54 protein-coding genes (2 of these 54 only partly in view) are annotated in these 56,485 nt (G+C 64.5%); 37 read left to right on the top strand and 17 right to left on the bottom strand.

Features of this window, described 5'->3' with window-relative positions:
- Positions 1–1,040 carry the 5' portion of a cytochrome c oxidase subunit II gene (coxB, locus tag LV476_RS04205; RefSeq protein ID WP_250073752.1) on the bottom strand. Its footprint begins 100 nt before the window's first position, so the window shows 1,040 of its 1,140 coding nt (coding positions 1–1,040); its start codon is at positions 1,038–1,040; the stop codon falls past the left edge of the window.
- A gap of 611 nt (positions 1,041–1,651) precedes the next feature.
- Between coxB and LV476_RS04200 the strand changes: the two genes are divergently transcribed.
- From LV476_RS04200 to LV476_RS04185, 4 genes are read left to right on the top strand one after another with little or no spacing between them, the layout of a single operon-like run.
- Positions 1,652–2,182, top strand: coding sequence for a GNAT family N-acetyltransferase (locus tag LV476_RS04200; protein WP_250073750.1), 531 nt, complete (start codon positions 1,652–1,654; stop codon positions 2,180–2,182).
- Between the two features lie 8 nt (positions 2,183–2,190).
- Positions 2,191–2,385 carry a hypothetical protein gene (locus LV476_RS04195; RefSeq protein ID WP_250073748.1) on the top strand — a complete coding sequence of 65 codons (195 nt, stop codon included), beginning with the start codon at positions 2,191–2,193 and terminating at the stop codon, positions 2,383–2,385.
- 43 nt (positions 2,386–2,428) lie between these two features.
- Positions 2,429–2,740 carry a hypothetical protein gene (locus tag LV476_RS04190; protein WP_250073746.1) on the top strand — a complete coding sequence of 104 codons (312 nt, stop codon included), beginning with the start codon at positions 2,429–2,431 and terminating at the stop codon, positions 2,738–2,740.
- A complete protein-coding gene (locus tag LV476_RS04185) occupies positions 2,740–3,942 on the top strand; it encodes a PqqD family protein (RefSeq protein ID WP_250073744.1) in 1,203 nt (400 codons plus the stop codon). Before LV476_RS04190 ends, LV476_RS04185 begins: the two co-directional genes overlap by 1 nt.
- A gap of 147 nt (positions 3,943–4,089) precedes the next feature.
- On the opposite strand, the gene LV476_RS04180 is transcribed toward LV476_RS04185, so the two are convergent.
- Positions 4,090–4,287 carry a CsbD family protein gene (locus tag LV476_RS04180; protein WP_250073741.1) on the bottom strand — a complete coding sequence of 66 codons (198 nt, stop codon included), beginning with the start codon at positions 4,285–4,287 and terminating at the stop codon, positions 4,090–4,092.
- Between the two features lie 157 nt (positions 4,288–4,444).
- On the opposite strand from LV476_RS04180, the gene LV476_RS04175 reads away from it, so the two are divergent.
- The 5 genes from LV476_RS04175 (at position 4,445) to LV476_RS04155 (ending at position 8,715) form a co-directional block, all read left to right on the top strand.
- Positions 4,445–4,762, top strand: a complete 318-nt coding sequence (locus LV476_RS04175) for a cupin domain-containing protein (protein ID WP_250073739.1) — start codon at positions 4,445–4,447, stop codon at positions 4,760–4,762.
- Between the two features lie 156 nt (positions 4,763–4,918).
- Positions 4,919–5,824 carry a formylmethanofuran dehydrogenase subunit E family protein gene (locus LV476_RS04170; protein WP_250073737.1) on the top strand — a complete coding sequence of 302 codons (906 nt, stop codon included), beginning with the start codon at positions 4,919–4,921 and terminating at the stop codon, positions 5,822–5,824.
- 148 nt (positions 5,825–5,972) lie between these two features.
- The gene (locus LV476_RS04165) at positions 5,973–7,142 is read left to right on the top strand and encodes a histone deacetylase family protein (RefSeq protein WP_250073735.1); all 1,170 of its coding nucleotides are present in this window, start codon (positions 5,973–5,975) and stop codon (positions 7,140–7,142) included.
- A 161-nt stretch (positions 7,143–7,303) separates the two neighbouring features.
- Complete coding sequence (locus LV476_RS04160) at positions 7,304–8,230, top strand: DUF808 domain-containing protein (RefSeq protein ID WP_250073733.1); 927 nt, start codon at positions 7,304–7,306, stop codon at positions 8,228–8,230.
- 260 nt (positions 8,231–8,490) lie between these two features.
- The gene (locus tag LV476_RS04155) at positions 8,491–8,715 is read left to right on the top strand and encodes a hypothetical protein (RefSeq protein ID WP_250073731.1); all 225 of its coding nucleotides are present in this window, start codon (positions 8,491–8,493) and stop codon (positions 8,713–8,715) included.
- A gap of 90 nt (positions 8,716–8,805) precedes the next feature.
- Here LV476_RS04155 and LV476_RS04150 read toward each other — a convergent pair whose 3' ends face one another.
- Both LV476_RS04150 and LV476_RS04145 read right to left on the bottom strand, forming a co-directional pair.
- The gene (locus LV476_RS04150) at positions 8,806–9,357 is read right to left on the bottom strand and encodes an NUDIX hydrolase (RefSeq protein ID WP_250073729.1); all 552 of its coding nucleotides are present in this window, start codon (positions 9,355–9,357) and stop codon (positions 8,806–8,808) included.
- Between the two features lie 4 nt (positions 9,358–9,361).
- Positions 9,362–9,976, bottom strand: coding sequence for a BMC domain-containing protein (locus LV476_RS04145; RefSeq protein WP_250073727.1), 615 nt, complete (start codon positions 9,974–9,976; stop codon positions 9,362–9,364).
- Positions 9,977–10,185: 209 nt separating this feature from the next.
- Here LV476_RS04145 and LV476_RS04140 point away from each other — a divergent pair, with 209 nt between their 5' ends.
- The 3 genes from LV476_RS04140 to LV476_RS11185 all read left to right on the top strand — a co-directional run bounded on the left by LV476_RS04140 (position 10,186) and on the right by LV476_RS11185 (position 11,424).
- On the top strand, positions 10,186–10,809 hold the full coding sequence (locus LV476_RS04140; RefSeq protein ID WP_250073725.1) for an arylesterase: 624 nt from the start codon (positions 10,186–10,188) through the stop codon (positions 10,807–10,809).
- Positions 10,810–10,905: 96 nt separating this feature from the next.
- Positions 10,906–11,049 carry a DUF3096 domain-containing protein gene (locus LV476_RS04135; RefSeq protein WP_250073722.1) on the top strand — a complete coding sequence of 48 codons (144 nt, stop codon included), beginning with the start codon at positions 10,906–10,908 and terminating at the stop codon, positions 11,047–11,049.
- Positions 11,050–11,154: 105 nt separating this feature from the next.
- Entirely contained in the window at positions 11,155–11,424 is a 270-nt protein-coding gene (locus LV476_RS11185; protein WP_284047407.1) for an SHOCT domain-containing protein, read from the top strand.
- A gap of 110 nt (positions 11,425–11,534) precedes the next feature.
- Here the strand turns inward: LV476_RS11185 and LV476_RS04125 are convergent, their stop codons facing one another.
- A complete protein-coding gene (locus tag LV476_RS04125; protein ID WP_250073721.1) occupies positions 11,535–12,152 on the bottom strand; it encodes a hypothetical protein in 618 nt (205 codons plus the stop codon).
- Positions 12,153–12,427: 275 nt separating this feature from the next.
- Here LV476_RS04125 and LV476_RS04120 point away from each other — a divergent pair, with 275 nt between their 5' ends.
- The 3 genes from LV476_RS04120 to LV476_RS04110 are packed head-to-tail and all read left to right on the top strand — an operon-like array spanning position 12,428 to position 15,518.
- On the top strand, positions 12,428–13,057 hold the full coding sequence (locus tag LV476_RS04120) for a phosphoribosyltransferase (protein ID WP_250073720.1): 630 nt from the start codon (positions 12,428–12,430) through the stop codon (positions 13,055–13,057).
- A gap of 3 nt (positions 13,058–13,060) precedes the next feature.
- A complete protein-coding gene (locus LV476_RS04115; RefSeq protein WP_250073718.1) occupies positions 13,061–13,708 on the top strand; it encodes a dienelactone hydrolase family protein in 648 nt (215 codons plus the stop codon).
- A 7-nt stretch (positions 13,709–13,715) separates the two neighbouring features.
- On the top strand, positions 13,716–15,518 hold the full coding sequence (locus LV476_RS04110; protein ID WP_250073716.1) for an adenosylcobalamin-dependent ribonucleoside-diphosphate reductase: 1,803 nt from the start codon (positions 13,716–13,718) through the stop codon (positions 15,516–15,518).
- Between the two features lie 6 nt (positions 15,519–15,524).
- Here LV476_RS04110 and LV476_RS04105 read toward each other — a convergent pair whose 3' ends face one another.
- From LV476_RS04105 to wrbA, 3 genes are all read right to left on the bottom strand, one after another.
- Positions 15,525–16,652, bottom strand: coding sequence for a CapA family protein (locus tag LV476_RS04105; protein ID WP_250073714.1), 1,128 nt, complete (start codon positions 16,650–16,652; stop codon positions 15,525–15,527).
- A gap of 135 nt (positions 16,653–16,787) precedes the next feature.
- Positions 16,788–17,345, bottom strand: coding sequence for a hypothetical protein (locus tag LV476_RS04100; RefSeq protein WP_250073711.1), 558 nt, complete (start codon positions 17,343–17,345; stop codon positions 16,788–16,790).
- Positions 17,346–17,530: 185 nt separating this feature from the next.
- Positions 17,531–18,130, bottom strand: a complete 600-nt coding sequence (gene wrbA, locus LV476_RS04095) for an NAD(P)H:quinone oxidoreductase (protein WP_250073709.1) — start codon at positions 18,128–18,130, stop codon at positions 17,531–17,533.
- Positions 18,131–18,273: 143 nt separating this feature from the next.
- Between wrbA and LV476_RS04090 the strand changes: the two genes are divergently transcribed.
- Together LV476_RS04090 and LV476_RS04085 are read left to right on the top strand one after the other, a co-directional pair.
- Positions 18,274–19,650 carry an alanine/glycine:cation symporter family protein gene (locus LV476_RS04090; RefSeq protein ID WP_250073706.1) on the top strand — a complete coding sequence of 459 codons (1,377 nt, stop codon included), beginning with the start codon at positions 18,274–18,276 and terminating at the stop codon, positions 19,648–19,650.
- 108 nt (positions 19,651–19,758) lie between these two features.
- Positions 19,759–21,138, top strand: a complete 1,380-nt coding sequence (locus LV476_RS04085; RefSeq protein WP_250073704.1) for a GGDEF domain-containing protein — start codon at positions 19,759–19,761, stop codon at positions 21,136–21,138.
- A gap of 7 nt (positions 21,139–21,145) precedes the next feature.
- On the opposite strand, the gene LV476_RS04080 is transcribed toward LV476_RS04085, so the two are convergent.
- Positions 21,146–21,718 carry a phosphate-starvation-inducible PsiE family protein gene (locus LV476_RS04080; RefSeq protein WP_250073702.1) on the bottom strand — a complete coding sequence of 191 codons (573 nt, stop codon included), beginning with the start codon at positions 21,716–21,718 and terminating at the stop codon, positions 21,146–21,148.
- Positions 21,719–21,862: 144 nt separating this feature from the next.
- On the opposite strand from LV476_RS04080, the gene LV476_RS04075 reads away from it, so the two are divergent.
- The 6 genes from LV476_RS04075 (at position 21,863) to LV476_RS04050 (ending at position 26,268) form a co-directional block, all read left to right on the top strand.
- A complete protein-coding gene (locus tag LV476_RS04075) occupies positions 21,863–22,585 on the top strand; it encodes a DUF72 domain-containing protein (protein WP_250073701.1) in 723 nt (240 codons plus the stop codon).
- 126 nt (positions 22,586–22,711) lie between these two features.
- Complete coding sequence (locus LV476_RS04070) at positions 22,712–24,439, top strand: sensor domain-containing diguanylate cyclase (RefSeq protein WP_250073698.1); 1,728 nt, start codon at positions 22,712–22,714, stop codon at positions 24,437–24,439.
- Between the two features lie 195 nt (positions 24,440–24,634).
- Positions 24,635–25,015: a DUF2173 family protein gene (locus LV476_RS04065; RefSeq protein WP_250073696.1), complete on the top strand. Its 381-nt coding sequence runs from the start codon at positions 24,635–24,637 to the stop codon at positions 25,013–25,015.
- Between the two features lie 33 nt (positions 25,016–25,048).
- Positions 25,049–25,387 carry a DUF2173 family protein gene (locus LV476_RS04060; RefSeq protein WP_250073695.1) on the top strand — a complete coding sequence of 113 codons (339 nt, stop codon included), beginning with the start codon at positions 25,049–25,051 and terminating at the stop codon, positions 25,385–25,387.
- Positions 25,388–25,398: 11 nt separating this feature from the next.
- On the top strand, positions 25,399–25,737 hold the full coding sequence (locus LV476_RS04055; RefSeq protein ID WP_250073693.1) for a DUF2173 family protein: 339 nt from the start codon (positions 25,399–25,401) through the stop codon (positions 25,735–25,737).
- 87 nt (positions 25,738–25,824) lie between these two features.
- Positions 25,825–26,268, top strand: coding sequence for a DsrE family protein (locus LV476_RS04050; RefSeq protein WP_250073691.1), 444 nt, complete (start codon positions 25,825–25,827; stop codon positions 26,266–26,268).
- A gap of 60 nt (positions 26,269–26,328) precedes the next feature.
- Here LV476_RS04050 and LV476_RS04045 read toward each other — a convergent pair whose 3' ends face one another.
- Positions 26,329–27,165, bottom strand: a complete 837-nt coding sequence (locus tag LV476_RS04045) for a universal stress protein (protein WP_250073689.1) — start codon at positions 27,163–27,165, stop codon at positions 26,329–26,331.
- A complete protein-coding gene (locus tag LV476_RS04040) occupies positions 27,158–29,548 on the bottom strand; it encodes a Lon protease family protein (protein ID WP_250073686.1) in 2,391 nt (796 codons plus the stop codon). Before LV476_RS04040 ends, LV476_RS04045 begins: the two co-directional genes overlap by 8 nt.
- A 206-nt stretch (positions 29,549–29,754) precedes the next feature.
- Between LV476_RS04040 and LV476_RS04035 the strand changes: the two genes are divergently transcribed.
- From LV476_RS04035 to LV476_RS03995, 9 genes are all read left to right on the top strand, one after another.
- Complete coding sequence (locus LV476_RS04035; protein ID WP_250073684.1) at positions 29,755–31,116, top strand: alanine/glycine:cation symporter family protein; 1,362 nt, start codon at positions 29,755–29,757, stop codon at positions 31,114–31,116.
- Positions 31,113–31,412 (top strand): hypothetical protein, encoded by a 300-nt coding sequence (locus LV476_RS04030; protein WP_250073683.1) that lies wholly within the window; start codon positions 31,113–31,115, stop codon positions 31,410–31,412. The genes LV476_RS04035 and LV476_RS04030 overlap by 4 nt, the downstream gene beginning before the upstream one ends.
- A gap of 203 nt (positions 31,413–31,615) precedes the next feature.
- Positions 31,616–34,306, top strand: coding sequence for an outer membrane beta-barrel protein (locus LV476_RS04025; protein ID WP_250073681.1), 2,691 nt, complete (start codon positions 31,616–31,618; stop codon positions 34,304–34,306).
- A gap of 246 nt (positions 34,307–34,552) precedes the next feature.
- Positions 34,553–35,773, top strand: a complete 1,221-nt coding sequence (locus LV476_RS04020) for a hypothetical protein (RefSeq protein ID WP_250073679.1) — start codon at positions 34,553–34,555, stop codon at positions 35,771–35,773.
- 112 nt (positions 35,774–35,885) lie between these two features.
- Positions 35,886–37,034, top strand: coding sequence for a hypothetical protein (locus LV476_RS04015; protein ID WP_250073676.1), 1,149 nt, complete (start codon positions 35,886–35,888; stop codon positions 37,032–37,034).
- Between the two features lie 142 nt (positions 37,035–37,176).
- Positions 37,177–38,937, top strand: coding sequence for an L-lactate permease (locus LV476_RS04010; RefSeq protein ID WP_250073674.1), 1,761 nt, complete (start codon positions 37,177–37,179; stop codon positions 38,935–38,937).
- 65 nt (positions 38,938–39,002) lie between these two features.
- A complete protein-coding gene (gene djlA / locus LV476_RS04005) occupies positions 39,003–39,785 on the top strand; it encodes a co-chaperone DjlA (RefSeq protein WP_250073672.1) in 783 nt (260 codons plus the stop codon).
- Positions 39,786–39,809: 24 nt separating this feature from the next.
- Positions 39,810–40,262: a CopD family protein gene (locus LV476_RS04000; protein WP_250073670.1), complete on the top strand. Its 453-nt coding sequence runs from the start codon at positions 39,810–39,812 to the stop codon at positions 40,260–40,262.
- A gap of 98 nt (positions 40,263–40,360) precedes the next feature.
- On the top strand, positions 40,361–41,407 hold the full coding sequence (locus tag LV476_RS03995; protein WP_250073669.1) for a class I fructose-bisphosphate aldolase: 1,047 nt from the start codon (positions 40,361–40,363) through the stop codon (positions 41,405–41,407).
- Between the two features lie 83 nt (positions 41,408–41,490).
- On the opposite strand, the gene LV476_RS03990 is transcribed toward LV476_RS03995, so the two are convergent.
- A complete protein-coding gene (locus LV476_RS03990; RefSeq protein ID WP_250073667.1) occupies positions 41,491–42,387 on the bottom strand; it encodes a DMT family transporter in 897 nt (298 codons plus the stop codon).
- Between the two features lie 276 nt (positions 42,388–42,663).
- On the opposite strand from LV476_RS03990, the gene LV476_RS03985 reads away from it, so the two are divergent.
- Positions 42,664–43,011, top strand: a complete 348-nt coding sequence (locus LV476_RS03985; RefSeq protein ID WP_250073665.1) for a 4a-hydroxytetrahydrobiopterin dehydratase — start codon at positions 42,664–42,666, stop codon at positions 43,009–43,011.
- A gap of 77 nt (positions 43,012–43,088) precedes the next feature.
- On the opposite strand, the gene LV476_RS03980 is transcribed toward LV476_RS03985, so the two are convergent.
- Together LV476_RS03980 and LV476_RS03975 are read right to left on the bottom strand one after the other, a co-directional pair.
- Positions 43,089–43,295 (bottom strand): dodecin family protein, encoded by a 207-nt coding sequence (locus LV476_RS03980; RefSeq protein ID WP_250073663.1) that lies wholly within the window; start codon positions 43,293–43,295, stop codon positions 43,089–43,091.
- Positions 43,296–43,378: 83 nt separating this feature from the next.
- Positions 43,379–45,604 carry a putative bifunctional diguanylate cyclase/phosphodiesterase gene (locus LV476_RS03975; protein WP_250073661.1) on the bottom strand — a complete coding sequence of 742 codons (2,226 nt, stop codon included), beginning with the start codon at positions 45,602–45,604 and terminating at the stop codon, positions 43,379–43,381.
- 214 nt (positions 45,605–45,818) lie between these two features.
- Here LV476_RS03975 and LV476_RS03970 point away from each other — a divergent pair, with 214 nt between their 5' ends.
- Positions 45,819–46,652, top strand: a complete 834-nt coding sequence (locus LV476_RS03970) for a ZIP family metal transporter (RefSeq protein ID WP_250073659.1) — start codon at positions 45,819–45,821, stop codon at positions 46,650–46,652.
- Positions 46,653–46,656: 4 nt separating this feature from the next.
- On the opposite strand, the gene LV476_RS03965 is transcribed toward LV476_RS03970, so the two are convergent.
- The 3 genes from LV476_RS03965 to trpB are packed head-to-tail and all read right to left on the bottom strand — an operon-like array spanning position 46,657 to position 50,048.
- Positions 46,657–47,595 (bottom strand): zinc transporter ZntB, encoded by a 939-nt coding sequence (locus LV476_RS03965; RefSeq protein ID WP_250073656.1) that lies wholly within the window; start codon positions 47,593–47,595, stop codon positions 46,657–46,659.
- 58 nt (positions 47,596–47,653) lie between these two features.
- Positions 47,654–48,865 (bottom strand): formate-dependent phosphoribosylglycinamide formyltransferase, encoded by a 1,212-nt coding sequence (purT, locus tag LV476_RS03960; protein WP_250073655.1) that lies wholly within the window; start codon positions 48,863–48,865, stop codon positions 47,654–47,656.
- Positions 48,858–50,048, bottom strand: a complete 1,191-nt coding sequence (trpB, locus tag LV476_RS03955) for a tryptophan synthase subunit beta (RefSeq protein WP_250073653.1) — start codon at positions 50,046–50,048, stop codon at positions 48,858–48,860. Before trpB ends, purT begins: the two co-directional genes overlap by 8 nt.
- A 215-nt stretch (positions 50,049–50,263) precedes the next feature.
- Between trpB and LV476_RS11180 the strand changes: the two genes are divergently transcribed.
- The 3 genes from LV476_RS11180 to LV476_RS03935 form a co-directional block, all read left to right on the top strand.
- On the top strand, positions 50,264–51,565 hold the full coding sequence (locus LV476_RS11180; RefSeq protein ID WP_284047406.1) for a methyl-accepting chemotaxis protein: 1,302 nt from the start codon (positions 50,264–50,266) through the stop codon (positions 51,563–51,565).
- Between the two features lie 193 nt (positions 51,566–51,758).
- Positions 51,759–54,128, top strand: coding sequence for a diguanylate cyclase domain-containing protein (locus LV476_RS03940; RefSeq protein WP_250073651.1), 2,370 nt, complete (start codon positions 51,759–51,761; stop codon positions 54,126–54,128).
- Positions 54,129–54,277: 149 nt separating this feature from the next.
- On the top strand, positions 54,278–56,485 hold the 5' portion of the coding sequence (locus LV476_RS03935) for a diguanylate cyclase domain-containing protein (protein ID WP_250073650.1). Its footprint extends 93 nt past the window's final position; only the first 2,208 of its 2,301 coding nucleotides appear in the window; it begins with the start codon at positions 54,278–54,280; its stop codon lies off the right edge, out of view.

Below are 56,485 nucleotides of genomic sequence, written 5' to 3'. Positions count from 1 at the left end.
CTCAGCTTGTCGCCGTAGGCCTGCATGACCGGGTTTTTCTCGCTGCCGTGAATCACGATCTTCAGGTGGCCGTCCACCGGGCCGGTGGTGATCTCGCCGCCTTCCAGCGCCGGGAAGGTGCCCGGGACGCCCTTGCCGTTGGCCTGGTGGCAGGAGGCACATGCCGAGTCGTAGACATTCTTGCCCTGCTTCATGGCCACCTCGAAGTTGTACGGAGCGGAAGCCTGCTTCGCTTCCTTGGCGGCAGCCTCTTGCTTCTGGGCCACCCACTTGTCGTATTCCTCGGGTGTTACCGCCTCCACGACGACGGGCATGTAGGCATGCCCCGAACCGCACAGCTCGGCGCACTGGCCGCGGTAGGTGCCGGGTTCGTCGATACGGATGTCGGCATTGTTGAACTGGCCGGGAACCGCGTCCCGCTTGAAGCCCAGCTGCGGTACCCACCAGGCGTGGATCACGTCGTCACTGGTGATGCGCAACCGAACGTCCTTGCCTGTCGGCACGACGAGAGGGTTGTCGACATCCAGCAGGTAGTTGGGGTTGTCGGCCGGGTTCTCCTTGGCGTTCATCTGGCTCGCATCGCGGCTGCCGGAGGCCAGGTTGCTGACGAAGGAGATGTCCTCGTCGGGGTAGACGTATTCCCACTTCCACTGGGAGCCGTGGACGTCGACGACGACGTCCGGCTCAGGTGCTGGTTCGTTGGTCTTCATCAACACGGCTGTAGCGGGAACGGCTACGCCGACGAGAATCAGGACCGGAATGATGGTCCAGACCACCTCGACGGTGGTGTTTTCCGAGAACTTGGATGCCTTCGCACCGCGGGAGCGCCGATGCCGGATAAGCGACCAGGTCATGACGCCGAATACGCCAACGCCGATTGCCACGCAGATCCAGAAAAGCAGCATGTGCATGTCGAAGGCGTCGCGGCTGATTTCGGTGACGCCGCGGGTCATGTTGAAGGCGCTTGGTTCCTCCTGCGCAGCGGCCTGGGCCGCTGTGATCAGGGTTATCGGAACCAGTAGCAGTTTTTTCCACATCATTGTGGCCCTCCTTGGCTTGAAAGCTCTCGGAATTGGGGTGGACGGGGATCGGGAAACCGTTGCTCAGTAAATTAGAAAACCATTATGTAGTTAACTGGTGAATCGACTCGCCTGCTTAGGCTCGTAACTTCTTATCACAGTTTCGGGTTCTTAGTACAACCTAATTTCAGTTTCCGGAAGCTACACGAATTAACGAGTGGGCGGCAAATACGGTGTGCGTCATGTCTTGGTCGCAAGTGACTGATCGGTAACGTTGTGCGGCTGGCGGATGTATCCACTGTAGGCGAAATGGCGCGCTAACGGGGCTTCTGCGGCATCCGGTGAAGGTGCGGGTTCGCGTCTTTCTATCGGCGAGTGGTGGTGATTTACGGCCGCGTTTCTCGACGGAATAACCGTACTAAAGTTGCGGTTATGTTTTCGGGGAAATATGGGCGCCCGTCTGTAATTCGAACGGGTTATATTTATTTTCCGGATGGTGTATTGATTTTCCGGATAATGTCCGTGACAGATCATGTGGCCGGACCGGTGACGAAAAACGTTCCGGCGCCCACGGCGCGTTTCGGCCCGGCCTCGGGTGGGCGCTTCTCAACCGTTCCAGTGGAGCCGTGGGTATGCCTTTCATCATCCGCACCGAGACGTCCACTGATGCCGAGGCGATCGGCGAGGTCACGAAGGCGGCCTTCGCGCCGCTCGAGATCAGTGACCACAACGAGCCGTACGTCATCGAGGTGCTGCGAGCCGCCGGGGCCCTGGCCGTCTCCCTGGTAGCCGAGTGTGATGGCGAAGTGGTGGGCCATATCGCCTTCTCGCCGGTGACGATCTCCGACGGAGCACCTGGCTGGTACGCGCTGGGACCGGTGTCCGTGCGCCCCGATTGCCAGCGCCAGGGCATCGGTGCGGCCCTGATCCGCGAAGGAGTGGCGAGCCTGAAACGCCTCGGCGCCCGCGGGTGCTGCCTTGTCGGCCACCCGGACTACTACCCCCGCTTCGGTTTCCGGCACCCAACGGATCTTGCCGTCGATGGGGTGCCGGCCGAGGTCTTCTTCGTCCTGCCGTTCGAGGGCCGTGTCCCTCGGGGTGTCGTCTCGTTCCATGAAGCATTCCGGCCTGCACGGCCGATGTTGCCGCCGGAGACTCGTTAACGACGGGAATGCGCGCGGCGATCGGTTCGACCGGCATCGGTGCTGCCGGCTGCCGGCTGGCGGGGTGGCGCGGCAAGACCGTGTTCTTCGGCAGCTTTTTCGTGTCGTATCGAGCGGTCGGCAATCCTGTCGTGGTGCACCCTGGGGCGATCTTTGGCACTTTCCGGTTCTTCGGCTGTCCGAAGGATGAAGCGGCCTCGTGACGAATGGCCGGGATCACCATGAACCGTGACAAGGGGATTCCTTATGAGTGACCACAAGTCGAACCGTATCGATCGTCGTCGCCGCCTGTTAGTAACGCTGGGCGCGGGCGTGGCCGGCGCCTATGTCGCGCCGACGTTGGTCAACGTCGCTCGGGCGGCGCCGCCTCATCACGGCGGGCATCACGGCCATTATTCCCACCCGAGCTACAGCCGGCCGAGTGGGCATCACGATCATCACTACTACGAAGAGCGTCACTACTATCACGACGATTACCGTCGTCGGCGTCGCCACCACCACGATCACCACGACAGCAGCATGCACTTCAACATCCTCCTGCATCCCAGCCGTTGGTAATGCCGGGTGGCGTTCGTGACATCCTCCTGCCGGGCCTCGGTCGGGTAATCCGCGTATCCGGGTGCCCGGAGTTTCCGAGCCTCCTCGAGACCGCGCTGCCGGGCTGGCGGATGACGGTGATCGAGGGCGAAGGTCCGGCACCAGACATCCGCATTGCCGGTGACGCGCCGGCATGCCGCCAAATCTCCCCGAATTACCCCCAGGGCGTGACGCACGAATCGCCGGTGGCGGCGGTTTGCAGTGTCACTGCGGACCTGGTCGAACGGTATCTGTCCCTGCACCCCGATCTGGTCGGGCTCCATTGCGCGTCGGTGGAAATCAACGGCCGTCTGGTGCTGTTCCCGGAGACGCATCGTGCGGGAAAGAGCACCCTGGTCGCGGCGCTTGCCGGTGGCGGGTTGCGAGTGTTCGGTGACGACGTGCTGGTGCTCGAGGACGGTGGGCGAGGCATGGCGCTGGGCATCTCGCCTCGACTGCGCCTGCCGCTTCCCACGCCTCCGGCGGTGGATGTCGCCCTTCACAATTACACCGCCGCGCACGCCGCGGCGGAAGATCACCGCTATCGCTATCTGAACCTGCCGGAAGGGCAACTCGCGCGTCACGGCGAGAGCCTGCCGCTGGGTGCCGTGGTCCTGTTGGAGCGTGACGAGCAACTCGGCAAGCCGGAGCTCGTCCCGCTGGCGCCGGGCGAGGGGCTCACCCGCTTGTTGCGCCAGCATTTCGCCCACGATCTGCCCAGCGAGGCGCTGATGGAGCGTTTCCTTCCCCTCATGCGTTCATTGCCGTGCCGATTGCTGCGCTACCCCGAGCCCCTGGCGGCGGCCCGCTGCCTGCGCACGTCGCTTCCGGGGGTCATCGACAGCATCGATAAGGCCTCCGGCGCCCAGTGGGAAGAATCCCCGGCTCGATCGACTGCCGCACCGGTGGCTATCGATGATCGTTGGTGCGTGGCGTCGGGCCTGCGTGAATACGAACTGGGCGACGAACGTTTCCTGATCGAGCCTTCCAGTGGTGCCATCCACCGCCTGAACGGCACTGGCCATCTGGTCTGGGGGCTGCTGCAGGAGGAGGCGATGTCCGGAAGGGAGGTGAGTGAACTGCTCGTCGAACACTTCCCGGATGTGTCGCCGGCGCGCATCGAGGCCGACGTGGGTTCGCTGCTGGCCGAGCTTAACGATGCCCAGTTGATTGTCTCTGCTTGAAGGGGCGACTTCGTGCCGTCGTGTTGGCGGCATTCGAATGTCGTGTACTTGAATAGCCGCGGCCCGTAGTGACGGGCTGTGAGCTTGAGAGGGGAGAGGGTTGATCGGGTCGCTGATCTCAGGGATCAGCGACCGTCGAGCGGAAGTTCAAAGCTTGCGTTCGAATGCTTCCACCTGCTCCCGTGCCTGCTCCTTTGCGATGCCATAGCGCTCTTGGACCTTGCCGATCAGGTAATCGCGATGACCCTCGGCCTCGTCCAGGTCGTCATCGGTGAGTTGTCCCCATTCCTGCTTGATGCGGCCCTTGAGCTGTTTCCAGTTGCCTTCGATGCGGTCTGAAGCCATGAGAGTTCCTCCCAGAGATTGGAGAATGGGTCATCGCCCTCCGGTGGGGCGAACGACCTCCGGAAGCTAGTAATGAGCCTGGCTATTGTCAAAAGCGGGTGCGCGCCTGACCGTGTATGTCTCGGGGCGAGGAACGTTACGCAATGATGGAGGGCGCATGACGGCGAATCTGTTTGAAAACCTGCCCGCGCAGCTGCCGGACGAATGGTTCGACGCCCTGGTCGAGGCCGGCAACGTCACGGTCGAGCGCATCGTTTCGCGGGGTCACGCTTCACCGGCCTCCGGCTGGTACGACGAGCCGCGCAACGAGTGGGTGGTGGTGCTCAGGGGGCGCGGCGTGGTGGCGTTCGAGGATGGCGAGGAGGTCAGCCTCGGTCCTGGCGATCACCTGAGCATTGCCGCGCATCGTCGCCATCGCGTCGCCTGGACGGCGCCGGACGAGGACACAATCTGGCTGGCGGTTCATTACGACTGAGCCGGCGCCGGCCTGGCTTTTTCGCGAGTGCCTGAGGGGCGGCGTTGTTTTCGCTCGATTGCGGCCTATGCTCGGCCAAGGGCAGGGTATGCATGACGGCGCATGAGCTGCGAGACCTGTCCACGATTGAAGGGGCTTGCGTGGAGGGTCCGTGCCATGAAACCGAATTGGAAAACCGTGATCGCCTCATTCGCTGCGATCGGCCTTTTGGGCATGTCATCGGTCGGGTTCGCCGGGGAGCCGACCTTCGAGCAGGGGCGGACGATGTTCGTCGAGACGGGCGTCGAGGCACCGGATCGTGAGCCGACCTGGTACGCCTCGATGGTGGCCAAGCCCCACGCGCCGGTGTTCCAGATGCTGGCGACGCGCGGCACGCAGGGGCGCTACTACCCTTACACCTACCCGGTCACCCTGAAGGACCTGGTGCGTTTCCACGGCCACGACTGCGAGGGCACCACGCACGCGGCCAACGCTGCCTGGGTGGCTTTTCAGACGCTGTTTCCCGACGGGATCATCGACCGCAGCGTGCTGCGCGGCATCAGCGGCACCTCGCCCTGCTGGTCGGACGCGGTCGCGTACCTGACCGGTGCACGCATGCAGTACGGCACGCTCGGCTTCTTCAGGGACAAGGACTACAGCCACGCGATCCTTCTCTATCGCGAGGATACCGGCACGGCGGTGCTCGCCACCTGGAAGAAGGGCATCAACAATATTCCCGGCGAGCCGGTGGTACTGCCTGGCGAGATCGACTGGCAACCCAAGGTGTCGATGGAGAAGGTCAAGGCGCTCAAGGCGGTGGTCAAGAAGGCGGGCGGCAATCCGACGCCCTACCAGGTCGACCTGATGCGCCACTACCAGTGGCAGCACATCAACGACATCCTCGAGCACCCGCTGGGGGAGAGCTACCAGGCCAAGGTGATCGAGGACTTCCGCTGGGAGGACTGGATCGACCCCGAGAAGACCGTCGCCAAGTCGCACACGCGCGGCGACACCCGGTTGAAGAACTATCCCTATCGCAGCCGGCCGGTGGTGCCGGAGGACGAGGCGGAAATGCCTGACTAGGCGGCCACCGGGATCCGTCGCGGGCGGTTACCCATTACGGATTGCAAAAGCGGTCAATCCGGCTTGTCGCCCATGGCTCGATGGGCACTGCGTATCACCTGTCGCTCGACCAGTCGGTGCAGTCCCACACCGTCCCCGAGGGGCCGAGATGGAGGAGTCGATGCTGGTCTATTACGACGCGCGCATGCTCGCTCACAATCCAACTGGCTGGGACGCGGATCACCCGGAATGGAGCGATGCCGTCAAGACGATGATCGCGCATCAATACCCCGATGCCAGCCTGGAAACCTATACCCATCCCGAGTGCCCGACACGCATGACCGCGATCGTCGATCGCCTCTGGGCCGAACCCATCGACGACCTGCAGTGGCGAACACTGTCGGCCGCTTCCCCCGCCCAGCTGCAGCGCGTGCATACGGGCACGTACCTGGCCTATATCGAATCGCTGGCCGGTCGCTCGGGTTGGCTTGCACAGGACACGACGGCGGTATCACCCGACAGCGTCGCGGCCGCGCGGCTGGCGGCGGGCGCCGGCATCAGCGCCGTCGAGGCGGTTGCCGAGGGTGATGACCGGCACGCGTTCTGTATCGTGCGCCCGCCGGGCCACCACGCATCCACCGACCACCCCATGGGCTTTTGCCTGTACAACAATATCGCCGTGGCCGCCGCGCACGCGCGAGCCGCCCTGGGTCATGCCCGCGTGATGATCTGGGACTGGGACATGCATCACGGCAACGGCACGCAGGCCATATTTTATGACCGGCCCGACGTGCTGGTCGTCGACAGCCATTGCGCCGCGCCGTTCTACCCCGGCACGGGGCATCTGGAGGAAACCGGAACCGGACCCGGTGATGGATTCCATCTCAATGTGCCGCTCCCCCGGGGTAGCGGCAACGCGGCCTTGCTGGCTGTGTTCGAACAGGTGATCCAGCCGGCGGCGCGGGCCTTCGAGCCCGACCTCATCCTGATTTCCGCCGGTTTCGACTGCCACTACCTCGACCAGACCTGCGCCATGGACGAGACCGGCTATGCCGCGCTCACCGAGCGGGTCTGCGCCCTGGCCGAAGAGCTCTGCGATAGCCGCCTGGTACTGATGCTCGAGGGTGGCTACAACCCTCAGGGACTGGCCGATAGCGCCCATGCCGCCATCCGTGCGTTGGCCGGTCACACGATCGCAGCGATCAACGTACTGCCCGAGGATGAAGGCTGTGCCGCCGTGGCGGAAGCGGCACGATTTCACGCCAACACCATTGCCCGACTCGGTTACCGGCCGTTGGGTGGGGCTGCGGGCCGGAGACCGGCCTCGAAGGGCAAATGACGTGATGCCCGGCAGGGAAAATGACCGGGGCATGCGGAAGACACATCTCCGCTGACCGTGCGCTAGCAATCGGTCGCGACCCGTCAGGGTCTTCCGCCTCGGTTGATGTGCCACACTGCGCGGCATTCGTTCCCACCCATCCAACCGAGGGAAATCACGCCATGGCTGCTGCCGGTCTGCTCGCCCTGCTCGATGACATCGCCACGCTGCTCGACGACGTCAGCGTCTATTCCAAGGTCGCCGCCAAGAACACCGCCGGGGTGCTCGGCGACGATCTGGCCCTGAATGCCCAGCAGGTCACCGGCGTGGGGGCGAAACGCGAGCTGCCGGTGGTCTGGGCGGTGGCCAAGGGCTCGTTTCTCAACAAGCTGATCCTGGTGCCGGCAGCGCTGCTGATCAGTGCGTTCCTGCCGTGGCTGATTACGCCGCTGTTGATGCTGGGCGGGCTGTTCCTCTGCTTCGAGGGAGCCGAGAAGATCGCGCACAAGTGGCTGCACAGTGCTGAGGAGGACGAGGCGCACAAGAAGGAACTGCGCGAGGCTGCCCGCAAGGAGGGCATGGACATGAAGCAGGCGGAACGTGACCAGATACGCGGCGCGATCCGCACCGACTTCATCCTCTCGGCGGAGATCATCGTGATCGCGCTGGGTGCGGCGAGCGCGGCGGGCATCTGGACGCAGGCCGTCGTGGTCTCGCTGGTGGCGCTGGTTGCCACGGTGGGTGTCTACGGGCTGGTCGCCGGCATCGTGCGGTTCGATGACTGGGGTCTGGCGCTGGTGAAGGGCGAGGGCGCGGATGCCTGGGGGCGGTTCAAGCAGACGCTTGGCCGCGGCATCCTGGTCGCGGCACCGCGTTTCATGCGCGGGCTGTCCATTGTCGGCATGGTGGCGATGTTTCTGGTCGGCGGCGGCATTCTCGTCCACGGCCTGCCGTTCCTGCATCAACCGGTCGAGGCGCTGGTGCACGGCATGAGCGCGGTGAGCCAATGGCTGGTGCCGATGCTGATCAACGGTGTGGTCGGGCTGGTCGCCGGGGCGATCGTGCTGGCCGGCGTGATCGGTTTCCAGCGCGCCCGCGCGGCTCTTTGAGGCGGGTCTCCGAGCCGGCTTTCGAACATGTCGAAACGGTTACGTGAGCCATCAGGGCGCATTCCGGCGTAGAGCAGGGTGGGTAAGTTACGGTTTCCCCACGTCTTCTCTCGCTTCGATTTTTTTCCATGACAGCATGATGGCATCTGACCTAAGGTGAACCGGTGGAGTGCCCCGGCCGAAGCGTCGGGGGTGTCACTCACCTGGGCCGGCCGCGATTCGGCGGTGTGGCCCGCAATCACGACAAAGGTGTGATGCTCATGGCAGAAAAGATGGACGCGGAACGCGGTTTCTACCGCAACGGCAACATCCTGGTCGAACAGGCCACTGACGGCATGTACCTGGTACAACGCCCATCGAGGCGTCCCCGCAAGGGATCGACAAACGGGCGCATGGCCGTGCCCGGTGACATGGAGACTCTTTACGAGACCACGGTGTTCGATGACGCGGTCGATCGTGCCCGCGACCTGGCCAAGGCAAGCTAAACGGCCTTTCGGGCCGCCTTGAGCGGCCCCAGAATGACGAAGCCCGGATCCACTGGATCCGGGCTTTTTCGTTGGCGCTTGTGGTGAGGGTCAGCGCATCTTGCGTGTCTTGTCGAGCATGCGCAGCGTCGAGCGGCTGTTGCTCAGTCGGGCGACCATGGGGATCTCTACCCAGCGCAGCTCGAAGGACTCCTCGTTGCCGGGCACCGGGACACGATCGTCGATCTCCACCAGGTAGCGGATGTCGATATGGTCGTGTTCCTGGGCGTCCGGGTGCGGTTCCTGGGTGGCGTGGATATCGACGTCGAAGATGCCGTCATCGACCAGGCGGATGTGTTCGGGCGAGACACCGGTTTCCTCGGCGCACTCCTTGAGCGCGACCAGGCGCATGTCGGTGTCGCCATCGGCGTGGCCGCCCGGCTGCAGCCAGCGGTCGAGCTTGCGGTGGTGCATCAGGAGCACGGCGGTGCGCGACGGGTTGACCACCCACGTCGAGGCCGAGACGTGTGCCGGCAGGTGCTCGCGGTAGAAGGTGTCGGGGTGCGTGGCGACGAACTTGCGAGCGCGCTGGACGAACGCCGCCTCGTCGAGATGGCGGGTCTCGTAGCGGGCTAGCTGTTCCAGCAGGTCGCAGCGGTGCATGGGATCAGGTGAAGGCCGGGTTCTTCACGGCAGCGATGGCGGCGCGGGCGGCCTCGTCGACGTTGCCCTCGGTGCCGGCGATCGTCAGGCGGCCGTACTTGCCCACGGCGCGCACGTCGATCAGCGAGATGTTGGCAGCTTTTTCCGCCTGGTTGGCGGCGTAGACAACGTAACCGGCCGGCTCGACCTCGAGGATGAACATGCTCTGGTCGGGCAGGATCATGTTGCCACGACGGTTCTGACGGTTGATCAGTACCGTGTGGTCCGGCGTCATGCCGCGGATGATCTCCTGCCAGGCGATCTCGCAGGGCTGACGTTCGGTCTGCTGGCGGCCGAGGTAGTCGAGGATCGTGTCGCCGGCCTGGATCACGTCACTCTGCACGCGGTGGTGGATGACCATCGAGCCGAAGGCCCGCTCGACCACCTGCTGCGCGAGGCGCACGCTGGAGGACTTGAGCGCGATGTCGGTCAGGCGGTGAACGGCCATGCCCGGCGAGACCTCGACCCACAGGCAGGCGTCGCCCGGCACCGGCAGAAAGCCCTGGGACGCCGTCGCCAAGTACTCCGCCAACTGGGGCTGGAGCGAGTCGATAAAGACGTACGTCCGTAGTTCGATCATCGAGTGGGGGCCTTGCCGCGCGGGCGATTCATGTATCAGCAAAGGTCGAGTGCCGCGGAGTCTACCATCAGGCTGACCTGTGAGGAATTGCGATCCCTTATGGTTGCCATACGATTGAGCGTGATCGGCGTGTCGGTATCCCTTGCCATGTGTCTGATGATCCGGACACCGATCGCGCTCGGCAGGGCGAAATGCTTCAGGGAGGGGCGATGAAACGCGAACGATTCGTGACCCGCTGGTGGGTCGGATGGCTCGCCGTGTTGCTGCTCGGGCTGGCTGGCTGCGGCGACAAGCCGCTTGAGCCACTGGCGCAGGATGACACCATACTGGCATTCGGCGACAGCTTGACCGAGGGCGTCGGGGCCGCGCCGCAGGCGGCCTATCCCGAGCAGCTCGCGGCGCTTACCGGGCATCCGGTGGTGAATGCCGGTGTGGCCGGCGAGACGACTGCTGAAGGCCTCGACCGCTTGCCGAATGTGCTGGATCGGCATGATCCGGCACTGATGATCCTGCTGATGGGCGGCAACGACGTGTTGCGCAATCAGGATCTGGGTGAGGCCAAGCGCAACCTCGGCCGCATGATCGAGATCGCCCGGAGTCGGGACATCGCGGTCGTGTTGGTGGGTGTGCCGGAAAAGTCCCTGTTCTCCCGGTCCGCGCCGTTGTACGAGGAACTGGCGGCATTCTACGAGGTGGTACTGGTCGAGGATCTGGTCGCGAGTCTGTTGCGCCGCCCCGGCTACAAGTCGGACGCCGTCCACCTCAATGCCGACGGATATCGCGCCATGGCCGAGCGTCTCGCCGAGGCGCTGCGTGACGCCGGCGCCCTCTGAGGTGGTGGACAAGCGCTGCCGGGCTGACGCAGGATCAGCCCATGGCCGGTCTGCCGCCGGCCATGTGGATACTCGACACGAAGGAAGGAGCACGTCATGACTTTTCACATCGAACTCGCGCCGCTGATCTCGCTGGGGGCCGGTATCTTGATCCTGGTTTTTCCCAAGCTTCTCAATTACATCGTGGCGATCTACCTGATCACGCTGGGTATTCTGGGATTGCTCGGTTACGGATTCTGATTGGTCCGGCGATGGCATGCGTACGCCCGGCGGGGGTGTCTAGACTGATGACAGGGTCAACGCACCCCGCCATTTTCGGTTCGAACATCAAACAGGAGGCGATGCATGTACGACTGGGGTTACGGCGCCATGCCGCATGCCGGCATGGGGTTCGGTTTCGGCGGCTGGATCCTGATGATCCTTTTCTGGGGGCTGCTGATTGCGGCAATTGCGGTATTGATCAAGTCGCTCGTCAGCCCGCGGCCGCGTTCGGACGACGAGTCGCGCAACGAACGGCGGTCCAACCGGGCACTGGACATCTTGTGCGAGCGCTATGCGCGTGGCGAGATCGACCACGAGGAGTTCGAGGAGCGCCGCCGCCGACTCGAGGACTGAATCCGGCATCGGCCGAGGTCGGGGCGGCACTCGCTGCGCCCGACCTGGCAGGTGCATAAAAAAGGCCGCCCGATCGCTCGGGCGGCCTTTTGCATGCTGGGTTGGTCCGTTTACTCCTTTTCGAGGATGTCTCGCATCTTCCGGTGCATTTCAATGCGTTCTTCCGCCATTTCCTGCTGAAGTTCGTTGAGATGGCGTGACTTTTTCTTGATCGCCTCGTAATCCGGGTCATCGGCGAGTTGCATGCGGTAGAGCTCACGCTGGTGCTCCTGCATCTGCTGCATCAACTCCAGGTGTTCTTGCTGCTCTTCCTGCTGGAGTTCCCGCAGCCGCTCGCGCTGCTTCTCGGTCAGGCGGCCGAGATTGCTGGAGCCCGTGCCGTAGCCCGGCGCCATCATGCCCGGGCCATAGCCCTGCATCATTCCGGCCCCATAGCCGGGCATCATCCCGGGTCCGTAGCCCGGGCCATAGCCCTGCATCATGCCCGGACCGTAACCGTGCATCATCCCGGGGCCCATCATGCCCGGTCCGTAGCCGCCCGGTACGCAGGGGGCGGCACCTTGCATGCCGTAGCCCGGCCCGTAGGGGCCGTAGCCATCCATCATGCCCGGCCCCATCATGCCGCGGCGCGGCTGGTCATTATCGGCCACTGCCGTCGGCGCTGCGCCCGCCAGGGCGATTGCCAGCGAGCAGGCGGTCAGTTCGCGAACGAATGTGCTTTTCCTCATGGCGCTTCCCTCCTGTGGAATGAAGGCCGATCGGGCGATCCGATGGTCATCGGAGTGTGTCGCCCGTCTCTGGTTTCTTTGTCTCCGGCATCAGGCCGGCCGCGCACCGCCCGATTCGCGGCACGTCACCCAAAAGGTAGCAGGTGGAACCATTCATTTCGCCCGCGTCCAAGCAATTGATCAGCGGCAAAAAAATACGCGATTTCCCCGGCCGGCAGTATGACGAGGAATGGCTATAGTCAGTTGGGGTGGACGGTATGTCAGGAGGGCACGCCATGCGTTTCGCGAATCGACGAGAGGCCGGTCGTCAGCTGGCCGAGGCACTGGACAAGTTTCGCGGACAGGAGGGCGTGGTCTACGCGCTGCCGCGCGGCGGGGTCCCTTTGGGGCAGGAAGTGGCCCGGCGGCTCGACATGCCGCTGGACGTCCTGATCCCGCGCAAGATTGGCCACCCGATGCAGCCCGAATACGCCATCTGCGCGGTGCCGGAACATGGCCAGCGGGTCTGCAATCCGCGTGAGGAGGCGGCCGTCGATCCGCAATGGCTGGCCACTGCGGAGGCACGCGAGCGGGCCGAGGCGCGCCGGCGCCGCGGGCTCTACGGCCGTGCGGACTCGCCCTCGGTGGTCGGCAAGATCGCGATCATCGTCGATGACGGCATCGCGACCGGCCTGACGATGCGCGCGGCGATCCGCGATGCCGACGCCCGTGAGCCTGCCCATGTGGTGGTCGCCATCCCGGTGGTGCCGGCCTCGACCGCGGCCACGCTGGAAACCGAGGCGGACGAACTGGTTGCCCTGGAGATCACGGACCACTATCTGGGGGCGGTGGGGGCGTACTACGGCTCGTTCGCCCAGGTATCCGACCAGGAAGTGGTCGCCATGCTCGAGGAATGCGAGAGGTAGGTCATGGCCCCTGATACCGAACGAACCGTTTCCATGTCACTCAGCGGCATGATCCACGAGGGCATCCTCGGTATGCCCGCCAATCCGCGCGGGCTGGTCATATTTGCCCACGGCAGTGGCAGCAGTCGCCATAGTCCCCGAAACCATTTCGTCGCACGCCAGTTGCGCGAGGTGGGCCTGGCGACCCTGTTGTTCGACCTGTTGAGCGAGGCAGAAGACCGGGTCTACGAGAAACGCTTCGACATCGACCTTCTTGCCGAACGGCTCGCGCAGGCTTCTGCCTGGGCCCATGCCGACCCCGAACTTGCCGGCCTCCCGCAGGGGTATTTCGGTGCCAGTACCGGCGCGGCCGCCGCGCTCAATGCCGCTGCGCGACTCCCCGGCATGGCTCAGGCGGTGGTCTCGCGTGGCGGACGTCCCGATCTGTCCGGCGAATCCCTGCCGCTGGTCGAGGCGCCCACGTTGCTGATCGTCGGCGGGGCGGATACCCAGGTCATCGAGCTCAACCGCTGGGCGAAGGCACAGATGCGAGCGACCTGCGAGCTTGCTATCGTGCCGGGCGCGACCCACCTGTTCGAGGAACCGGGCACCCTGTTCCAGGCGGCCCAGCTGGCCGCGGACTGGTTTACCCGCTGGCTGATACCCGGCTAGTCGACCCATGGCAGCGGCGACACTCGACACCGCGATCGCCCGCCACATCTGGGCCAGCCGCTACCGGTACGCCGACGAGGCGGACATCGAAGCGACCTGGCAACGGGTGGCCACGGCCCTGGCGAAGGTCGAGGCCGAGCCGGCCGTGTGGCAACGACGCTTCCGCGACCTACTGGCCGATTTTCGCTTCCTGCCTGGCGGGCGAATACTGGCCGGGGCTGGAACCGACCGGCAGGTGACCCTGTTCAACTGCTTCGTGATGGGGCGGATCGAGGATTCCATGGATGGCATCTTCGAGGCGCTAAAGGAAGGCGCGCTGACCATGCAGCAGGGTGGCGGGGTCGGCTACGACTTTTCCACCCTGCGGCCGGCCGGGACGGCAGCCCACCACGCCGGGACCATTGCCTCGGGACCGGTGTCGTTCATGCGCATCTGGGACAGCATGTGCGCGACCATCCTTTCCACCGGCGCCCGGCGTGGCGCGATGATGGCGACGCTGCGCGTCGATCATCCGGACATCGAGGCCTTCATCGATGCCAAGCATCAGGCCGGCGAACTGACGCACTTCAACTGCTCGGTGCTGGTGAGCGACGCCTTCATGGCCGCGGTGCATGCCGATGCCGACTGGCCGCTGGTGTTTCCCTCGGTGGCGCTGGACGGGGAGGTCGGTACCGGCGATGAGGTGCGACGCGAATGGCCGGGCTTCGAGCAGCCGGTCGCCTGCCGCGTGATCCGGCGAGTGCGCGCCCGCGACCTGTGGGAGCACATCATGCGGGCGACCTACAGTCATGCCGAGCCCGGCGTGCTGTTCGTCGACCGGATCAACCAGTGGAACAACCTCGGCGAGCGCGAGCGGATCAGCGCGACCAATCCCTGCGGCGAGATCCCGTTGCCACCGTACGGCGCCTGCGACCTCGGCTCGGTCAACCTGACCCGCTTCGTGCTCGATCCGTTCGGCGAGGCGGCGCGGCTCGACCATGACGCGCTCGCGCAAACGGCGGCACAGGCTGTTCGTTTTCTCGATAATGTGATCGACGCCTCGCACTTTCCGTTGCCGGCCCAGGGCGAGCAGGCCCGCAACAGTCGACGCCTGGGACTCGGCATTACCGGGCTGGCCGATGCGCTGATCATGCTGGGGCTCCATTACGACAGCACCGAGGCACGCGAGCAGGCAGCGGCGGCGATGGCGACCATCACTCACGCGGCGTACCGGGCCTCCATCGACCTGGCCCACGAGAAGCGGCCGTTTCCCTTTTTCGACAAGGCAGCATTTCTCGATCGGCCGTTCGTGCGGGCGCTGCCGGGCGACATCCGCGCCGGCATCGCTCGTGACGGCATTCGCAACAGTCACCTGACCGCGATCGCGCCGACCGGCACCATCAGCCTGCTGGCCGGAAATGTTTCTTCGGGTGTCGAGCCGGTGTTCCGACGTGAATTGTGCCGGCCGGTGTTTGCCGCCGACGGTCGCCGGGAGAGCTTCGTCATGCAGGATGCCGCCTGGCGATGCTGGCAGGTTGAGCACCTCGACGGGTCCTTGCCGCCGGCCTTCGTCGAGGCCGAGGCATTGTCCCCGGAGGCGCATCTGGCCATGCAGGCCGCGCTGCAGCCATACGTCGACAGCGCTATCTCCAAGACCATCAACGTTCCCGAGTCGATGCCGTTCACGGACTTCGAGGCGATCTACCAGCGCGCCTTCGAACTCGGGTTGAAAGGGTGCACCACCTACCGACCCAATCCCGTTACCGGTGAGGTGCTTCAGGGCGTCGATACCGCTACGCCTTGCTGCGGGATCGATCGCGAGTCGGACTGACGCGGCTCACCCGTCCCAGTGGCAGACCAGCCGGGTACCGGTATCGCTTACTTCGCCGCCGAAGCGTTGCGCCTGCCGATCGAGCATGCCGGCAAGCCACTCCCGATCCGGTCGTGAACAGGACTGCAACTGCAGCCGCCGGATAGCGAATGGGTCGAGCTCAAGCGCATGAAGCTGGCCGTTGCGCAGGGTGGAGCGATAGAGCACGGCCAGGTCCGAACGGTAGGGCGCGGTCCCGCCGATGCCCTCGTAGTCGTTGATCAGATCACCGCAGCCGTAGAGGATCAGCCGCTCGTTGTGCACCTCGAAGGCGCGCGGGTGATGCGAGGAGTGGCCGTGCACCAGGTCGATACCAGCGACGTCGATCAGGGCGTGGGCGAAGCGCCGATGGGCTTCGGGAATCTGGTAGCCCCAGTTGCTGCCCCAGTGGATCGAGAACACCACCGTGTCGCCCGGTCGGCGGTGAGAGTCGACAAGGTCAGCCAGTCGTTCGATTGCCTCGTCGTCGAGATCGGGCAGGTAGTGAACCCCGGAGCGGTCGGTTGTGGCCGCCCAGTCCGCCGGGACGCCGCTGTCGCCATGACCGACGGCGAACACCAGCAGACGCTGACCGTTCGCACCAGCGAGAACGGTGGGGCGAGCGGCTTCCTCGTGATCGCGACCGGCACCGACGAACGGAATGCCGGCGGCCTCCAGCGTCTCGAGCGTTTCCGTCAGGCCCGCTCGGCCCCAGTCGAGCACGTGGTTGTTGGCCAGCACCAGGCAGTCGGGTGAGACGGCCGTCAGGCAGGCGATGTTGGCCGGGTGCATGCGGTAGTGAATGCCCTTGTCCGGCCACGGCGTGGCGCTGGTGGTGATCGCGGTTTCGAGGTTGAGGATGCGCCGTCGAGCCGGATCGGCGAGCGTGTCACGTGCCGCCCCCCAGACGTAGCCGGGTCCGACGGCACGTGGCACCGGCCCATTGGCGCGCTCGGCCAGGCGCAGGTACCCCCGGGCATCCTTGATGTAGTCCTCGTAGAGGACGGGGTCGGACGGCGAGGGCAGGATCTGATCGATTCCGCGCCCGAGCATCACGTCCCCCCCGAACAGCAGCGGCAGTTCACCGGATGATCTGGCTGTGGCGGGAGTGGACATCGTGGCTCGCGACCGGCCTCATGGGTTTGCCTGTTTAGGGATTAAAGGCCAGAACGGGCTGGCCGTCGACCGGTCGCAGAGGCTTGGGGGAAAGCGAGGGAAGCATCCGTTGAGTGTCGGGGCCACGCTAAGGCGTTAGCGCTCGCTCATCCGCTTGCGTACCACGCTCTCGACCGACGCCCAGTACACCATCGAAAGCGCTTCATCGGCGACATCTCGGTTCATGACGACCGCACCATTTCGGAGGTACCACTGGTTGGTGGTCTCCTGGTCGCGACTCACTTTGACGCCGCGTGGCTCACCGTGACGTTGGTGGAGCGCGCTGGACATGGGGGCGTGGCCCGAGGGAGGCAAGTCGATTTTCACGCCGGACAGTTCCTGGTCCTGAAAGAAGAACACCGCAAACCAGGCATCGATATCGTTGACCGCCTGAATCGGGGCGTAGCAGGACCGATCGCCCAGGTCAGAGGCTTCCGATCCGCAGTCGAGGGCGAGATTCGCGAACCGCTCCTTGATGTCGGATTCGGTCAGTGACGAATCGAGATCGGACAGATAGAGGTTGATCTTCGAATCAACGGTCAGGAAGTGCAGCAGGCGGTTCTTGGTGGTGTATTCATTCCCTGGCGTCTGTTGTGTCAGCCAGAAGCCACCCAGAGCGCCGAGTACCAATATGCCGAGCAGGGTTCGCATCATGTTCCATTCCTTGGAAGTGGGGTGGGGCGAAAGCGTGCTCGTCCTTGAGCCACGCGGGGAAAGTGAACATTAGCGGCGCCAATTGCCTTGCGCAAGTGCCGGTTCTGGCAGCGACGGAGTGCCGGTGCCTTGTTATCTGCGCAGGGGCGTGATCGTGCCCGACATGGTGTGTCGTCGTACGAGAATCAACTCGTAAGCTTGGCGGTAATCTCGGCCACGTGCCGGCCCTGATAACGGGCGATGGTGTGCTCGATCGGGCTGGGCTGGCGGCTGCCGTCGCCGGCGGCGAGGGTGCCGGCGCCGTAGGGCCCGCCGCCGCGGGGTTCGGAGATGTCGAACATCTCGGGAATGCCGTAGGGCGTACCGACGATGACCATGCCGAGATGGGCCAGCGTGTTCCAGGTGGAGGTGATGGTGGTCTCGTTGCCCGCGCCGGTGCCCGTGGAGGTAAACACGCTGCCGACCTTGCCGATCAGCTTGCCTTCGGCCCACAGGCTTCCGGTCTGGTCGAGGAAGTTGCGCATCTGCGCTGCCATGTTGCCGAAGCGCGTCGGGGTGCCGATGATCACCGCATCATAGTCGCCGAGTTCCTTGGGATCGGCGATCGGGGCGGCCTGATTGAGCTTGGCGCCGGCCTTCTTCGCGGTTTCCTCGTCCATCAGCTCGGGCACGCGTTTGACCGTCACCTCGGTGCCCTCGACCTGACCTGCGCCCTCGGCGATGCTTTCTGCCATCGTTTCGATATGGCCGTACATGGAATAGTAGAGAACGAGAACCTTGCTCATGGAAAACTCCGTGATTGCCTGTTGCGAATTCGGGTAGGGCAAGGGTAGACGACCGGCGCGGAATTGCCGGGCGACCACGGTGCGGGACTGAGCCATACTGGGCCCAGTGGACGCGAGGTTGAGCGGGGCCACGGGAGAGGCACATGGAAGAGGCGGTTCACGCGATCAATGCCTTCGTCTGGGGGCCGGTCACGATCCTGCTGCTGGTGGGAACGGGGCTGTACTTCACGATCCGCCTGCGCCTGATCCAGGTGTTTCGCCTGTCTTTGTCCATCCGGCTGCTCGGGCGTCGCGAGGCCGCGGCCGAAGGCGAACTGAGCTATTTCAGCGCCCTGACCGTCGCGCTGTCGGCGGCGATCGGCAACGGCAACATCGCCGGGGTCGCCACGGCGATCGCGCTGGGTGGTCCGGGAGCGATCCTGTGGATGTGGATCACGGCCATCGTCGGCATGGCGACGGTGTACGCCTCGACGGTGCTCGCGCTGCATTTTCGTGTCTATCGCTCGGAGAGCGCCGAGTATGTCGGTGGGCCGATGTACTACATCGAGCAGGGGCTGGGTCCTCGCTGGAAGCCGATGGCGATGTTCTTCGCCGCCTGCCTGGTGATCGCCGCGATGGGGACGGGCAACATGGTCGAGGCCAACTCGGTGGCGGACACCCTCGAGTTTTCGCTGCGCGACATCCTCGGTTACGCGGACGACCCGGCACTGGTCCTTGGCGTGAAGCTGATCATCGGCGTTCTCTACGCCTGGGTGGTGTGGTTGGTGATCGTCGGCGGTATTCGGCGGATTGGCCAGGTGGTTTCACGGCTGGTGCCGCTGATGTTCCTCCTGTACGTCGGCAGCGCGCTGTTGGTGCTGGGGATCAATGCCGAGGCCATCCCGGCGGCCCTTGCCACCATTGTCCGCGATGCCTTTACCGGCACGGCGGCGGTCGGTGGTTTCGCCGGGGCGGGGCTGATGGCGGTGATCCAGTTCGGCGTGGCTCGGGGCATCTTCTCCAACGAGGCGGGGTTGGGCACCGCGCCGATCGCGCTGGCGGCCAGCCGCAGCGGGCACCCGGTACAGGCGGGGTTGGTGGCGATGAACTCGCCGCTGTTCGACACGTTGATCGTCTGCACGCTCACCGCGCTGGTCATCCTGACCACCGGCGTCTGGCAGACCGGTGAGAGCGGCGCGGCACTGACCACGATGGCGTTCAACGCCGCCGTGCCCGACCTGGGCAAGCTTGCCGTGAGCCTGTCACTGATCTTCTTCTCCGTTTCCAGCGTGATCGGCTGGAGCTACTACGGAGAGAAGGGTTCGCAGTACCTGTTCGGCACCCGGATCGTCAGTGTCTACCGGCGGGTCTTCGCCATGCTCCTGCCGCTGGGTGCCGTGATGAATCTCGAACTGATCTGGGCACTGTGCGACATCGCCAACGGCCTGATCGCGATTCCCAACCTCATTGCCATTCTGCTGCTCTCGCCGCTGGTCGCGCGACTCACCCGCCAGTATTTCAGCCGGCGCGGCGCCGACTGAGGCATCGGTAATTCCACGCCATTTGTATGGAAATGAATATATTGCGATGTGCTAATGTTCCGCGCCGATAAGGACGTATCGGACAAAAAATAACAAGGAAATCTAAGGATGAAACTGCAGGCATCGAAGCACGTTTTTCGTGCGCTCGCCTGGGGCATGGTGTCGATGGGCATCCTCATGGGGGCGATCTTTCCGGTTGTCGCCCTGCAGATGGGTGTTTCGGCCGACCTGGCCCTTTCGGCGACATTCATCGGCACCACGCTCACGGCGGGACTGATCGTCGGCGGGCTGAACTTCGCGTTGGCCAGCCGCATTGTGCGCCCTCGGCTGCGGCGCCTGAGTTGCCGGATGCGCAAGGTGCGTGCGGCAATGGACCAGGCGACCTATTCGGGCGACTGGTCCGAATGCGACCCGGCGGTCTGTCGCCTCGAGGAACAGGCCGAAGACGAGCTCGGCGAGGTGGCCAACAGCTACAACGCGCTGCTGCAGGCGCTGCACTCGGCTCACCGTGTCGAGGAACGCATCCAGAATTTCAACAACACACTTTCCAGCCAGCTGGACCTCGCTGATCTGAGTGACCAGGCACTGACGCTGCTGATGGAGCATTCGGATGCCGATGGCGGCGCGATCATCCTGGAAAAGCAGGGCGACTGGACCATTCCGGCGTCCAAGGCTCTGATCGAGCCGGATGCCATCCTGAGGAGCCCAGCGCTGCAGGCCGCCCACGAAAAGGCGAAGGTGCGTCGTTTTGACCTGCCGGCGGCCGTCAAGGTCGACGCGGTGCTTTCGCACTTCACACCCAGTGACGTGCTTCTCCTGCCGATCAGTCATCATGGTCTGCTGCTCGGCTGGGTGGTTCTCGCGGCGGCCCAGCCGTTCACCGAGCGGACCCTGCGCTTGCTGCCGCTGATGATCCAGGGGCTGGGCTTGGCACTGAACAACGCGCTGCTGCACGACGATTTGCAGCGCGTCGCCGCACTCGATCCGCTTACAGGCCTGTACAACCGGCGCTTCGGCATGAAGCGGCTGGACGAGGAACTGGCCCGCATCCAGCGCAGCCAGACCCCACTGTCACTCATCATTGTTGACCTCGATCACTTCAAGCGCCTCAATGACACGTATGGTCACCTTGCCGGCGACAAGGTGCTGGTGCGTGCGGCCGGCATCATCCGCGAGATGCTGCGCAAGGGGGATGTAGTAATGCGCTACGGGGGCGAGGAATTCATCGCCATCCTGCCGGGGTCCGACGTTGAGGATGCCCGCGACGTGGCCGAACGGATCCGCTTCGCGATCAGCCAGAGTCCGGTGGAGGTCGCCGGCCACAACCTGTCGGTAACCGCCAGCATCGGCCTGGCCTGTTCCTCCAACGACGGGCTGACCGCCGCCGAGCCGCTAATGCGACTGGCGGACGCGCGTCTGTACGCGGCCAAGGCCGGCGGGCGCGACCGGGTGATTGCGGACGGTGCGGGTGAGGCGCTGGCAAGCTGACCGCTTGCTAGTCGGAGTCGCTGCGGTGGCCGACCGACGGCGATTCGCCCGCCCGTGACTCGGACGGTGATTCGGTTCGGATGACTTTCGAGTCGGCTTCCTGGTGCCGCCGTGTGGCGTCGCGCTGCTCGATCAGCCAGTAGACGCTCCCCAGCACCAGCACGCCGAAAGACAGGGCCAGGATCATCGTCGGCGAGGTCGAGTTGGTGTCGAGGATGATGAATTTCCGCGCCAGCGCGAGCAGGGCGATCAACACGACGATCTTGGTCTGGATGATGTGTTCGCGCCGCTCGATCACCTTGATGATCGAGTGCTGGAACTCCATCGCGATCAGGAGCGTCAGGATCGAGCCGAACAGCTTCTGGAACACACTGTGTGCCAACACGTTCTGGTGCTGCAGCAACAGGGTGTCGATCACCAGCCGGATCAGCTCCCACAGCGCGAGCAGGATGACCACGGCGATGATGACTCCGAGTACCGCGGCGATGACCTGCTCGAAGCGCTCCGAGAGGCTCATCACCTTCCAGTAGCGGCGCAGGTCCGACTGGCGCGGGGTATGGCGTTGATGGATGTGCCACATCTGCGATTCCCTCCCACCTGACGGTTTGTGGGCCAAACGTGAGAATCCGTTTACGATTGGAGGGGTAAGGTCGCTCGCTGTGGCTTCAAGTGTCCGTGCGACTGCTAGCCTGTGTGGTGTCCGTTTCCCGGCGCTGGAGGGCTCGTGCGCTATCACCTGGGTACATCCGGCTGGAATTACCGCCACTGGCGGGAAGTCTTCTATCCGGCCTCGTTGCCGGCGTCCGAGTGGTTGTCGTTCTATGCCGAGCGTTTCGCCAGCGTCGAGATCAACGCCACCTTCTACCGGTTGCCAAGCGAGGCAACGCTGGATGCTTGGCGGCAAGCCGTGCCGTCGGATTTTCGCTTCGCGGTCAAGGCCAGCCGCTACATCACGCACATGAAGAAGCTGAAGGACCCGCTCGAGAGCACCGGGGCCTTCTTCGAGAAGATCGAGCGACTCGGTGACCGGCTCGGTCCGATTCTGTTCCAGCTGCCGCCACGCTGGCGCGTGAATCCCGATCGGCTTGCCGCGTTCCTCGAGGCCCTGCCATCGGGGCATCGTTATGCGTTCGAGTTTCGCGACCCGAGTTGGTGGACCGAGTCGGTGACGGACCTGCTGGTCGAACATCGTGCTGCTTTCTGCCTGTTCGATCTGGAAGGGGAGGCGCCGCCCGGCTGGACCACCGCGGATTTCGTGTATCTGCGCTGGCACGGCAGCGATGGGCGCTACCAGGGCCGATATTCGGACGCCACGTTGGACGACTGGGCCGAACGGATTCGCGGATGGGTCGCGGCCGGGCGGGATGTTTACGGCTATTTCGACAATGACGCCGAGGGCCAGGCACCGGAGGATGCGGCACGACTGTTGTCGCGACTCGAGCGCTAGACCCCTGCCAGCAACCTCACTGGTGGCCAGCGGATGTCCGGAGAGTAGGGGAGCCCGGCGGACGTGCCTGTGATACCTTTTCAAAATACCGCCGTAGCGCACCACCAAGGGAGTTGGTGACCACCGATGTTCCGCTGGCTCACAGCCCTGCTGCTCCTTGTGCTCGCTCCCGGCATACCGGCCTCGCCGGTGGCGAAGGGGGCGATCGCGCTGGGCGGCGAGGTGGCCAACCCGGTGGGTCGGTCGCTCAGCGTACTGGCCGATGTCGACCAGTCGCTCTCGCGAGAGGCGGCTTGGCAGGCGTTCCAGGTCGGCCGGTTTCAACCCTCCAACTCGTCGGTTCTGGCATTCGGCATCGGTGCCGCACCGGTGTGGATCCACATGCGGGTGCACAACCCCGGCCCGTCCCCGGTGACGCGCATCCTGTCGGTGGAGACGGCATGGCTCGACGAGGTGAGCTTTCATTTCCGCCACGACGGGCGCTGGGTCGGGCAGCAACGACTGGGTGACCGGCTACCCTACGCTGACCGGCCGCGCGACAGTATCGGGCTGAGCTTCGAACGCGAGTTCCCCGCCGGCACGACCGACGTGCTGGTACGGGTTGCCACGCCCGATCCGATGGTCTTCCCGCTGTACGTGGAAACGGAAGCCGAACTCGGCGATCGCACGCTCTGGACCGCATACAGCTACGGCTTTCTGTACGGCTTCCTGGTGGCCCTGATCGTTTACAACCTGATGCTGTTCATCGGGCTGCGTCACTCGCGTTACCTGTTGTACTCGGTCTATCTCGCCTTCTTCCTGTTGATGAACATCTCCTACACCGGTCATGCCTATGCCTGGTGGTGGTCGGAGAGCCCGGTCTGGGCGCAGTGGTCGCAACCGGTGCTGATGATGCTTTATGCCAGCAGCGGCTTGTTCTTTGCGATCAGCTTCTTGCAGACCCGGCACTACTTCCCGCGAGTCCACCAAGCGGTGCTGGGCTACATCGGCACTGGGATGGTGATGCTCGGGTTGATGGTGCTGCTAGACTGGCAGGCCCCGGCATTGCTGCTGGCCTTCAGTTTCGTGACGTTGTTCACGGTGATCATGCTCGCGTTGGGCGTGATGTCGGTGCGTGCGGGCTTATCCTCGGCCCACTATTTCCTGCTGGCGGCGGTTTCGGCGATGGTGGGCGCCGCCTTGACGGCCCTGTCGGTCTGGGGCGTGATTCCTTTCAGCATCTGGACGTACCGGGCCGTGGATATCGGCATGCTGCTGGACGCGACGTTGCTGGCCCTGGCGTTGACCTACCAGTTCCGTATCGGTCAGGCCCAGCGTCAGCGTGCCGAACGGCTGGCAAGCATCGATCCGTTGACCGGTGTGAACAACCGACGTGCGTTCTACGACCTGTCGCGCCCGCTCTGGTCGGAAATCTGCCAAGCGGATTGTCGCCTGTCGGTGATCCTGATGGATCTCGACCACTTCAAGCGCATCAACGATAGTTTCGGCCACGCCGCCGGGGACGCCGTATTGCGTGCGGCAGCGGATCGGGTTCAGGAAATCATCCGCAAGCAGGACATCATCGCGCGCTGGGGTGGTGAGGAATTTATCGTGCTGCTGCCCGACACCGCTCTTCCCGAAGCCGTGGCATTGGCCGAGCGATTGCGCGCCAAGCTTGCCGACGCGCCGGTGGTCGTCGATGGGAAGCAAGTTCCCATCACGGCAAGTTTCGGAGTCGCCGCGCGCGACGCCGTGGTGTTCGATATCGAGGAACTGATCAACCGGGCCGACCGAAGCCTCTATCGTGCCAAGCAGGACGGGCGCAACCGGGTTCGTGTCCCCGGCGATCGTCCGGCATCACCAGCTGGCGCCTGATCAGCGCCTTCTCCCGGCTGGGGCGTTCTCCGGGCATTAGAAACGAGCCCAACGCCCCGGCCCCCATCCCGCTCCCATCCCTTCCGCCGTACATAAGTCGGCTCCTGTCGAAATAGAAATCCCGAATGGCAGCGGCTGAACTTGGCGTGGCTATGTACTTCCAATGGGAGCATTCGGTACAGGGGAGTCAGAACAATGAATTTGGTCAGCGATCTGATGGCGTTGGAAGGTGTCGTCGCGGCAGGCGATTTCACCTATCAAGATAACCAGAGCCACCACCAGGGTGATTTGTCCGACGAAGAGAGGCGCTTGCTCGCCGCCCTCTGTCGGGCCAACACCGCGGCTGTGGACATGGAAGAGGACCTGGTGAACCTGTTCGCCCGTCCACCCGTCCCGTCAGGCAAACCGCCCGTCGAGGCCGCTGCGGCCAGCGGGTGGGTGGTCCACGGCGACAAGCGCAGCCTCTGTGTGATGGGGAATGCCTACTGCGTCATCGAAAACGGTGACGCTTCACTGAAATCGGTACTGTCTCTGATGCGGGGGTGGCAGGTGGGTCCCACCCGAGCCGCCTCCTGATCTGACGGTGCCCTGAACGATGGAGTCGCGACGATGACGAATCTAAAAACGCTGAGTTCGGTACCGGGCGCAGTGGCGGCCTTCCAGTTCGACGAGGACGGTCGACCGCTCGATACGCTCATTCCCGATGAGTCGGTGATCGACCGGGAGACGATCGATCTGCTCGGTCACCTGTGCGTGGCAAATCGCGCCATCGGTGCGATGCAGGCCCGTGGCTGGGAGGGCGTGAGCGACACCAAGGGGTTCTACCCCGTTCGCGGTTTCACCTTTGTCGGTCTGGACTGGTCGACAGTGTCGCGCGGCCACCAGGCCGTGGTGCTGAGCAACGAACACGCCGATTACGATGCGGCTTACCGGGCCTTCGGGCCCTGAGCGGCGGGCCGATGTACCAGCAACTTCTCAATCTGGCGGGTGTCGAGGCGGTGGTGCATTTCCGCGATGAGACAGGTGAGCCCTGGGAGGTCCACGGCTACCTGTCTCCCGACGACATCGATCGGCTGACCCGTCTGGCGAACGACCTCAAGCTGGTAACGCAGGGTCATGCCGACCAGATGGCCCTGTTCGCCCATCAACCCGGCTGGACGCCAGCGCGTGGCTGGATCGTGCACGGCGTGCATCGTTCGGTCTGCGGCGTGGATAGCATGGTCGCGGTAATCGAGAACAGCCGTGCCAGCCTCGACGAGGTGATGGAGGGCCTGGCGCAGGTTTCTTTCAACGTCTGACGTCACACCCGGCCGTGTCCTGACACGCCACCGGTATGTTGCCTAGACTCGCGATCCGGGTTCATCCAATCGCAACAGGAGGCAACCATGTCGATGCTCAAGCGCCTTTTCGCCACGTTCGTCTTCGGTCTTGCTCTGGTCGGTTCCGGTCATGCCATGGCCGCTGCCGACAAGGGCAACACCCTGTTCTACAACCTGACCACGGACGAAGTCTGGCCGGCGGGCATGGCAGCCGCACAGGCCTACAATGCGGCCAAGCGGGGGCACGACGTGGTCGTGTACCTCAACGTGCGCGGCGTGTATCTCGCCGCCAAGGATCGTAAGCAGGACATGCTGGGGGCGACCGAACGGACCGCCCAGGAGACCCTGAAGATGGCGATGAAGAACGGCGCCCGTGTGCTGATCTGCCCGATGTGCATGCGTCAGTGTGGTCTGACGCGTGACGACCTGATCGACGGGGTCGAGCTGGGCAAGCCGGATATCTTGTTCAAGCTGCTGTCGCAGGACGATCTCGTCGCGCTGAGCTACTGAACTGCAACGCCTGCCGGCTTGAGCGAGCGGCCGTCCCTCCCGGGGCGGCCGTTTTTTTGCTCAGGCCGCTGCCGGGGAGGGTAGGCGGATGATGGGGATGTCGATGCGGGCGATCAGGTCGGCCATCGGCAGGTCGAGAGCGAAGGCGCCCGCGTCGTCGATCACCAGGGCGGCCGCCGGCTGGGCCTGCAGGGAACGGCGCAGCGCCTCGGCCCCGCGACCGGTCAGCCGTTCGACGGTCACGGCAGGTCGCCCTTGTTGCTGCCACGAGGCCAATGCCGGCAGGGAGTTCGGATCGACGTCCGGCAGGAGGAGCAGCCGGGCGCTGCGCTCAGTGGCGAGGGCGAGCTGGCGGGTGGTCTCGACCACCGCATCCCCGCTCGCCGGGTCGTGGACCAGTGCCGCGATGGCCGCCTGGGGGGCAAAAGCACGCTCCTCCCAAAGCAGCAGCCGGCTACCGGTGCTCTCCACCAAGTGCCGCGCCGTGGAGCCCAGTCGGCCGCCTCGTGATGCCGACCAGCCCGCCTTGCCCAACACCACCCACTCGGCATTGAGCGCCGCCTCGAGGATGTTTTCGGTTACCGGGCCGGTCACCACGTCCAGTCGCCATCGCAGGCGTTCCTGCCCCCCGAGCGATGCCAGACGCGTCTCGATCTGTTGCCGCTGGCGGGCGAGGCGGGAGAGCAGGATCTCGCGGTCGAACGGGCGGGCCTCGCCCGAAAGCAGACTGATCTCACGCGTGAACACGTGTCCGGCCGAGGCGATCAGGTCCTGGTCCTCGATGAACAGCGCGATCAGCTCCAGCTGGTGATGGCGGGCCAGTCGAGCGGCGCTGTCGAGGGCTGCCTCACTGGCCGGCGAGGTGTCCAGCAGCACCAGGACGTGCGACTCAGCCATGTTCGTCGTGCGGCCCGGAACGGTCGTGGTCGTGCCGCGTGGCACGCTCGAACCGTGCCAGCCGGTCAGCCACGCGCCGGTTGAGGCTGTCGGCGGGGAATTTCCCGTCGGCATCGGCGTCGCCCGCCGGCATGCCGGTCAACAGCTGCAGCGCTTCGTCGACGTGGCTGACGGCGTACAGCTGGAAGCGGCCGGCGGCGACCTCGCTGCGCACCTCGTGATCGAGCATGAGGTGCGGCAGGTTCGCCCGAGGGATGATCACCCCGTGGTGACCGTCGAGACCGCGCTCCCGGCAGATGCGGAAGAAGCCCTCGATCTTTTCGTTGACACCGCCGATCGCCTGCACCTCGCCCAGCTGATTCAGCGACCCGGTCACGGCGAACGATTGCCGGATCGGCACGCGAGCGATCGCCGAGACCAGCGCACAGAGCTCGGCCACCGAGGCCGAATCGCCCTCGACCGAGCCGTAGAGTTGCTCGAAGGCAATGCTGGCCGACAGGGACAGTTCACCGTCCGGGGCGTAATGACTGGCGAGATACCGCGACAGGATCATCACTGCCTTGGCGTGAATGTTTCCGCCCAGCTTTGCCTGGCGCTCGATGTCGACAACCTGCTCGCGGCCGGGGCGGGCCGTGGCGGTGATGCGCGTCGGCAGGCCGAAGGTGAAATCGCCCAGTTGGGAGACGGCCAGGCCGTTGACTGCCGCGATCCGCTCGCCGTGGGTCGGCAGATTGATGGTCTCGCGCAGGATCGCCTCGACCGCCCGCTCGCGCAGCCGCTCGGCCCGTTTCTCCTGCCGGCGGATGGCGGCCTCGACGTGGTGGGCGCTGATCTCCTCGGCGTGGCTCGAGCTGGCCAGATGGTTGGCCTCGGCGAGCAGGTCGGACAGCGGACGGGTGCCGGCGGCGAGTTTCTCCCGGTCCCCGGCCAGGCGGCTGGCGTGCTCGATGGTGCGGGCGACCGCGCTTCGATCCAGCGGGCGCAGCCCGTCGCGCTGGGCGATCGCGGCCAGCGTTCGGGCATAGTCCATCTCGTTTTCGGGCTGGCGGGCGAGGTTGTCCTCAAAGTCCGCCTGGACCTTGAACAGTCGGGCGAAGTCGGGGTCGTATTCGGACAGCAGGTAATAGAGCAGCCGGTCGCCGATCAGCACCACCTTGACCTGGAGCGGCAGCGGATCCGGTTCGAGCGTGATGGTGGTGAACACGGCATAGAGCTGCTCGAGTGACTCGATCCGCACCTGCCTGCCGTAGAGGGCGCGCTTGAGCGTTTCCCAGGCAAACGGCTGCATCAGGATCTGGCGGGCGTGCAGGATCAGGTAGCCGCCGTTGGCGCGATGCAGGGCACCGGCACGGATCAGCCGGAAGTCCGTCAACAGGGCCCCTTCGCGGAAGTAGTGCTCGATCCGGCCGATCAATCGGGCGTGAGTGGGCAGGTCTTCGTAGATCACCGGGGCGCCGTCGAGGTCGGCGTTGTCCACGATCAGGTTGAGTTGGTACTGGTTGAGGATCTCCTCGGGTACCGTGCTGCCGTCCTCGTCCAGGTCGTTGACGTGCGAGATGATGTCGTCACGGATCGCGCCCAGGTAATCGGTGACAGCCGGTAAGGTCACCCAGCGCCGTTTGAGCGCCTCGAGTTGCTGGCCCACCGCCACGCCGAGCATCTCTTCGTTCAGTTGCTGTAACTGTTCGCGGGCTTCCTTCTGCCATTTCGGGATCTGCTGCAAGGTTTGCTTGAGCTTTTCCTCGAGCTCGTTGATGGCCGCCTGCCATTCCTTCTGTTCTTCTTCCGGCAGCTTGTGGAAGGCCTCCGGATCGAGGATCTTGCCGTCACGGTAGGGGCCGAGGGTGAAGCCGGACGGCGTGCTCAACATGGTGACGTGGCGTTTTTCCGCCTCCTCGCTGATGGCTTCGATGGCTTCGCGCTGCCTTCGCTTGAATGCCTCGCGCATCTCCTGGATGCGGTTGTGGTACTCGTCGCTCTCGAACACTGCCGGGATGGCGGTGCCGAATTCCTTTACCAGCGTCTCGAGGTCCTTCTGCAGCTCGCGGCCGGCCTTTGCGGGCAGCTCGAGCAGCTTGGGCCGGTCAGGATTCTCGAAGTTGAAGACGTAGGCCCAGCTTGGCGGCGGCGTGTCTTCGCGGGCACGCTTCTCGAGGAATTCGCGAACCACCGCGTATTTGCCGAGGCCCTCGGAGCCGAGCGCGTAGAGGTTGAAGCCGCCGTCGCCGATCTCCGTGCCGAAGGACAGGGCTTCCAGTGCACGGTCCTGGCCGGGGGCGGCCGTGGGCGGCTCGAGTTCGGCTGTGCTCTCGAAGGGTAGCGAGCCGGCGTGGCAGGGCCGGTAGAGCAGATCGGCGTCCAGCCGTTTGGGCTCATCTGCCATCGGTATCCTCTCGGGTCCGGGTTGTCGGGGAAGATGAGTCGAGACTAGCACGCACGGACGTGCCTGACCGCGTCTGGCAGATTCGGCAGGGACGCCGCCACCGGACGCTGGCCATGTGGCGGTCAAACGGGGTAGGGTTTGATGCTGTTGTGCCATGCCGCGGGCGCTGCCCGGGCCGGAAATCGCAAGGGAGTTAAGCAGAGACGATGGACGCTTTGACGGAGTTTCTCGGCAGCATCAGTGGATTCGTCTGGGGGCCGGTCATGCTGGCCCTGTTGCTCGGTACGGGGGTGTACCTGACAGCAGGTCTTCGCGGCATGCCGATTCGCCGGCTCGGCTACGGTTTCCGGCAGCTGTTCCGAGGCCGGCATGCCGGGGCCGAGGACCGCGGTGACATCACACCGTTCCAGGCACTGGCGACCGCCTTGTCGGCCACCATCGGCACCGGCAACATCGCCGGGGTGGCCACGGCCATCGCCCTGGGCGGTCCGGGTGCGATCTTCTGGATGTGGCTGACCGCGCTGGTGGGCATGGCGACGAAATACGCGGAGGCGGTGCTTGCGGTGCGCTACCGCGAGATTGACGAGCGTGGGCGCTACGTCGGCGGGCCGATGTACTACATCAAGAACGGCATGGGTGCGAAGTGGAAGTGGCTCGGTGCCGCGTTCGCCCTGTTCGCCATGATCGCCGCTTTCGGGATTGGCAACACCGTGCAGGCGAACTCCGTGGCCGATGTGCTCGAGACCAATCTCGCCATCCCCGACTGGCTGACCGGCGTCGTGCTGGCCGTGCTGGTGTTCGTGGTGATCATCGGTGGCATCCGCCGCATCGCGCACCTTGCCGAATACCTGGTGCCGACGATGGCGATCCTCTACGTCCTCGTCGCTCTGGTGATCATCCTGATGAACATCACCGACGTGCCGGCGGCCCTGGCGCAGATCGTCTCTGATGCCTTCACCGGCACCGCGGCGACCGGCGGCTTTGCCGGCGCGGCGGTCTGGGCGGCGATCCGTTTCGGCGTGGCCCGTGGCATTTTCTCCAACGAGGCGGGCCTGGGCTCGGCGCCGATCGCGCACGCCGCGGCACGCACCAACGACCCGGTCCGCCAGGGCACCATCGCGATGCTCGGCACCTTCATCGACACCATCGTTATCTGCACCATGACCGCGCTGGTGATCGTGCTTTCCGGCGTCTGGACCACCGGCGAGAGCGGGGCGGCGCTGACCTCGGCGGCCTTTGCCGAGAGCCTCGGTGGCGGTAACTGGGTGGTCACCGCCGGCTTGGTGCTGTTCGCCTTCACCACCATCGTGGCCTGGAGCTATTACGGTGAGCGGGCCGCCGAGTACCTGTTCGGTGTCAAGGTGATCCTGCCGTATCGCTACGTCTGGGTCGGGGCGCTGTTCGTCGGCGCGATAGCGAATCTCGAGCTGATCTGGCTGGTGGCCGACATCCTCAACGCCCTGATGGCCGTGCCCAATCTGATCGCGCTGATCGCACTTTCCGGCACCGTCTTCGCGATCACCCGCGAATACTTCGCCCGTCCCGAAAATCAGGGGGCGGGCCGATGAGGGCGCCCCGGGAATTCGTCGCGATACTGGGTCGTGCAATCGTTTTCGGGGCAGCGGTCCTTCTCGGGGGCTGTGCGGCACTGGGCGGCTCCGACGGGGACCAGCGCACGGTGATCGTCTATCCGGGAGGTGATACCTCGCTCGATCCGGTGATCCTGCCGGCGAGTGAGTTGCCGCCGGCGGGGAAATGCCGCCTGTGGTATCCGGATCGTGCACCCGAGGATCAGCCGGAGCCGGGTGACTGTGAACAGCTCGGTAACCCCGTGCCGCCGGGCGCTGTGCTCGTCCGGGGCTGAGACCGGGATGGTTGTTCGCTGGAGTGTTCCGCTGCAGTGCAGTTTGGGGCGCTCCGGCTGTTGCGAGAACACAACGTGGCAACGCGGTTTTGCTCGACAAGACCGGCCTTCGGCGCTATTTATGACAGACAAACGATAAGAACAGACCGGGCGTAGTGATGCCGTCGGCAATCCAGGCCCGGGCACCAGGGAGGATCGTTCGGATGCATAAACGCAGGCTTTCTTTGCACATTGCGCTGGCACTGGGTATCACGGCGGCCGGTACGGCCGGGGCCCAGGAGTCCACGAAGACCGAGGGTGGGGCGGCACCGACACCCGGCGAGGCCGTGACGGCCGACGATGTCGATAGGTCCAGTGGCTGGGCGGCCGGGGGCTTCCGCTTCTTCCCCCAGTTGAGCGTGACCGCGCTATACGACTCCAATATCTACGGCGTGAACGGCTCTGTTCCTGTCGACAAATGGAACGACCCGAGCGGCCCCATTCAGGAAGAAACATCGGACACGGTCGGCATCCTCACACCCAGTCTGGCGGTGCGCTCGGATTGGGAACGCCACGAGCTCAATTTCAACGCCGGGGCCAACCTGGCGCGCTACCGTGATAACGACGACGAGGACTACAACGACTACTGGCTTAACGCCGATGGCCGTTACGACATCAACGAGCGTTCCAACGTCTTCGGCGGCCTGGGCATCAGTCGCGACCACGAGGATCGGACCTCGCCTGAGGGGGCTGCGGGGGTCGAACCGATCCAGTACGACAGCCTCGACGCCCATGGGGGCTACGCCCGCCGGATTGGCCAGACTGTCCTGCGCCTGGGGGGCACCGCTCAGCGGATCGACTACGAGGATGGCGTCAATGCCGACGGCACGGAGATCAACCACGACGACCGCGATCGCGACATTTACGCGCTTGGGGCACGGCTGACCTATCTGCAATCGGCGCAGATCCGTCCGTTCGTCCAGGCTTCGGCCGAGAGGCGACGCTACGAAACGGACCGTGATGACTACGGCTTCGAGCGGGACTCGGATGGTTACCGGGCCGCCGCCGGCATCGACTTCAACTACGGGCCGACGCTTGAGGGCGAGGTCTACGCTGGGGTGTTGCACCAGTCGTTCGATGATCCGCGCTTCGATTCGATTACCCGGCCCGACTTCGGTGCCCGCCTGACGTGGCAGGCCACCCCCTTCACTCGGGTGCGCGGGTCGGTGGATCGTTCGCTCGAGGAAACCACCTACTGGCAGTTTGCCGACGGCGCGCCGGACTTCGCCTCCAGCTATCTCTACAGCCGCGCCGAGGTGCTGGCCGAGCATCGGCTGACGCCGCGCACCACGCTCTCGGCTCTCGCATCCTACGGCCAGGCGGAGTATCAAAATGTCGATCGCACCGATGATCTGATCGGCGCTGGCTTCGGCGTGGAATACAAGCTGAGCCGGAACCTGCTGCTCCAGCTCGACTATCGGCACTACCAGCGGGATTCCGATTACCGCGATCCGTTCAATTACAAGTCCAACCAGGACGTTTACAACGGCGACTTGTTTGACGGCAACTACCAGCGCGATCAGGTCTACCTCCGTCTCAAGGCGCTGTTGTACCCCGTGCGCGACACACCGGTGGTGGCCGGTACGTTCTCTGGTCTGGGCGAGACGCGCGGTGCCGGGCTGGGCGGCGGATTCTATGCCGGTGCCCAGGCAGGTATCAGTGGTCTGGCGACAGCTACCGAGGGGCCGCGGGGCAATCAGGGCAACGATGAAGCCGACATGGCCGGACAGGGCTGGACCTCCGGCTTGTTTGCCGGCTGGGGCATGACCAACCGGGATCACTGGTATGGCGGCGTCGAGATCGAGGGCGCGCGCAGCGGGGCCGACTGGAGCCACGCCAAGAACAAGTCGTCCAGCCGCACGTTCTCGCTCGACATGAACGACAGCTGGGGCGCGAGCCTGCGCGGTGGCCGCGTGCTGAGCAACGGCTCGCTGCTGTATGCGCGGGCCGGCCTGGTTCGTAGCGAATTCGACACCTACTACCAGGCAAACGACGCGCCCGCCAACGCGGCTGACGACTCGGATCGCCAGACCGGCAAGCGCTTCGGCGTCGGTGTGGACGTGCCGGCAGGCAAGCACCTGTTCTGGCGCATGGATTACAGCATCACCGATTATGACGATTACGACGTGGTCTACGACACCACGCGTGATTCGATCGAGAACTTCCATACCCGCGAGGGGCTGTTCCGCATCGGTCTCGGTTGGCGCTTCGGCGCACAGGACTACCAGGTGGTGGACCCGACCGATGGGGACATCAGCGGCTTCTACGCCGGGGCCCAGATCGGTCGGACACAGCTGCGCAGTGATCTGGATGCGATCCATAACGACGGTGGCTCCAACCCTGGGCGCTCACGGTTGACGGCCGACTTTGGCGATGCCGGAGCCAGTGCCGGTATATTCGCCGGCTACGGCTGGCAGTGGGATCGTGTCTACTTCGGCCTTGAGGCGGATGTGGAGAACAGCAACGCCGAGTGGCAGCACGTGCGGACCCCCACCGGCCGAAATTTCTCGCTGGAGCAGAAAGGGGGTCAGGCCCTGTCGGCGCGCCTCGGCTATCAGCTGGATAACGGGACGCTGCTCTATGCCCGCCTGGGCAAGGCCCGGAGCCAGTTCAACTATCGCTATGTGAAGGGTGGTGATCGGCGCAACGACATTAACCGGGACGAGATGGAGATTGGCAATCGCTACGGTCTGGGTGCCGAGGTGCCGCTCACGCCGAACACCTTCGTGCGTTTCGACTACAACCGCACTGACTATGGCGAGCTCGCGTTCGAGACCACCCACGGGAATACCGACACGGTGAGCCTGGATAACGAGACCGATGAGTTCCGGCTCGGGGTGGGTTACCGCTTCTGAATCATGTTGGTCAAACCCATCCAGCTAAACCCGCCTCGGAGGCGGGTTTTTTTTGCATCTCCTCTTTTGAATATGCGTGGCTCGCTGGTCTATGTTCGTGATGTTGGCGGCGGCAATACGGTTGCAGGTCGCCTTATAAGGGACACAAGGGACTCTGCAAAAAGTTTGATCGCAGTTCCTCTTGTTAAAAGATGCTTATGTCGTTATAAGCACATTAGGTCTACTGATGATAAAGGGAGGTGACCTATGAACCGCAGTCATAACAACCCGGTATTCCGCCACACGCTGGTCGCTGGCAGTCTGGCCGTGGCCGGAGTGCTCGCAGTCCCGCTGCTGGGAAGCACGTATACCCACAATTTGATGCCGATCGGTTCGGCACAGGCCGCTGCTGGTGCCGGTCAAGGCGCTGGAGGTGAGATGAAGGGTCAGGGACAGATCGGTGGGCATGGTGGCATGTCGGGCGGACAAGGCTCCATGGACGTCGGTGACGTCCTGCGCGGTCACGGCGCGGGTGGTCGGGATAGCCTCGACATCACGGGCCGACCCGACGACAAGGGCCCGCCGGAAGGCGACGGACCTAGCGGTGACATGGGCGGCGGCAACCCGGATGCCGGCACCACCAAGGGGGATCTCTACGGTGATCTCTACGTGGTGCTGCGAGACCCGTTGACAGGCGCACCAGTTCTCGACGATGAAGGCCGACTGCAGTTCCTCGATGCCGAGGGCAACGTGATCCCCTACCTCTCCGATGATCCGGAAGACGAGGGCTTCACGGAATTCAGCCCTGAAAACGAGGCCCTGCTGCAGGAAGTGGCATTCGACCGTTTGAACCTCGCCCGTTCGCCGCAAGCCGTCCTGAGCCACTCTCTCGACACGGCGCTGGAGACCATCGCCCTGGATGCGGATGGCGTACTCGAGTTCGATGCCGCCGGCCGCGTGGTGATCGAGGATGCCGACGGTATCGTCTACACCATCGACTCTCCGCTGGAGAACCTGGCCCTGTATCAGGACGCCATCGTGCGACTGAATGACGACATCGACGGTAACGAGACGTTCACACTGGAACAGACGGACTCCCTGCTGGCTGCTGCGGCAAGCAAGTTTGGCGAGGTGAGTCTCGACATGGTGGTCTACCTGAACTCGATCCTGGGGCTGAACCCAGAGGTGACCGACCCCGACACGGGCGAAACCACCATCGACTGGGTGGACCTGACCGATTTCACCTACGACCGCACCGCGGCCTACACGTCGACCGTGGATGCTGACGGCGATGGCGAACTCGACCCGGTCACCGTGACCTACCTGAGCGATCCGGAAGGGGACGGGACCTACGTCACGGTCACCGAGCCGCTGCTTGATGCGGTGTTCGATGGCGAAACTGCCACGGGCGAGGGCGCAGCCGGTTATGCATTGTCTACCGACGATGCCCTGCAGGTGATCGAGTTCATCCACGAGCCGATTCATTGATGAACGCCGTCATGCAACGGCAAGGCTAATGACGAAAGACCCCTCGCCGAGGGGTCTTTTTTGTTCGGACCGGGGTATTGGCCGGTCCGATGCAGCAAGATGGAGGTGTCCGATGACGGAACCAGTCCAGACAAGACGATATTTTTCGCCCCGCCTCTTGGTCGCCGGTATGGCGGTTGCCGGCCTGCTGGCGGTTCCCGCACTCGCGCCGACCCCGTTGATCGGTGCGTCCGCCGCCTATGCGGCCGAGGATGGGCACACCTCGGGCGGTCATTCCTCGGGCAGCCGTGGCGGTGGCCATGACACGGGCAGCATGCACACCGACGGACACACGGACGATGGCGATGATGGTCACACCGATAGCGACCATGGCAAGAAAGGGCCCGGTTATCGCGGCGGTTCGGGGAGCAAGGGCGGTGGTCATGCCGGTAGCGGCAGTCAGCAGCTGGTCGACAGCGTCTTCCGTGGCAAGGGTCGAGACAACCTCGACAGCATGCAAGGTGGCTCGGCTGGGAAGGGCAGCCTGTACGGCGACCTGTACGTGATCCTGCGTGAATCTGACGGCTCGCCGGATCTCGATGAGTTCGGCCGGGTGCAGTTCGTGGATGCGGAGGGTAATGTCATCCCCTATCAGTCCGATGAGCCGGACGCCGAAGGTTTCGGCGAAGTGGCCGACGAGGCGGCGCTGCAAGAGGTCGAGTTCGAGCGGCTCAACGTTGGCCGGGCGCCGGCTTCCGTGCTGGCCCACGCACTGGCCGAGGCGGAGCGGACGATTGGCCTTGATGCTGACGGGGTTCTGGAGCGTGACGCGGCCGGTCGCCTGATCATCGTGGATGCCGACGGCGCCAGCTACACCATCGATTCGCCGCTGGAGAATCTGTCGCTGTATCAGGAGGCGCTCGAGTCGGATGGCTGGACGCTGGCCGACGCGGCCGCCTTTCTCGGTGCCGCCTCGTCGAAGACCAAGGAGATCACCGTAGACACGGTCGTCTACCTGAACAGCATCCTGGGCATCAACAATCCGGATGACGGCTATTACGACCTTGGCGGATTCAGCTACGATCGAGCGGCTAGGTATCCCGATACAGTCACGTACCTCTCGGATCCCGATGGGGACGGTGTCTACACGGAGGTCACGCGCCCGATCATGGACGTGGTGTTCGAGTCCCAGGATTACAGCGGTTCGGGCGCCGAGGCCTTCGCCACCGCGGCCGACGACGCCCGCGCGGTGATCGAGTTCGTCCACGAGCCGATTCACTAAGCGGTTGCGAAATCGCACTGAAAAAGGCCCCGTAACGGGGCCTTTCCTGTTCATGAACAGGAAATCGCTCAGGCACGAATTGCCATTCGTGCACTGGAAGGCAAAGATTCTCCCGATGGCCCACTAAGGAAGGGACGCTGAGATGCCGCTAGGAGTCTTGTCCGCACTCGCTCTGCTACCGCTGGCAACCGTGTTCGTGTTGCTGGTCGTGCGGCGCTGGCCCGCCTCGCGCGCAATGCCGGTGGCTTGGCTGACGACGGTCATGCTCGCGCTGTTCGTATGGCGGACGGATCCGTTGGCTGCCGCTGCGGCCAGTATGCACGGGCTGGTCACGGCGGCGAATATTCTCAGCATCGTCTTCGGCGCGATCCTGCTGCTCTATACCCTGCGTGAGTCCGGTGCGATCGAGTCGATCCGGACGGGCTTTACCAACATATCGCCGGACCGACGGGTTCAGGCGATCATCGTGGCCTGGCTGTTTGGCAGCCTGCTTGAGGGCGCCGCAGGCTTCGGCACCCCGGCGGCGATTGCCGCACCATTGCTTGTGGCGATCGGCTTCCCCGCCATGGCCGCCGTGCTCTCCGCGCTGATTGTGCAGTCGACGCCGGTGGCTTTCGGCGCGGTGGGCACACCGGTGCTGGTCGGGGTGAATGCCGGGCTTGCAGGGCACCCCGCGGTGGAGGCAATGCTCGAGGTGCCCCTGTTTCCGGATTATCTCGAACAAATCACGTTATATACCGCCGTGATCAATACGCTGGTGGGCGTGCTGATGCCGCTGGTCATGGTCGCGCTGCTAACGCGCTTCTTCGGCGCGTCACGGTCGTTTCGCGAGGGGCTGGCGGCCTGGCCGTTCGCGCTGTTTGCAGGGGCGGCCTTCACGCTGCCGCACCTGGCCGTCGCGGCGTGGCTGGGGCCCGAGTTTCCCTCACTGGTCGGAGGTATGGTCGGCCTGCTGGTCGTGGTGACGGCGGCTCGGCGGGGGCTTTTCACGCCGCGGCAGGTGTTCGATTTCGAGCCGCGCAGTCGCTGGCAGCCGGACTGGGTCAGTGCACTGCAGGACGAGCTTCAGGGCGTGCCGTCGGGCACGCGCATGCCGTTGTGGCTGGCCTGGCTTCCCTACGTGCTTGTGGTCGGGCTGTTGGTCTTGAGTCGAACGGTGACGCCGTTGCGTGACTGGCTGCGCTCGCCGGCCCTGACGCTCGAGTGGCCCGGCATATTCGGCACCGAGATCGGTACCTCCGCCCAGCCGTTTTACCTGCCTGGTTTCATCCTGGTGGTGGTTTCGCTGCTGACCTTCTTTCTCCACCGGATGCATCGGCGTCCAGGCTCCTACCGGCGTGCGTGGCGGCAGTCCGCTCGGGTGCTGCTTTCCGCCGCCCTGGCGCTGGCGTTCGCCGTGCCGATGGTGCAGGTGTTCATCCATTCCGGTCAGGCATCGCCCTTTGACAGCATGCCGCTATTGCTGGCCGATGGGGTTTCGTCGCTGGCCGGGCCATTCTGGCCGATCTTCGCGCCGCTCATCGGGGCGATGGGCTCTTTCATGGCCGGCTCGGCGACGATCAGCAACATGATGTTTTCGCTGTTCCAGTTCGCCTCCGCCGGGGAAATCGGTCTCGGTGTCGACGGGGCGGCCTGGGTGGTCGCGTTGCAGGGGGTCGGCGGCGCAGCCGGCAACATGATCTGCGTCCACAACGTCGTGGCCGCCTCGGCGACGGTTGGGCTGGCCGGCCGGGAAGGCGACCTGATCCGCAAGGCACTGATTCCGATGGGCTATTACGTCCTGGCGGCCGGCATGCTTGGCATGGCTCTGATCGTGGGCGGCCTCAATATATGGTTCGCGGCCTGGGTTCTGGTGGTGCTGGGTATGCTCGGTCTAATGCGATTCGCACGGGCTCGTCGCTGATTCGACCGACTCCGGGCCGGTCGTTTTTGGCAAACTGCACCTCTGGTTCACAGACGGGGACACGCATGTCCTGGATTGGAAAAGCGCTTGGCGCCGGTATCGGCTTCTGGATCTTTGGTTGGGTCGGGGCCGGTATCGGCCTGCTCTTGGGGCATTTCGTCGACCGGTTCCTCGGTCGGATCAAGCAGGTTGGTGGCCGGTTGCTGGAAGTGCAGCAGACGTTCTTCGATACCACGTTCACGGTACTCGGCTACGTCTGCAAGGCCGACGGTCAGGTGACACAGGCCGAGATACGTGCGGCCGAGCAGATCATGACGCAGATGCGTTTGACCAAGCCGCGGCGGCGCGAGGCGATCGCGGCGTTCAATCGCGGCAAGGCGGCCGACTTCGATCCCGAGCCGGTTATCGAGCGGTTCGTCCGGATCTGCGGCAGCCAGCCGACCCTGTTGCGGGTGTTCCTGGAGATCCAGATCCAGGCGGCGTTCGCCGATGGCCGGATCGAGCCGGCCGAGCGCGAGGCCCTGATGCGCATCGCGCATGCCCTGGGACTGTCGGATGCGGAGTTCGCCCGTCTGGAGGCCCTGCTGGCGGGCCATTACCAGCAGGGGCCGGGTGCGCCGACGACGGCGGCCGCACTGGACAATGCCTACCAGGCCCTGGGGGTGGACAAGCAGTCGACCGATGCCGAGGTGAAACGCGCCTACCGCAAGCTGATGAGCGAGCATCACCCCGACAAGCTGATCGCCAAGGGGCTGCCCGATTCCATGGTCGAGCTGGCCAAGGAGCGCAGCCAGGAAATTCAGAATGCCTACGAGACCGTGAAACGGTCACGTCAGGTGCGAGACTGATTCAATCAGAAGGGAGACGACGTGATGACCGCTTTGCTCAATGTGATCCACCTGTTGTCGGCCGTGTTGTGGATTGGTGGGGTGTTCTACGCCTACGTGATCCTGCGTCCGTCGGTGGGCTACCTGTCCGGTCCGGACCGGGTGACGCTCTGGGACCGGGTGTTCACCCGCTTTTTCCGCTGGGTCTGGGCGCTGATCGCCGCATTGCTGGTCAGCGGCTACGGCATGCTGTTCACCGCCTTCGGCGGCTTCGCATCGGCCGGTTACCTGCACGCCATGCAGTTGTTCGGCTGGCTGACCATTATCGCGTTCGTCGTTCTGGCCTTCGGTCCGTATCGCCAACTCCATGCCGCAGTGGCGGCCGAGGACTGGCCTCGGGCCGGCGAGATGATCCCGCGCATCCGTCGTCTGGTGCACGTCATTCTCTGGCTCGGGCTGATCAGTATCGTGGTTGGCGGGGGTGGTGCGTACCTGTGACGGTTTGAAAAAACGCCCCTCGAGGGACTAAGGTCGTGGTCGTTTCTTTCGCCGATTCCCATCACACGATTTCATTCATTGAATCAAGGAGATCGCGCATGACTACGTATCGTCCCGAGAAGGCCGACGAACTGATCAAGACCGCCAAGGCGATGGTTGCGCCCGGCAAGGGCATCCTGGCCATCGACGAGAGCAACGGCACCTGCAACAAGCGTTTCGAGGCCAACGGTATCGATCCGACCGAGCAGAAGCGTCGCGAGTACCGCGAACTGCTGCTGACCACGCCGGATCTCGAGAAGTACGTCAGCGGCGCGATCCTCTACGACGAGACCATTCGCCAGTCCACGGCGGACGGCAAGTCGTTCATCGACGTGATGCGTGACCGCGGCCAGGTGGTCGGCATCAAGGTCGACACCGGCGCCAAGCCGCTGGCCGGGTCGGACGGCGAGAAGGTGACCGAGGGCCTCGACGGCCTGCGCGAGCGTCTTGCCGAGTACTACGAGATGGGTGCGCGCTTTGCCAAGTGGCGTGCGGTGATCGCGATCGACACCGCCAAGGGGCTGCCGACCCGTGGCTGCATCGAGGCGAACGCCCATGCACTGGCACGCTATGCTGCCCTGTGTCAGGAGGCCGGTCTGGTGCCGATCATCGAGCCGGAGGTCCTGATCGACGGCAACCACGACATCGCCACCTGCGAGCGGGTGACCGAGGAAGAGCTCAACGAGGTCTTCCGTCAGCTCTATCACCAGAACGTCATGCTCGAGGGCGTGATCCTCAAGACCAGCATGGTGATCTCTGCCAAGGGCGCCTCCAACCGTGCCGGCGTCGAGGAGGTCGCCGACCGCACCGTCGAGACCCTGCTGCGCACGGTGCCGGCCGCACTCGGCGGCGTGGTGTTCCTCTCCGGCGGCCAGGGCGTGGAAGAGTCCACCGCGCACCTCAATGCCATGCACGAGCGCCATGGCGACCGGCTGCCGTGGGCACTGACCTTCTCCTATGCCCGTGCCATCCAGGGCCCGGCGCTCGAGTACTGGAAGGGCGAGCCGGGTCACGTGGCGGAAGCCCAGAAGCGCGCGCTCAAGCGTGCCGAGTTCAACGGCATGGCAAGCCAGGGCAAGTACAGCCCGGACATGGAAAGCGCCTGATCAGGGCCTCCTGCCCGGTAGCAACAACAATCCCGCCACCTCGGCGGGATTTTTTTGTGCCCGGTGTTTCGTGGCAGCCGGGATCAGGGGTGTGCGTCGGCGGGACGTTCGCGGATTACCACCAGGCCTGCGGCGATGATGATCAGGCCACCGAGGATCGTGAGGGCATCCGGCCACTCGCTGAAGATCAGCCAGCCGAGGATCGTCGCTCCGAAGATCTCCAGGTACTGCAGCGGGGCCAGCAGGCTCGCATCGCTGCGGGCGAAGGCCATCGCGATCAGGACGTGGGCGAAGGCGGCCAGTACCCCCGCGGCAGCGAGCCACACCCACTCGTGTGGCGCCGGTATGTCCCAGCGGGCAATCGACCAGCCCCATCCCTGACCCAGGATCACGAAGCCCAGCATGATCAATGAGGCGGCCGCGCCCACCCAGAACTGAAGCACCAGGGCATCGCTCGGGCGGGGCGCGCTGGCCCAGGCGCGCGTGGCGGTGAGGTAACCGGCGTAACAGGCCGCCGCGGCGATCGGCAGCAACGAGGCGAGCCCGTAGGCGCTCCAGTTGGGACGCAGGATGACCACGGCGCCAACTAGGCCGCCCAGTACCCCGATCCAGCGCCGCGCGGTGATGCGCTCGCCCAGGAACAGGGCGGAGAAGATCACGAGGATCAGTGGCTCGACGAAGAACAATGCGATGTTGTTGGCCAGGGGCAGGTGGGCCAGGCCCCAGAACAGGAAAACGATTGATGCTGAGATCAGCGCGCCCAGGACCAGATGGAGCGGACGGAATCGCCCCCCGCGCCAGTACAGGGCCACGAATGGCAGCAGGAAGAGGGTCTGGAAGACAAATCGCAGCCAGGCGATTTCGCCCACCGACAGCTCGGTCGACAGCCACTTGGCGATGCTGTCCGACATCGGGATGGTCAGCACGGCGAGGGCCATGAAGATCAGGCCCAGTCGGTGGTTGTGTTGGGTTTCGGTCATGGTTGTACCTCGGTATTCGTAGTGTCTGCACGGGGCTGGCCGTCATTACAGCCGCGCGATGCGGCGCGGGCGACTGGCATGCGAGGCGCCCACGGGCGCGTCGTGCAGATTTAGTTAGATAGCTATGCAAAGTAATATGCCCGGCCGGACAAGGACATCGATAGACGTGTCCGTGTCGGTTGCCTACAGTCGTTCGGCGACATTTTTTTGCCCGACGTCGGTCCCAGCTGGGCACGACGTGGCCCTGGGAATGACTGTCGAGGAGGTTTTACCGAGATGAGCGAACTGGCAAACACGCATTGCGAGGCCTGTCGGGCTGACGCGCCCACCCTCGACGACAACGAGATCGCTCGCCTGCAGAAGGAGATCGACGAGGGCTGGCAGGTGATTACCCGTGACGGCGTGCGACAACTCGAGCGGGTCTACCGCTTCGGGAATTTCGCCCAGGCCCTCGCATTCACCAACGCCATTGGCGAGATCGCGGAACGCGAAGGCCACCACCCGGCCCTGCTGACGGAGTGGGGGCGGGTGACCGTGACCTGGTGGAGCCACAAGATCGGAGGGCTGCACCGAAACGATTTCGTGATGGCCGCGCGCACCGACAAGGAGGCGGCGGCATTCTGATCGCCGAACGCCGGCATGTGACAACGAAAACGGCCCGGGATGTCCCGGGCCGACGTGTTTCTGCATGGCAGAAGATGTCAGTCGAGAGCGAAGGTGATCTTGGCATTGATCCGGTAGCGGACGATACGGTTGTCTTCCACCTTGGCCTCGAATTCCTTGATGTAGATCGACTTGATGCCATGCACGCTGCGGCTGGCCTTGGCGATGGCCTGATTGGCGGCATCCTCCCAGGAGGTGTCCGATTCGGCCAGTACCTCGATCACTTTGAGCATGTTGTCACTCATTTCATCTCCCTCCCCAGACGGTTGTGAATGGACGGGCTGCTGAATGAGTGTAGATGTCCACCGCGGAACATTTCAGGGCGGGCTCACCCTACCGCGGCATGCTGCAACAGATAGTGGTCGAATTCGGCGGCGGGCATCGGCGTGGCGTACACGAATCCCTGTACGGCATCACAGCCGATCGAGCGCAGCGTTTCGACGGTTTCACCGTCCTCGGCGCCCTCGGCCACCACGTGCAGGCCGAGCTCGTGCGCCAGCTCGACTGCCGTCCGGACGATGGAGAGCAGGCGGCTTGACCCGGTGATCCCGGCGACAAAGCGGCGATCGATCTTGATCGCACTGACCGGAAAGTCGCTCAGATACGACAGCGAGGAATACCCCGTGCCGAAGTCATCCACCGAGCATTCCACGCCGGTCTTGCACAAGTGTTCAAGGGCGCCTCGCACCCGGGCCGGCTCGGTGATCAGTCCCGTTTCGGTCATTTCCAGACGCAGATCGCTGGCGGGAACCTGATGTCGGGCCAGAGTCGCGCGGACCATCCCGACGACGTCGTGCTCGAGGATGTCGCTAGCCGCGATGTTGACCGAGATGGGGCAGGGCCGGCCTGCCTGTCGGTACTGGCGTGCCAGTTGCACAGCCTGATCGACCATCCACTCCGTGACGCGATAGACGATCCCGGACTTTTCCAGTACCGGGATGAACACGCCGGGAGACAACAGGCCATGTTCAGGATGACGCCAGCGGACGAGCGCCTCGGCACCGATCACACGACCGCTGACAGGGTCGATCTGCGGTTGCAGGTACGCCTCCATGTCGCGGGTACCTCGGTGCCAGTAGTCGCGCAGCAGCAGGAGGTCTCGCGGGTTCGGTTCGATGTCGGGCTCGTAGGTCTGCCACGTGCGTCGGTTTTCCGCGGCCGCAGCCACGGCGGTGCGTGCCTTGCGCAGCAACTCCTCCGATGAGTCGTTGGCTTGGTCACGGACCACACCGATGGAGAGCCGTGGATCCATCTCCATCTGCTCGAGCTGGACGGGCACCGTGATGACCCGGATCAGGTGCTCCGGCGACAGGGGGCGGTGACTGGCCACCGAAAATTCCCCCGATCCCAGATAGCCGACCGCCTCGAACCCGTAGCTGTACAACCGGCTGCCGAAAGCGCGCAGCAACTCCATGCCCACCGCGTTGCCGAAGGTGAGGATGACCTCCTCGATCCCGTTGAGGCGGATCGCCGCGACCGTCAGTTCGTGCGCCGGATGTTTCGCGGCCAGCCGGGTAAGCTCCTCGAGGAAGTGGGCCCGGTTCGGCAGGCCGGTCGGCGTGTCATGCAGGGCGGCATGGGCAAGCCTCTCCTCTGCTTCGCGGCGATGGTCGAGCGCTTGTGTCAGGTCGGCGGTGCGACTCTCGACGCGTCGGTGGAGCAGCCAGGACCAAAGGCTCACCAGCAGCAGGACGGTCAGGATCGGCGCGACCAGCCAACTGTACTTGGCGATGAATTCGATTATGCCGGGGCGATGCCATTCCAGCTCCTTTCTCCAGTTCTCGTAGACTCGGTAATACCCTCCGTTGGCATGACTGAGCTGCAGTTGATGCTGCAGCCAGCGGAATAATTCGGGTTCGTCCTTGTCGACGGCAAAGGCGTAGGCTCGGGGCCAGATCGGTGGGCTGACCTGGTCGATTGCCAGGTCCATGTCGGCAATCAGGCGGCGCGTTGTGTGGGTGGCCAGCACGGCGAAGTCTGCTCGTCCGTTATCCACGGCACGGAGAGCGGTCGCGATGTCCTCCAGTTCCAGGTGTTGGACCGTTTGCGCGGCCCCGCGCAGTTGCTCGGCGGCGTAGCTATTGCCCACCACGGCGACGGAATGTCCCGCGAGGTCTGCAACGTCGCCAGCCGTCGGGCCGTTGCGGCGGCCATAGATCGCGTGGGTGACGTAGTAGAACGGGTCGGTAAAGCGGAAACGCTTGCGGCGCTCCTCGGAGATGAACATGGGCACGGCATCGACTTCGCCGTGGTCGAGCGCGTAGGGCGCCAGGCGCCATTCCATTTGCTGGTGCCGGGCCGTAATGCCGGCCTGAGCGGCGAGGGTGTCCTCAAGCTCGATCAGAAAGCCCTTTGCCTCGCCATCGGTGGTCTCCCATTCGAAGGGTGGGTAGTTCCGGGATCCGGCAAACAATATCGACGCGCGGTCGAGGGAGGGCGTGGCGGTTGAGGTGGCCGGAATGGCTGGTGCCGGTGGGGCGAGGGCGCCGCCCAGAAACAGCCACAGGGCGACGACCGCTCGGGGCGCCTGTCGAGAAAGGGGAATCCGTTTCACCGTCGGCCGCTCTGCGGACGTTGGCTGCCGGGCACGCGTAGACTGGTTCACGCGGCCTCCATGTCATTGACTTGTCAGTGGTCCCGAGATTAGTAATCGGCGGGCAAAACTGCACGCTCGCCACACGTCATGGGATCTGCGCGCTATCCTGAGAAACGGACGGCCCGCCTGTCCGCGCGATGGGGTCCACCATGAACGTTGTACAGGAGTCTGGATGCCCGAGTTCATGACGAGCCCGGTCGAGGCCTTTCTCGGTGCCTCGCCGGTGATGCAGGCGTTGGTCGCCACCCTGTTCACTTGGGGCATGACGGCGGCCGGCGCCCTGCCGGTCTTCTTCACGGACCGCGAAAATCGCCGTCTGCTGGACGTTCTGCTGGGATTCACGGGCGGGGTGATGATTGCGGCGAGCTTCTGGTCGCTGCTGGCGCCCTCGATCGAGATGGCCGCTGATCTGGCGGTGCCGGCCTGGTTCCCGGCCGCCGTCGGGTTCCTGCTCGGAGCGGTGTTCCTGCGGGGCACCGATATGATTCTGCCGCACTTGCATCTCAATGCGCCGATTGACGAAGCCGAGGGCCTCTCGACGACCTGGCGGCGCACGACGCTGCTGGTGCTTGCGATCACCCTTCATAACATTCCTGAGGGACTGGCGATCGGCGTTGCCTTCGGGGCGCTGGCTCATGGTTTCGATAATGCGAGCCTGGGAGCGGCGATCGCGCTGGCCGTCGGCATCGGTATCCAGAACTTCCCCGAAGGCATGGCCGTGGCCATGCCGTTGCGCCGGGAAGGCGTGGGACGGTTCAAGAGCTTCTGGTACGGGCAGCTGTCCGGCGCGGTCGAGCCGATTGCCGGGGTGATCGGTGCGGCGGCGGTGCTGTTCTGGGAGCCGGTCCTGCCGTACGCGCTTGCCTTCGCTGCCGGGGCGATGATCTTCGTCGTGGTCGAGGAGGTGATCCCCGAGGCGCAGCGCAGCGGACATGCCGATGCCGCCACGCTGGGCGTGATCGGCGGCTTCACCGTGATGATGGTTCTGGACGTGGCGCTGGGGTGAGAGCCTAGAACCAGCGTCGGCGCTTGAGCCAGATGCCCAGCCCTCCGGCGATGAGCGCGACCAGAAGCGTGACCCACCAGAAGCCGAGATCCGTTTCCACCCACGGCATGCCGCCGACATTGATGCCGAACAGGCCGGTGAGAAAGCCCAGCGGCAGGAAGATCGCCGCGACGATCGACAGCAGGTACATGCGGGTGTTGAGCTGGTCCGACAGGCGTGTGAGCAGCTGCTCGTGAATCATGGAGCCGCGCTCACGCGCCATGTCCAGATCCTCGACCAGACGTGTCAGTGCATCGGCCTGTTCGCGAATCCGGCCGCGGTCCAGTTCCGCCAAGATGGGACGGTTGATGCTGGTCAGGCGCACCAGGGCATCACGCTCGGGCGCGAGATAGCGCCGGATCACGATGACGGTGCGGCGCACCTGGCCGATCTGGTCGCGCAGTTCGCGGTCAGCCCCTTCAAGCAGCGCGGCTTCGAGCTCGTCGATTTCCTCCTCGATGGATTCGATCAGCTCGTCGATGCGGTCGGTCAGGCCCTCGATCAGCTCCAGCAGCAGTTCGGCAAGCGAGGCCGGCCCGGTGCCCTCGTCGAGTCGTTCGACGATGCCAGCGACCGTCCGCAGCGGGTAGCGTGAGGTGCTGATCAGGCGCTCGCCGTCGAACCACAGGCGCAGGGAGATCATGTCCTCGGGGTCTTGGCCGGGGTTCAGGTTCACCCCGCGCAGGATCAGGATCAGGCCATTCTCGTGCTCGACGACCCGGGGCCGGGTGTCCTCGGCGAGCAGGCTGTCGGCGACCAGCTCGTCCACGCCGGCCTCGTCCTCCAGCCAGGCGCGGTCGTCCCGATCCTCCCAGTTCAACTGGATCCAGCTACCGACCGGTTCTCGGTGAGGAGAGGTTCGGCCGCCGCTGCCGTCTAGCCGGATGATCTGGCGCGTGCTCATGTTGGCGATGCTCCGTTTGTCTTCATCTGCCGGAGTATGGCTCAACGGCGGTGGTTGATCAGGGCTTGAGCTGTACCGATCCCGCGGCACGACGAGCGCGCTCGCGTGCCTGCTCGATCGACTCGCCGCGGGCCAGGGCCACACCGAGCCGGCGCTTGCCATGGACGGCCGGCTTGCCGAACAGGCGCAGTTCCGTGCCCGGTTCGGTCAGGGCCGCCGCCGCGCCGATCAGTTGCGGGTGATCGGTTTCGCCCTCGCGCACGATTGCGCAGGAGGCCGAGGGGGCGGTCTGTGCGATCGCAGGGATCGGCAGGCCCAGCATGGCGCGCAGGTGCAGGGCGAACTCCGACAGGTCCTGCGACACCAGTGTCACCAGGCCCGTGTCGTGCGGTCGCGGCGAGACCTCGCTGAACCAGACCTCGTCGCCCTTGACGAACAACTCCACGCCGAAGATGCCGTAGCCACCCAGTTCCTCGACGATCGTTCGGGCGATCTCGCCAGCGCGATCCAGGGCGGTCTCGCTCATCGGGTGCGGTTGCCAGCTCTCGCGGTAGTCACCGTCGACCTGGGTGTGGCCCACCGGCGGGCACAGGGTGATGCCGTCGCGGTGACGGACGGTGAGCAGGGTGATCTCGTAGTCGAAGTCGATGAACGATTCGACGATCACCCGGCCTCGCCCGGCCCGACCGCCGGACTGGGCGGCATGCCAGGCGCGCAGCACTTCGGAGGAATCGCGTACCAGCGACTGGCCCTTGCCCGAGGAGCTCATCACCGGCTTGACCACGCAGGGGGTGCCGATGGTGTCGATCGCGTTGTAGTACTGATCCTCGGTCTCCGCGAAGGCGAAGCGGCTGGTGGGCAGTAAGAGCGTCTCGGCGGCCAGGCGGCGGATGCCCTCGCGGTCCATGGTCAGCCGAGCGGCGCGGGCGTTGGGCGTGACCACGAAGCCCTGATCCTCGAGTTCGAGCAGCGTGGGGGTCGCGATCGCCTCGATTTCCGGGACGATCAGCGCGGGCATCTCCTGCGTGATCACGCTCTTGAGTGCCGCGCCGTCGAGCATGTCGATCACGTGGGAGCGGTGCGCCACCTGCATCGCCGGCGCATTGGCATAGCGATCGACGGCAATCACCTCCAGCCCGAGGCGTTGCGCCTCGATGGCGACTTCCTTGCCCAGCTCCCCCGAGCCGAGCAGCATCAGCCGCAGGGCGTCCGGCGATCCGGGCGCACCGATGGTGGCCGCGCGGGTCTCGATGGTGCCGAGTTCAGCCATGACCGAAGTTCTCCGTGACGTAGTCGATGTCCTTGTCGCCACGTCCGGAGAGGTTGGCCAGGATGGTGGCGCCCGGGTTTTCCCGACCGAACTTCATCGCCCAGGCGATCGCGTGGGCGGATTCCAGTGCCGGGATGATGCCTTCCTTGCGCGAGAGCGTGTAGAAGGCATCGAGTGTCTCGTCGTCGGTGACCGCGTGGTAGTTCACCCGCCCGGAAGTCTTCAGGTGCGAGTGCTCGGGGCCCACGCCCGGGTAGTCGAGGCCCGAGGCGATCGAGTGCACCGGGGCCGGGTTGCCTTCCTCGTCACTCAGCAGCAGACACTTGAAGCCGTGGATCATGCCCGGCTTGCCGAAGGTCATGGTGGCCGAGTGCTGGCCCATTTCGGTGCCCTTGCCCAGCGGCTCGACACCGTGCAGTTGGACGTCGTCGTCGATAAAGCCGGCGAACAGGCCCAGCGCGTTCGAGCCGCCGCCAACGCAGGCAGTGACGTGGTCCGGCAGCTCGCCGGTCATCTCGAGGTATTGCTCGCGCGCCTCCAGGCCCATCACCGACTGGAAGTTGCGCACCATCTTCGGAAACGGGTGCGGGCCGACCACCGAGCCGATGGCGAAGATCGCCTCGTCGGCCTGCGAGAGGTAGCTCTGGAAGGCCGAATCGACCGCTTCCTTGAGGCTGCGCCCGCCGAAGCCCACCGGGACCACGTTCGCGCCCAAAAGCTTCATCCGGGTGACGTTGGGCGCTTCCTTGGCGATGTCGATCTCGCCCATGTGGATCTCGCACTCCATGCCGAAGTAGGCCGCCGCGGTCGCCAGTGCCACGCCGTGCTGGCCGGCGCCGGTCTCGGCGATCAGCTTCTTCTTGCCCATGTGCTTGGCCAGCAGTGCCTCGCCCATGCAGTGGTTGAGCTTGTGCGCGCCGGAATGGTTGAGGTCCTCGCGCTTTAAGTAGATGTGCGCGCCGACCGATTCGCTGAGATTGTGGGCGTAGTACACCGGGGTGGGGCGGCCCTGGTAGTGCTTGCGGATGTAGCGCAGTTCGCTGAGGAAATCGGCTGAACGCATCAGGCGCAGGTAGGCCTGCTCAATTTCGGCGAAGTGCGGCTCAAGCTCCGGCGGCAGAAAAGCGCCCCCAAAATCACCAAAGTAGCCTTCTTTGTTCGGAAATTCCTTTAGATAAGACATTGAGACTCCCTGCGGGTCGGTTCTGGTTCGGGGATGGCGATCGCAGGCCATCGCTGCTTGCATGATCCAACGCCATACCCCGCTTGCCAAGTCCGGCACGGATCACCGGGCCTGCCGAGGCTATCCTTGGCCGATACAACAGTTGTACAATACCGATACACACACCTAACGGTCGGGCTGGGCACGTGTTCCCCGGCCGGTCCAGGAGAGTCAGGATGTTCAGTCGTCGTACGCGTGAGGAATTGGCCGATTGCCGCCAGGCATTGCAGGAGACGCGCGCCGTGATCGATGCGGTGCGCGATGCCGTGGCCTACATCGAATTTTCGCCCGACGGCGTCGTCCTGGATGTCAATGAGCGCTTTCTCGAGACGGTTGGCTATCCGCGAGGCGAGGTGGTGGGCGCGCATCATCGTCTCTTTTGCGACGACGATTACGCTGCCTCGTCGACGTATCGGGCGTTCTGGAGCGACCTCCGGCAGGGGCATTCGCACAGCGGCACCTTCCCGCGGCGACGGGCGGATGGAGAGCGGTTGTGGCTGGAGGCGACCTATTTCCCGGTCAAGGACGAGCAAGGCCTTGTCGGGCGGGTGGTCAAAATTGCATCCGACGTCACCCGGCGGACCGGCAAGTTGCGGGATCACGAGGCTGTCTTCGACGCGCTTGATCGCTCGATGGCGGTGATTTCCTTCACACCGACCGGCGAGATCCTCGACGCGAACGACAATTTTCTTCATGCCGTGGGTTACTCGCTCGACGAGGTGCGCGGACGTCATCACCGCCTGTTCTGCGACGAGTCCTTCTACCGGGACCACCCGGAGTTCTGGACAGAGCTCGCGGGCGGTGCCTTCAAGTCGGGGCGTTTTCGCCGGCAGCGGTCCAATGGCGACGAGCTGTGGCTGGAGGCCACCTACAACCCGGTGTTCGACCAGAAGGGCGACGTGGAGAAGGTGATCAAGTTCGCCACCGACATCACCGCCGCGGTGCACGCTGCCGACCGGACCCGGGAGGCGTCCGCGATCGCCTCTTCGACCGCCCAGCAGACGGCCGAGATCGCCGCGCGCGGCGCCGAGTCGCTGCGGACATCGATCGAGACCTCGGAGCAGATCCGTGACCTGATCGGCGAGGCCAAGGACGTCATCGGCAGTCTGGATGCCGAGTCAAAGAACATCGAGACGATCGTCGCGACCATCCGCGCGGTTGCCGACCAGACCAACCTCCTGGCCCTGAATGCCGCGATCGAGGCGGCGCGTGCCGGCGAGCAGGGACGGGGGTTTGCCGTGGTGGCCGACGAGGTGCGCCAGCTGGCGGCCCGTACCAGTACGGCCACCGCCGAGATCGCCGAGGTCATCCGGGGCAACCTCGACCACACCGGCGATATCGTCCAGCGCATCGAGAGCGCCAGTCTGGTAGCGGAGCGTGGCCGCGAGCAGGTGCATTCGGTCGAGGGGATCGTCGACGAGATCCGCGAAGGCGCCGCCCACGTCCTTGATGCCGTCTCATCCATCCCCCGTTCGTGATCACGGCGCAAAGACCATCCCTCCGTCGTGCTGCCCCCTGCCGTGAGGGAGGTCAATCGCCCTATATTGCCCTGTGCGCATGAAGCTCATTACTGAAAAACCCAGCGCAAAAGTGAGCTAACCTTCACCGAAGCTCGCGGATAACCGCCAGGGACCTGGTCGAGCGATACGCCAGACGGGAGGGCGTGTGCTGTTGGGGCAGAAATCGATTGTCAGACGGAATACGCGCCATCTGATCACGCTGGTACTCGGCGTCGTCGGGTATGGCCTGCTGGTGTGGAGCTACTGGCAGGGATACCAGGAGCTCGAGAACACCACGACGCAAAGGGCCCTGGGCCATCTGCATGCCGAGTATGACGCCTGGGCCGACTGGCAGGGCCTGCTGGCGGATCAGGTCTACGAGGATCGCCTGCAGCGCCCCGATGTCACGGCGATCATGGCCGAGGCGACCAAGGCGTCCGCTCCGGAACGGCGAGCCGTGCTCCGCGATCGGCTTTTTGCCTCCCTGGAGGATCTCTACCCCCGTCTGAAGGACAAGGGGGTTCGCCAGTTTCACTTCCACCTGCCCGGTGCGGTCAGTTTCCTCCGTTTCCATCGTCCCGAGCGCTTCGGTGACTCCTTGTGGGACGTGCGTGCCAGTCTGCGATTCGTCAACGAGCAAAAGACTCCCATCGCCGGCTTCGAGGAAGGGCGGCTGTTCAATGGCTTCCGCCACGTCTACCCGTTGTTCCACCGGGGCGAGTTCGTCGGTTCGGTGGAGGTGTCGTTCTCGTTCCGCGCCGTGCTGCTCCACCATTCGGAGCTAGATCACGGACTGTATCGCCTGCTGGTGGATCGGGATCTGGTTCGAAAGAAGGGGTGGGAAGGTGCCATCTCGCGGAACTACCTGGCGGCAAATCTCAACCCGAAATTTCACGTGGATCGCTATGCCGATCTGGTCGCCAATCCGGGGTTGACACCACCCGGATACGGCTGGCTGCTTGAGAGTCTCCCGGATTTCGACGAGTCCCTCCGAACGCGAGTGGCGGCCCAAATGGCCGAATGGGACGCTTTTGCCGTCACGCTGCACCAGCGTCGACCACTGGTGGTCGCCTTCCTGCCCATCCAGACGATTGCCGGTGATTGGGGTGCCTACATCGTTCGCTACGAGGAAGCGCCGGCGATGGGGCGTGAATGGCAGTACCTATGGTTCAAGATCCTGTTCACGGGCCTGCTCTTGCTGGTGGCCATCGTGCTGGTCGTCAACCTCGATCGTCGCGAGACGCGACGCGCGCGTGAACGCGAGGCACTGCTGGTCTCCCTGCATGAGCGCGAACAGAGCCTGAGCGAGGCGCAGCGCCTGGCTAACGTGGGTAACTGGGAGTGTCTGCTGCCCTCGATGGAGGTTCGTTGGTCCGACGAGATCTTCCGCATCTTCGGCTACGAGCCCGGCGAGGTCGAGCCGACCTACAAGCTCTTTCTCGACGCGGTCCATCCGGCCGATCGGGAGCGCATCCAGGCGGCCGTGGAGCAGGCCATGCGAGAAGGCACGGCCTACAACGTCGAGCATCGGATCTACCGCAAGGACGGCAAACTGCGGTTCATCCAGTCGCGTGGCCGGGCCGAGCCCAGGGAGGCACCCCGGCGCCTTTACGGCACGGTGCAGGATGTGACCGCCCGGCGACGTGCCGACGAGGAGCGCCGACAGGCCGCCGCGATCATCGAATCGACCCACGAGGGGATCATGGTCACCGACGAGGACGGACTCATCCTGCGCGTCAATCCGGCGTTCACCGAGTTGATGGGGTATTCGCCGGACGAGGTTATTGGACGTCCAGCCGTGAACCTCTGCGTGGATCAACCCGGTGAACCGCGTTGCGAGGAGGCCTGGAAGGAACTGGAACGTGAGGGTGCCTGGGAAGGGGAAACCTGGCAAAAGCGGCGGGACGGCGAGCGTATTCCGATGCGCCTGTCCCTGACATCGTTGACCTCGGAATGGGGCGCGACCCGCTACGTCGGCATGATGACGGACATTACCTTGTTCAAGGAACGTGAGGCGGCCATGTGGAAGCGTGCGCACCACGACGCGCTTACCGGATTGTCCAACCGCGTGCTGCTTCAGGAACGGATGTCGCGGGCGATCAAGGAAGCGCGCCGGCACGGTGACCTGCTCGGGTTGCTCTATATCGACCTGGACGACTTCAAGCCGGTCAATGACGTCTGGGGCCACGATGCCGGTGATCACCTGCTGTGTGAGGTGGCCAATCGCATGCAGAGCATCATGCGAGAGACCGATACGGTGAGCCGGTTGGGCGGCGACGAGTTCGCGGTGCTGATCGCTCGACCCACGTCCCGATCGGATCTTGATGCAGTCGTGGACAAACTGCGCGTGGAACTGGATCGCCCCGTCGTCTGGCGGGGCCATGAGCTCCGGATCAAGCCCAGCATCGGTATGGCGATCTATCCTGACGATGGCGAGGCCGCCGAGGTGCTGCTGAAGGCCGCCGACCGTGCCATGTACGAGGAGAAGCGTCGGCGCAAGGAAGCCAATGCCGCGCGAAAGCTGCACGATCAGGGCGTCTAGGAGGATATTCAGCCGGTTGGCGGTCTTCGCCCCGGCGACGCCTACGCGATATCCTGATGGGCAGATATTTCGGGAGTAGAACCGTCAACGTGTCAGAGGATCGGACCCCCGCCAAATCGAAAACGGACGGCGTCAAACATCGCATCAGGTTGCGCAATACCTTGGTGGCGATCTTCGGCGGCCTCGTGTTTCTGTTGTTGCTCTGGTCGTACCTGGATGCCTACGCCGACCTCGTCAGGTCCACCCAGGACAAGTCGGTCGAGCATCTTACGATCGAGTACCGGGCGCTGAGCCAGTACCAGGCGGAGCTTGCCGACCAGGTCTTCGAGGACAAGATCAACCAGCCCGAAGTCCTCCGGCTGATGGCCGCGGCGTCGCGTACGGAAGACCCGGAGCGGCTCGCCGATCTGCGCGCCGAATTGCTCGATCGGCTCGGACCTTTGTATGAGCGGATGCGCGACAAGGGCTTTCGCCAGCTGCATTTCCATTTGCCGGGGGCCATCAGCTTCCTGCGCTTTCACCGCCCGGAGAAGTTCGGCGACGATTTGTGGAAGGTGCGTACCGGCATTGCCCGAGTGAATACCGAGCGCGTGCCGGTCAGCGGCTTCGAGGAGGGGCGGGTCTTCAACGGCTTTCGCTACATTTTCCCGCTGTACTTCGAGGGGGAGTTCGTTGGCTCGGTCGAGACGTCGTACTCGTTTCGCTCCTTTCTGCTTTCTCACGGCGACAGACACCTCGGTGCCTACCGGCTGCTGGTCTCCCGCGATCTGGTGGTGAGAAAGGTCTGGGACGACGAGCGCCGGCACAACTACATGGATTCGGTCATGCACCCGGGTTTCGTCATTGACTGGCATGCGGATCTGACCCAGCTCACCGACGTCCTGCCGATGGCCCGCAACTGGAGTCAGTCACGACTGGCCGAGATCGGCGAGGCCGTCGGCCCCCGGGTGCGTCGGCGCATGAACGACTGGCAGACCTTCTCCGTGGCCACGCGGCAACCCGAGCCGGCCGTGGTCTCTTTCCTGCCCATCGAGACCACGACGGGGCTCAAGGGGGCCTATCTGCTTCGCTACGCCGCCGCGCCGCAGCTTGCCGAAGCCTGGTCGTGGTTGTGGATCAAGGTGGGTCTGACGGCCATGCTGGTGCTGTTGACCATCGGATCGATGATCTACATGAATCTGCGGGAGTCCAGCCGTGCCGGCGAGCGGGAACATTGGCTTCGGATGCTCAACGAGGCACAGCGGATTGCCCGGGTAGGCAGCTGGCGTTTCGATGTCGGCAGCAACAGGCTGTCCTGGTCCGACGAGGTCTACCGGATTTTCGGTCAGGAGCCGGGGAGCCTGACGCCGACCTACGAGCGCTTCATGGAGATGGTCCATCCCGACGATCGCGAGCGGGTCGAACAGGCCGTGGAAGGTTCGCTGCAGACGGGAAACACCTACCAGATCGACCACCGTATCGTGCTCCCCGATACCGAGATCCGTTATGTGCACGAGCGCGGTACGGTCGAGCGCGATGGCTCGGGGCGTCCAACTCGGATGGTCGGGACAACGCAAGACATAACCGACCGTATTATCGCCAGTGAGGAATCCCGGCAGGCGGCGACCATCCTGCGGACTACCCACGAGGGCGTGGTGATAGCTGATGAATCGGGGCGCATTCTGTCGGCCAACCCCGCGGTCGAGCATCTGCTGGGAAACGACCAGTCCGAGCTGCTCGGCCGGTTCGTTGACGAACTGGTGTTCGATCGTGACGACACCACACCTTTTAACCAGGTGCGTGAGGTGTTGCGGGCTGCCGGCAGCTGGGAAGGGGAGCTCTGGTTGCGCCGATTTGGCGACGGCACCAACTTCTTCCCGACTTTGGCCTCGTTCACCTCGATTACCAGCGATCTTGGAGATCGGCGGTTCGTGGTCATGTTCTCGGATATCTCTGAGGCGAAGGCCCGCGAGTGGGCTATGTGGCACAAGGCCCATCACGATGCGCTGACCGGGCTGGCCAATCGCAGTTTGTTCCACGAGCGTCTAGAGCGGGCACTTTCCTCGTCCGAACGTCACGGTGAGCGCGTGGGCGTACTGTACGTGGATCTGAATGATTTCAAGCCCATCAACGACACCTATGGCCACGACGTGGGAGACCGTCTGCTGGTCGAGCTCGCTCGGCGCATGGAGACGGTCACGCGCGACGAGGACACTGTCAGCCGGCAGGGCGGCGACGAGTTTGCGGTGCTGGTCGCTCGGCCGGTCAATCCGGAGGCGGTCGAGCGTGTGGCGGAGAAGATCCATGAGGCGATCGAGTCGCCCGTCCAGCTTGATGAGCTGACTCTTAATCCAAGTGCCAGTGTCGGCCTGGCGGTC

The organism is Guyparkeria hydrothermalis (assembly GCF_023555385.1).
In the GTDB taxonomy this organism is placed as follows: Bacteria; Pseudomonadota; Gammaproteobacteria; order Halothiobacillales; family Halothiobacillaceae; genus Guyparkeria; species Guyparkeria hydrothermalis_A.
This window is presented reverse-complemented; position numbering and strand designations above follow the sequence as displayed.

Coding starts and splice junctions, on each gene's coding strand:
- LV476_RS04200 (WP_250073750.1), top strand. CDS start 1,652: ATGCCTTTCATCATCCGCACCGAGACGTCCACTGATGCCGAGGCGATC.
- LV476_RS04195 (WP_250073748.1), top strand. CDS start 2,191: ATGCGCGCGGCGATCGGTTCGACCGGCATCGGTGCTGCCGGCTGCCGG.
- LV476_RS04190 (WP_250073746.1), top strand. CDS start 2,429: ATGAGTGACCACAAGTCGAACCGTATCGATCGTCGTCGCCGCCTGTTA.
- LV476_RS04185 (WP_250073744.1), top strand. CDS start 2,740: ATGCCGGGTGGCGTTCGTGACATCCTCCTGCCGGGCCTCGGTCGGGTA.
- LV476_RS04180 (WP_250073741.1), bottom strand. CDS start 4,287: ATGGCTTCAGACCGCATCGAAGGCAACTGGAAACAGCTCAAGGGCCGC.
- LV476_RS04175 (WP_250073739.1), top strand. CDS start 4,445: ATGACGGCGAATCTGTTTGAAAACCTGCCCGCGCAGCTGCCGGACGAA.
- LV476_RS04170 (WP_250073737.1), top strand. CDS start 4,919: ATGAAACCGAATTGGAAAACCGTGATCGCCTCATTCGCTGCGATCGGC.
- LV476_RS04165 (WP_250073735.1), top strand. CDS start 5,973: ATGGAGGAGTCGATGCTGGTCTATTACGACGCGCGCATGCTCGCTCAC.
- LV476_RS04160 (WP_250073733.1), top strand. CDS start 7,304: ATGGCTGCTGCCGGTCTGCTCGCCCTGCTCGATGACATCGCCACGCTG.
- LV476_RS04155 (WP_250073731.1), top strand. CDS start 8,491: ATGGCAGAAAAGATGGACGCGGAACGCGGTTTCTACCGCAACGGCAAC.
- LV476_RS04150 (WP_250073729.1), bottom strand. CDS start 9,357: ATGCACCGCTGCGACCTGCTGGAACAGCTAGCCCGCTACGAGACCCGC.
- LV476_RS04145 (WP_250073727.1), bottom strand. CDS start 9,976: ATGATCGAACTACGGACGTACGTCTTTATCGACTCGCTCCAGCCCCAG.
- LV476_RS04140 (WP_250073725.1), top strand. CDS start 10,186: ATGAAACGCGAACGATTCGTGACCCGCTGGTGGGTCGGATGGCTCGCC.
- LV476_RS04135 (WP_250073722.1), top strand. CDS start 10,906: ATGACTTTTCACATCGAACTCGCGCCGCTGATCTCGCTGGGGGCCGGT.
- LV476_RS11185 (WP_284047407.1), top strand. CDS start 11,155: ATGTACGACTGGGGTTACGGCGCCATGCCGCATGCCGGCATGGGGTTC.
- LV476_RS04125 (WP_250073721.1), bottom strand. CDS start 12,152: ATGAGGAAAAGCACATTCGTTCGCGAACTGACCGCCTGCTCGCTGGCA.
- LV476_RS04120 (WP_250073720.1), top strand. CDS start 12,428: ATGCGTTTCGCGAATCGACGAGAGGCCGGTCGTCAGCTGGCCGAGGCA.
- LV476_RS04115 (WP_250073718.1), top strand. CDS start 13,061: ATGGCCCCTGATACCGAACGAACCGTTTCCATGTCACTCAGCGGCATG.
- LV476_RS04110 (WP_250073716.1), top strand. CDS start 13,716: ATGGCAGCGGCGACACTCGACACCGCGATCGCCCGCCACATCTGGGCC.
- LV476_RS04105 (WP_250073714.1), bottom strand. CDS start 16,652: ATGTCCACTCCCGCCACAGCCAGATCATCCGGTGAACTGCCGCTGCTG.
- LV476_RS04100 (WP_250073711.1), bottom strand. CDS start 17,345: ATGATGCGAACCCTGCTCGGCATATTGGTACTCGGCGCTCTGGGTGGC.
- wrbA (WP_250073709.1), bottom strand. CDS start 18,130: ATGAGCAAGGTTCTCGTTCTCTACTATTCCATGTACGGCCATATCGAA.
- LV476_RS04090 (WP_250073706.1), top strand. CDS start 18,274: ATGGAAGAGGCGGTTCACGCGATCAATGCCTTCGTCTGGGGGCCGGTC.
- LV476_RS04085 (WP_250073704.1), top strand. CDS start 19,759: ATGAAACTGCAGGCATCGAAGCACGTTTTTCGTGCGCTCGCCTGGGGC.
- LV476_RS04080 (WP_250073702.1), bottom strand. CDS start 21,718: ATGTGGCACATCCATCAACGCCATACCCCGCGCCAGTCGGACCTGCGC.
- LV476_RS04070 (WP_250073698.1), top strand. CDS start 22,712: ATGTTCCGCTGGCTCACAGCCCTGCTGCTCCTTGTGCTCGCTCCCGGC.
- LV476_RS04065 (WP_250073696.1), top strand. CDS start 24,635: ATGAATTTGGTCAGCGATCTGATGGCGTTGGAAGGTGTCGTCGCGGCA.
- LV476_RS04060 (WP_250073695.1), top strand. CDS start 25,049: ATGACGAATCTAAAAACGCTGAGTTCGGTACCGGGCGCAGTGGCGGCC.
- LV476_RS04055 (WP_250073693.1), top strand. CDS start 25,399: ATGTACCAGCAACTTCTCAATCTGGCGGGTGTCGAGGCGGTGGTGCAT.
- LV476_RS04050 (WP_250073691.1), top strand. CDS start 25,825: ATGTCGATGCTCAAGCGCCTTTTCGCCACGTTCGTCTTCGGTCTTGCT.
- LV476_RS04045 (WP_250073689.1), bottom strand. CDS start 27,165: ATGGCTGAGTCGCACGTCCTGGTGCTGCTGGACACCTCGCCGGCCAGT.
- LV476_RS04040 (WP_250073686.1), bottom strand. CDS start 29,548: ATGGCAGATGAGCCCAAACGGCTGGACGCCGATCTGCTCTACCGGCCC.
- LV476_RS04035 (WP_250073684.1), top strand. CDS start 29,755: ATGGACGCTTTGACGGAGTTTCTCGGCAGCATCAGTGGATTCGTCTGG.
- LV476_RS04030 (WP_250073683.1), top strand. CDS start 31,113: ATGAGGGCGCCCCGGGAATTCGTCGCGATACTGGGTCGTGCAATCGTT.
- LV476_RS04025 (WP_250073681.1), top strand. CDS start 31,616: ATGCATAAACGCAGGCTTTCTTTGCACATTGCGCTGGCACTGGGTATC.
- LV476_RS04020 (WP_250073679.1), top strand. CDS start 34,553: ATGAACCGCAGTCATAACAACCCGGTATTCCGCCACACGCTGGTCGCT.
- LV476_RS04015 (WP_250073676.1), top strand. CDS start 35,886: ATGACGGAACCAGTCCAGACAAGACGATATTTTTCGCCCCGCCTCTTG.
- LV476_RS04010 (WP_250073674.1), top strand. CDS start 37,177: ATGCCGCTAGGAGTCTTGTCCGCACTCGCTCTGCTACCGCTGGCAACC.
- djlA (WP_250073672.1), top strand. CDS start 39,003: ATGTCCTGGATTGGAAAAGCGCTTGGCGCCGGTATCGGCTTCTGGATC.
- LV476_RS04000 (WP_250073670.1), top strand. CDS start 39,810: ATGACCGCTTTGCTCAATGTGATCCACCTGTTGTCGGCCGTGTTGTGG.
- LV476_RS03995 (WP_250073669.1), top strand. CDS start 40,361: ATGACTACGTATCGTCCCGAGAAGGCCGACGAACTGATCAAGACCGCC.
- LV476_RS03990 (WP_250073667.1), bottom strand. CDS start 42,387: ATGACCGAAACCCAACACAACCACCGACTGGGCCTGATCTTCATGGCC.
- LV476_RS03985 (WP_250073665.1), top strand. CDS start 42,664: ATGAGCGAACTGGCAAACACGCATTGCGAGGCCTGTCGGGCTGACGCG.
- LV476_RS03980 (WP_250073663.1), bottom strand. CDS start 43,295: ATGAGTGACAACATGCTCAAAGTGATCGAGGTACTGGCCGAATCGGAC.
- LV476_RS03970 (WP_250073659.1), top strand. CDS start 45,819: ATGCCCGAGTTCATGACGAGCCCGGTCGAGGCCTTTCTCGGTGCCTCG.
- LV476_RS03965 (WP_250073656.1), bottom strand. CDS start 47,595: ATGAGCACGCGCCAGATCATCCGGCTAGACGGCAGCGGCGGCCGAACC.
- purT (WP_250073655.1), bottom strand. CDS start 48,865: ATGGCTGAACTCGGCACCATCGAGACCCGCGCGGCCACCATCGGTGCG.
- trpB (WP_250073653.1), bottom strand. CDS start 50,048: ATGTCTTATCTAAAGGAATTTCCGAACAAAGAAGGCTACTTTGGTGAT.
- LV476_RS11180 (WP_284047406.1), top strand. CDS start 50,264: ATGTTCAGTCGTCGTACGCGTGAGGAATTGGCCGATTGCCGCCAGGCA.